54 protein-coding genes and 1 other RNA gene (2 of these 55 only partly in view) are annotated in these 56878 nt (G+C 59.9%); 15 read left to right on the top strand and 40 right to left on the bottom strand.

Annotated features, from left to right (window positions below; all coding sequences use genetic code 11):
- From ACCD02_RS19805 to ACCD02_RS19795, 3 genes are all read left to right on the top strand, one after another.
- On the top strand, positions 1 to 52 hold the end of the coding sequence (locus ACCD02_RS19805; RefSeq protein WP_413305438.1) for a DUF1513 domain-containing protein. Its footprint begins 1046 nt before the window's first position; the window shows 52 of its 1098 coding nt (coding positions 1047-1098); its start codon lies off the left edge, out of view; the stop codon is at positions 50 to 52.
- Positions 53 to 162: 110 nt separating this feature from the next.
- The gene (locus ACCD02_RS19800; RefSeq protein WP_413305367.1) at positions 163 to 1290 is read left to right on the top strand and encodes an efflux RND transporter periplasmic adaptor subunit; all 1128 of its coding nucleotides are present in this window, start codon (positions 163 to 165) and stop codon (positions 1288 to 1290) included.
- A 14-nt stretch (positions 1291 to 1304) separates the two neighbouring features.
- Positions 1305 to 4334 (top strand): multidrug efflux RND transporter permease subunit, encoded by a 3030-nt coding sequence (locus ACCD02_RS19795; RefSeq protein WP_413305365.1) that lies wholly within the window; start codon positions 1305 to 1307, stop codon positions 4332 to 4334.
- A 180-nt stretch (positions 4335 to 4514) separates the two neighbouring features.
- Here the strand turns inward: ACCD02_RS19795 and ACCD02_RS19790 are convergent, their stop codons facing one another.
- From ACCD02_RS19790 to colR, 4 genes are all read right to left on the bottom strand, one after another.
- A complete protein-coding gene (locus ACCD02_RS19790; protein ID WP_413305363.1) occupies positions 4515 to 4742 on the bottom strand; it encodes a hypothetical protein in 228 nt (75 codons plus the stop codon).
- Positions 4739 to 5458, bottom strand: a complete 720-nt coding sequence (locus tag ACCD02_RS19785) for a lipopolysaccharide kinase InaA family protein (protein ID WP_413305361.1) — start codon at positions 5456 to 5458, stop codon at positions 4739 to 4741. The genes ACCD02_RS19790 and ACCD02_RS19785 overlap by 4 nt, the downstream gene beginning before the upstream one ends.
- Before the next feature lie 285 nt (positions 5459 to 5743).
- A complete protein-coding gene (locus tag ACCD02_RS19780) occupies positions 5744 to 7021 on the bottom strand; it encodes a sensor histidine kinase (protein WP_413305359.1) in 1278 nt (425 codons plus the stop codon).
- On the bottom strand, positions 7011 to 7694 hold the full coding sequence (gene colR, locus ACCD02_RS19775) for a two-component system response regulator ColR (RefSeq protein ID WP_413305357.1): 684 nt from the start codon (positions 7692 to 7694) through the stop codon (positions 7011 to 7013). Before colR ends, ACCD02_RS19780 begins: the two co-directional genes overlap by 11 nt.
- A 183-nt stretch (positions 7695 to 7877) precedes the next feature.
- Here colR and ACCD02_RS19770 point away from each other — a divergent pair, with 183 nt between their 5' ends.
- The gene (locus ACCD02_RS19770) at positions 7878 to 8609 is read left to right on the top strand and encodes a phosphatase PAP2 family protein (RefSeq protein ID WP_413305354.1); all 732 of its coding nucleotides are present in this window, start codon (positions 7878 to 7880) and stop codon (positions 8607 to 8609) included.
- A gap of 95 nt (positions 8610 to 8704) precedes the next feature.
- On the opposite strand, the gene groL is transcribed toward ACCD02_RS19770, so the two are convergent.
- The 5 genes from groL to ACCD02_RS19745 all read right to left on the bottom strand — a co-directional run bounded on the left by groL (position 8705) and on the right by ACCD02_RS19745 (position 13408).
- Positions 8705 to 10348 (bottom strand): chaperonin GroEL, encoded by a 1644-nt coding sequence (gene groL / locus ACCD02_RS19765; protein ID WP_413305352.1) that lies wholly within the window; start codon positions 10346 to 10348, stop codon positions 8705 to 8707.
- A 49-nt stretch (positions 10349 to 10397) separates the two neighbouring features.
- Positions 10398 to 10691: a co-chaperone GroES gene (locus tag ACCD02_RS19760; RefSeq protein WP_020292988.1), complete on the bottom strand. Its 294-nt coding sequence runs from the start codon at positions 10689 to 10691 to the stop codon at positions 10398 to 10400.
- Positions 10692 to 10933: 242 nt separating this feature from the next.
- Entirely contained in the window at positions 10934 to 11437 is a 504-nt protein-coding gene (locus tag ACCD02_RS19755; protein WP_259098413.1) for an FxsA family protein, read from the bottom strand.
- Between the two features lie 66 nt (positions 11438 to 11503).
- On the bottom strand, positions 11504 to 12235 hold the full coding sequence (locus ACCD02_RS19750) for a HugZ family protein (RefSeq protein ID WP_413305349.1): 732 nt from the start codon (positions 12233 to 12235) through the stop codon (positions 11504 to 11506).
- A 165-nt stretch (positions 12236 to 12400) separates the two neighbouring features.
- Positions 12401 to 13408: a DUF481 domain-containing protein gene (locus ACCD02_RS19745; protein WP_413305347.1), complete on the bottom strand. Its 1008-nt coding sequence runs from the start codon at positions 13406 to 13408 to the stop codon at positions 12401 to 12403.
- Positions 13409 to 13572: 164 nt separating this feature from the next.
- Here ACCD02_RS19745 and ACCD02_RS19740 point away from each other — a divergent pair, with 164 nt between their 5' ends.
- Together ACCD02_RS19740 and ACCD02_RS19735 are read left to right on the top strand one after the other, a co-directional pair.
- On the top strand, positions 13573 to 13941 hold the full coding sequence (locus ACCD02_RS19740; RefSeq protein WP_413305345.1) for an MGMT family protein: 369 nt from the start codon (positions 13573 to 13575) through the stop codon (positions 13939 to 13941).
- A gap of 42 nt (positions 13942 to 13983) precedes the next feature.
- Positions 13984 to 15528: an AmpG family muropeptide MFS transporter gene (locus ACCD02_RS19735; RefSeq protein ID WP_413305343.1), complete on the top strand. Its 1545-nt coding sequence runs from the start codon at positions 13984 to 13986 to the stop codon at positions 15526 to 15528.
- A 108-nt stretch (positions 15529 to 15636) separates the two neighbouring features.
- Here ACCD02_RS19735 and ACCD02_RS19730 read toward each other — a convergent pair whose 3' ends face one another.
- Positions 15637 to 16467 carry a mechanosensitive ion channel family protein gene (locus tag ACCD02_RS19730; protein WP_413305340.1) on the bottom strand — a complete coding sequence of 277 codons (831 nt, stop codon included), beginning with the start codon at positions 16465 to 16467 and terminating at the stop codon, positions 15637 to 15639.
- Positions 16468 to 16581: 114 nt separating this feature from the next.
- Positions 16582 to 17061, bottom strand: a complete 480-nt coding sequence (locus tag ACCD02_RS19725) for a YajQ family cyclic di-GMP-binding protein (RefSeq protein WP_413305337.1) — start codon at positions 17059 to 17061, stop codon at positions 16582 to 16584.
- A gap of 163 nt (positions 17062 to 17224) precedes the next feature.
- Here ACCD02_RS19725 and ACCD02_RS19720 point away from each other — a divergent pair, with 163 nt between their 5' ends.
- From ACCD02_RS19720 to ACCD02_RS19710, 3 genes are read left to right on the top strand one after another with little or no spacing between them, the layout of a single operon-like run.
- Positions 17225 to 18145 (top strand): putative 2-dehydropantoate 2-reductase, encoded by a 921-nt coding sequence (locus ACCD02_RS19720; RefSeq protein ID WP_413305334.1) that lies wholly within the window; start codon positions 17225 to 17227, stop codon positions 18143 to 18145.
- A 47-nt stretch (positions 18146 to 18192) separates the two neighbouring features.
- Positions 18193 to 20229 (top strand): ATP-binding protein, encoded by a 2037-nt coding sequence (locus tag ACCD02_RS19715; protein WP_413305331.1) that lies wholly within the window; start codon positions 18193 to 18195, stop codon positions 20227 to 20229.
- A gap of 15 nt (positions 20230 to 20244) precedes the next feature.
- Positions 20245 to 20820, top strand: coding sequence for a cob(I)yrinic acid a,c-diamide adenosyltransferase (locus ACCD02_RS19710; protein WP_413305329.1), 576 nt, complete (start codon positions 20245 to 20247; stop codon positions 20818 to 20820).
- Positions 20821 to 20993: 173 nt separating this feature from the next.
- Here the strand turns inward: ACCD02_RS19710 and ACCD02_RS19705 are convergent, their stop codons facing one another.
- The 4 genes from ACCD02_RS19705 to secA all read right to left on the bottom strand — a co-directional run bounded on the left by ACCD02_RS19705 (position 20994) and on the right by secA (position 26835).
- Positions 20994 to 21938 (bottom strand): Nudix family hydrolase, encoded by a 945-nt coding sequence (locus ACCD02_RS19705; RefSeq protein ID WP_413305326.1) that lies wholly within the window; start codon positions 21936 to 21938, stop codon positions 20994 to 20996.
- 2 nt (positions 21939 to 21940) lie between these two features.
- Positions 21941 to 22567, bottom strand: a complete 627-nt coding sequence (locus ACCD02_RS19700) for a glutathione S-transferase family protein (RefSeq protein WP_413305323.1) — start codon at positions 22565 to 22567, stop codon at positions 21941 to 21943.
- Between the two features lie 195 nt (positions 22568 to 22762).
- Complete coding sequence (argJ, locus tag ACCD02_RS19695) at positions 22763 to 23980, bottom strand: bifunctional glutamate N-acetyltransferase/amino-acid acetyltransferase ArgJ (protein WP_413305321.1); 1218 nt, start codon at positions 23978 to 23980, stop codon at positions 22763 to 22765.
- Positions 23981 to 24093: 113 nt separating this feature from the next.
- Positions 24094 to 26835, bottom strand: a complete 2742-nt coding sequence (secA, locus tag ACCD02_RS19690) for a preprotein translocase subunit SecA (protein WP_413305318.1) — start codon at positions 26833 to 26835, stop codon at positions 24094 to 24096.
- 306 nt (positions 26836 to 27141) lie between these two features.
- On the opposite strand from secA, the gene ACCD02_RS19685 reads away from it, so the two are divergent.
- On the top strand, positions 27142 to 27597 hold the full coding sequence (locus ACCD02_RS19685) for a DUF721 domain-containing protein (protein ID WP_413305315.1): 456 nt from the start codon (positions 27142 to 27144) through the stop codon (positions 27595 to 27597).
- 191 nt (positions 27598 to 27788) lie between these two features.
- On the opposite strand, the gene lpxC is transcribed toward ACCD02_RS19685, so the two are convergent.
- The 18 genes from lpxC to rsmI form a co-directional block, all read right to left on the bottom strand.
- A complete protein-coding gene (gene lpxC / locus ACCD02_RS19680; RefSeq protein ID WP_259098385.1) occupies positions 27789 to 28700 on the bottom strand; it encodes a UDP-3-O-acyl-N-acetylglucosamine deacetylase in 912 nt (303 codons plus the stop codon).
- A gap of 112 nt (positions 28701 to 28812) precedes the next feature.
- Complete coding sequence (gene ftsZ, locus ACCD02_RS19675; protein WP_413305313.1) at positions 28813 to 30000, bottom strand: cell division protein FtsZ; 1188 nt, start codon at positions 29998 to 30000, stop codon at positions 28813 to 28815.
- 75 nt (positions 30001 to 30075) lie between these two features.
- Positions 30076 to 31338 carry a cell division protein FtsA gene (gene ftsA / locus ACCD02_RS19670; RefSeq protein WP_413305311.1) on the bottom strand — a complete coding sequence of 421 codons (1263 nt, stop codon included), beginning with the start codon at positions 31336 to 31338 and terminating at the stop codon, positions 30076 to 30078.
- 14 nt (positions 31339 to 31352) lie between these two features.
- On the bottom strand, positions 31353 to 32219 hold the full coding sequence (locus ACCD02_RS19665; protein ID WP_413305308.1) for a cell division protein FtsQ/DivIB: 867 nt from the start codon (positions 32217 to 32219) through the stop codon (positions 31353 to 31355).
- Positions 32220 to 32221: 2 nt separating this feature from the next.
- Complete coding sequence (locus ACCD02_RS19660) at positions 32222 to 33181, bottom strand: D-alanine--D-alanine ligase (RefSeq protein ID WP_413305306.1); 960 nt, start codon at positions 33179 to 33181, stop codon at positions 32222 to 32224.
- Positions 33178 to 34638: a UDP-N-acetylmuramate--L-alanine ligase gene (gene murC / locus ACCD02_RS19655; protein ID WP_413305303.1), complete on the bottom strand. Its 1461-nt coding sequence runs from the start codon at positions 34636 to 34638 to the stop codon at positions 33178 to 33180. The genes ACCD02_RS19660 and murC overlap by 4 nt, the downstream gene beginning before the upstream one ends.
- Positions 34631 to 35701: an undecaprenyldiphospho-muramoylpentapeptide beta-N-acetylglucosaminyltransferase gene (gene murG / locus ACCD02_RS19650; protein ID WP_413305300.1), complete on the bottom strand. Its 1071-nt coding sequence runs from the start codon at positions 35699 to 35701 to the stop codon at positions 34631 to 34633. Before murG ends, murC begins: the two co-directional genes overlap by 8 nt.
- A complete protein-coding gene (gene ftsW, locus ACCD02_RS19645; protein WP_413305435.1) occupies positions 35691 to 36902 on the bottom strand; it encodes a putative lipid II flippase FtsW in 1212 nt (403 codons plus the stop codon). The genes murG and ftsW overlap by 11 nt, the downstream gene beginning before the upstream one ends.
- Positions 36902 to 38248 carry a UDP-N-acetylmuramoyl-L-alanine--D-glutamate ligase gene (gene murD / locus ACCD02_RS19640; protein ID WP_413305297.1) on the bottom strand — a complete coding sequence of 449 codons (1347 nt, stop codon included), beginning with the start codon at positions 38246 to 38248 and terminating at the stop codon, positions 36902 to 36904. Before murD ends, ftsW begins: the two co-directional genes overlap by 1 nt.
- A 5-nt stretch (positions 38249 to 38253) precedes the next feature.
- Positions 38254 to 39336, bottom strand: coding sequence for a phospho-N-acetylmuramoyl-pentapeptide-transferase (gene mraY / locus ACCD02_RS19635; RefSeq protein WP_413305295.1), 1083 nt, complete (start codon positions 39334 to 39336; stop codon positions 38254 to 38256).
- Positions 39336 to 40706 (bottom strand): UDP-N-acetylmuramoyl-tripeptide--D-alanyl-D-alanine ligase, encoded by a 1371-nt coding sequence (locus ACCD02_RS19630; protein WP_413305292.1) that lies wholly within the window; start codon positions 40704 to 40706, stop codon positions 39336 to 39338. Before ACCD02_RS19630 ends, mraY begins: the two co-directional genes overlap by 1 nt.
- Complete coding sequence (locus tag ACCD02_RS19625; RefSeq protein WP_413305290.1) at positions 40699 to 42162, bottom strand: UDP-N-acetylmuramoyl-L-alanyl-D-glutamate--2,6-diaminopimelate ligase; 1464 nt, start codon at positions 42160 to 42162, stop codon at positions 40699 to 40701. The genes ACCD02_RS19630 and ACCD02_RS19625 overlap by 8 nt, the downstream gene beginning before the upstream one ends.
- Positions 42162 to 43898, bottom strand: coding sequence for a peptidoglycan D,D-transpeptidase FtsI family protein (locus tag ACCD02_RS19620; protein WP_413305432.1), 1737 nt, complete (start codon positions 43896 to 43898; stop codon positions 42162 to 42164). The genes ACCD02_RS19625 and ACCD02_RS19620 overlap by 1 nt, the downstream gene beginning before the upstream one ends.
- A complete protein-coding gene (gene ftsL / locus ACCD02_RS19615; protein ID WP_413305288.1) occupies positions 43898 to 44191 on the bottom strand; it encodes a cell division protein FtsL in 294 nt (97 codons plus the stop codon). The genes ACCD02_RS19620 and ftsL overlap by 1 nt, the downstream gene beginning before the upstream one ends.
- Positions 44188 to 45135: a 16S rRNA (cytosine(1402)-N(4))-methyltransferase RsmH gene (gene rsmH / locus ACCD02_RS19610; RefSeq protein WP_413305285.1), complete on the bottom strand. Its 948-nt coding sequence runs from the start codon at positions 45133 to 45135 to the stop codon at positions 44188 to 44190. The genes ftsL and rsmH overlap by 4 nt, the downstream gene beginning before the upstream one ends.
- The gene (gene mraZ, locus ACCD02_RS19605) at positions 45132 to 45587 is read right to left on the bottom strand and encodes a division/cell wall cluster transcriptional repressor MraZ (RefSeq protein ID WP_259098363.1); all 456 of its coding nucleotides are present in this window, start codon (positions 45585 to 45587) and stop codon (positions 45132 to 45134) included. Before mraZ ends, rsmH begins: the two co-directional genes overlap by 4 nt.
- Before the next feature lie 308 nt (positions 45588 to 45895).
- Positions 45896 to 46253, bottom strand: an RNA gene (gene rnpB / locus ACCD02_RS19600) — RNase P RNA component class A.
- A 75-nt stretch (positions 46254 to 46328) separates the two neighbouring features.
- Positions 46329 to 47183 (bottom strand): 16S rRNA (cytidine(1402)-2'-O)-methyltransferase, encoded by an 855-nt coding sequence (rsmI, locus tag ACCD02_RS19595; protein ID WP_413305429.1) that lies wholly within the window; start codon positions 47181 to 47183, stop codon positions 46329 to 46331.
- Between the two features lie 293 nt (positions 47184 to 47476).
- On the opposite strand from rsmI, the gene ACCD02_RS19590 reads away from it, so the two are divergent.
- The 4 genes from ACCD02_RS19590 (at position 47477) to ACCD02_RS19575 (ending at position 50977) form a co-directional block, all read left to right on the top strand.
- Positions 47477 to 49291, top strand: coding sequence for a penicillin-binding protein activator (locus ACCD02_RS19590; RefSeq protein WP_413305282.1), 1815 nt, complete (start codon positions 47477 to 47479; stop codon positions 49289 to 49291).
- Complete coding sequence (locus ACCD02_RS19585) at positions 49291 to 49662, top strand: YraN family protein (protein WP_413305279.1); 372 nt, start codon at positions 49291 to 49293, stop codon at positions 49660 to 49662. The genes ACCD02_RS19590 and ACCD02_RS19585 overlap by 1 nt, the downstream gene beginning before the upstream one ends.
- Positions 49663 to 49808: 146 nt before the next feature.
- The gene (locus ACCD02_RS19580) at positions 49809 to 50402 is read left to right on the top strand and encodes a phosphoheptose isomerase (RefSeq protein ID WP_259098358.1); all 594 of its coding nucleotides are present in this window, start codon (positions 49809 to 49811) and stop codon (positions 50400 to 50402) included.
- Positions 50399 to 50977: a BON domain-containing protein gene (locus ACCD02_RS19575; protein WP_413305276.1), complete on the top strand. Its 579-nt coding sequence runs from the start codon at positions 50399 to 50401 to the stop codon at positions 50975 to 50977. Before ACCD02_RS19580 ends, ACCD02_RS19575 begins: the two co-directional genes overlap by 4 nt.
- Positions 50978 to 51158: 181 nt before the next feature.
- Here the strand turns inward: ACCD02_RS19575 and ACCD02_RS19570 are convergent, their stop codons facing one another.
- The 7 genes from ACCD02_RS19570 to rplM all read right to left on the bottom strand — a co-directional run bounded on the left by ACCD02_RS19570 (position 51159) and on the right by rplM (position 56137).
- Entirely contained in the window at positions 51159 to 51572 is a 414-nt protein-coding gene (locus ACCD02_RS19570; RefSeq protein WP_413305274.1) for a ClpXP protease specificity-enhancing factor, read from the bottom strand.
- A gap of 17 nt (positions 51573 to 51589) precedes the next feature.
- Positions 51590 to 52207 carry a glutathione S-transferase N-terminal domain-containing protein gene (locus ACCD02_RS19565; RefSeq protein ID WP_413305271.1) on the bottom strand — a complete coding sequence of 206 codons (618 nt, stop codon included), beginning with the start codon at positions 52205 to 52207 and terminating at the stop codon, positions 51590 to 51592.
- A 229-nt stretch (positions 52208 to 52436) separates the two neighbouring features.
- Positions 52437 to 53219 (bottom strand): cytochrome c1, encoded by a 783-nt coding sequence (locus ACCD02_RS19560; RefSeq protein ID WP_259098351.1) that lies wholly within the window; start codon positions 53217 to 53219, stop codon positions 52437 to 52439.
- Positions 53219 to 54430, bottom strand: a complete 1212-nt coding sequence (locus ACCD02_RS19555) for a cytochrome b (RefSeq protein WP_413305267.1) — start codon at positions 54428 to 54430, stop codon at positions 53219 to 53221. The genes ACCD02_RS19560 and ACCD02_RS19555 overlap by 1 nt, the downstream gene beginning before the upstream one ends.
- Positions 54430 to 55023 carry a ubiquinol-cytochrome c reductase iron-sulfur subunit gene (gene petA, locus ACCD02_RS19550; RefSeq protein WP_413305264.1) on the bottom strand — a complete coding sequence of 198 codons (594 nt, stop codon included), beginning with the start codon at positions 55021 to 55023 and terminating at the stop codon, positions 54430 to 54432. Before petA ends, ACCD02_RS19555 begins: the two co-directional genes overlap by 1 nt.
- 278 nt (positions 55024 to 55301) lie before the next feature.
- Positions 55302 to 55694: a 30S ribosomal protein S9 gene (rpsI, locus tag ACCD02_RS19545; protein ID WP_259098346.1), complete on the bottom strand. Its 393-nt coding sequence runs from the start codon at positions 55692 to 55694 to the stop codon at positions 55302 to 55304.
- Between the two features lie 14 nt (positions 55695 to 55708).
- Complete coding sequence (gene rplM / locus ACCD02_RS19540) at positions 55709 to 56137, bottom strand: 50S ribosomal protein L13 (RefSeq protein WP_413305261.1); 429 nt, start codon at positions 56135 to 56137, stop codon at positions 55709 to 55711.
- A gap of 240 nt (positions 56138 to 56377) precedes the next feature.
- Between rplM and ACCD02_RS19535 the strand changes: the two genes are divergently transcribed.
- A protein-coding gene (locus tag ACCD02_RS19535) for an NADP(H)-dependent aldo-keto reductase (RefSeq protein ID WP_413305258.1) crosses the window boundary here: on the top strand, positions 56378 to 56878 show its start. 537 nt of this gene lie beyond the right edge of the window; 501 of the gene's 1038 nt are visible here — the first part of the coding sequence; the start codon lies at positions 56378 to 56380; its stop codon lies beyond the right edge, outside the window.

The following is a 56878-nucleotide window of genomic DNA, read 5'->3' as shown; positions in this document are numbered from 1 at the left end:
GCCGCTGGATTTGCCGGCAGGTCTGTGGGACAACCATCTGCATCTGGTCTGAGTCAAACCTACGGGCTATGGCGTAATATTTGGCAATACAGCCATGCTGCACCAAAACAGCGCCAGGACTAAGGTACTCGGCTGTTTCACAGTCTCTCCAAGGAAATGGATATGTTGCGTCGCCGGATGCTGATCATGCTGGGCGTGGTGCTGCTCGTTGTGCTGTTACTCGCAGGCTATAAAGCCTGGTCGATTTACCAACAGATCCAGCAGTTCTCAGCACCCAAACCCGCCGTTGCCGTACCGGTAGCCGTCGCGGCTGAACAGCCCTGGCAGAGTCGTTTGCCCGCCATCGGCAGCCTCAAGGCCCTGCAAGGCGTGGACCTGAGCCTCGAGATCGCCGGCACGGTCAAAGCCGTATTGTTCGAGTCGGGCCAACAGGTCAAGGCCGGTCAACCGCTGCTGCAACTGGACAGCGACGTCGAAAAAGCCCTGCTCGGCACCGCCGAGGCCGACCTTGGCCTGGCCCAGGTCGAACATGGGCGCGGCAGCAAACTGGTGGGTGACCAGGCCATCTCCAAAGGCGATTTCGACAAGCTTGCCGCCCAACTGAAAAAAGCCAGCGCCACCGTCGCCCAGCTCAATGCCTCACTGGCGAAAAAGCGCATCCTCGCGCCGTTCAGCGGCACCATCGGTATCCGTCAGGTGGATGTCGGCGACTATCTGGCCAGCGGCAAAGTCATCGCCACCTTGCAGGACTTGAGCAGCCTCTACGTCGACTTCAACGTGCCGGAGCAGACCCTGCCGAAACTGGCTGTCGGCCAGGTCGCGCAGATCAGCGTCGCCGCCTACCCGCAACAGACCTTCGATGCAAAGATCAGCGCCATCAATCCCAGGGTCGACGACGCCACGCGCAACGTGCTGATCCGCGCCACCCTGCCCAACCCCGACAGCAAGCTGCTGCCGGGCATGTTCGCCAGTGTCCAGGTGCTGCTGCCGGGCGCAAAGAACCAGGTTGTCGTGCCCGAAGGTGCCATTACCTACACGCTCTACGGCAATTCGGTGTACGTGGTGGTGGAAAAGAAAGACGCCAAGGGCGAGTCGCAGTCAGTAGTCGAGCGGCGCTTTGTCGAGACCGGCGAGCACCGCGACGGGTACGTGATTATCAGCAAGGGCCTCAAGGCCGGGGAGCAAGTGGTCAGCGGCGGCCAGCTCAAGCTTAACGAGGGCACCCATGTCGCAGTCAGCCCGGACAAGACCCTGAAGCCCGCACAGAACAGCCCGTCCGGCGCGAACTGATCAAGGAATTCCCCATGGCTTTTACAGATCCGTTCATTCGTCGACCGGTGCTGGCCACCGTGATCAGCCTGCTGATCGTCCTGCTGGGTTTCCAGGCCTTCAGCAAACTGACCATCCGCCAGTACCCGCAGATGGAAAACGCCCTGATCACCGTGACCACGGCCTACCCCGGCGCCAACGCGGAAACCATCCAGGGCTACATCACCCAGCCGCTGCAACAAAGCCTGGCCAGCGCCGAGGGCATTGACTACATGACGTCGGTGAGCCGGCAGAACTTCTCGATCATCTCGGTCTACGCGCGGATCGGTGCCAACAGTGATCGTCTGTTCACCGAACTGCTGGCCAAGGCCAATGAAGTCAAGAACAAGCTGCCCCAGGACGCCGAAGACCCGGTGCTGAGCAAGGAAGCCGCCGACGCCTCGGCGCTGATGTATGTCAGCTTCTACAGCTCCGAGCTGAACAACCCGCAGATCACCGACTACCTGTCTCGGGTGATCCAACCAAAACTGGCGACCTTGCCGGGTATGGCCGAAGCCAAGATCCTCGGCAACCAGGTGTTCGCCATGCGCCTGTGGCTGGACCCGGTGCGCCTGGCCGGTTTCGGCCTCACCGCCGCCGACGTCACCGATGCCGTGCGCCGCTACAACTTCCTGGCGGCGGCAGGCGAGGTCAAGGGCGAGTACGTGGTGACCAGTGTCAACGCCAGCACCGACCTCAAGTCTGCCGGGGCCTTTGCCGCGATCCCCCTCAAGACCGCCGGTGACAGCCGGGTGTTGCTCGGTGACGTGGCGCGGGTGGAAATGGGCGCGGAAAACTACGACACCATCAGCTCGTTCGACGGTACACCTTCGGTCTATATCGGCATCAAGGGCACGCCCAGCTCCAACCCGCTGGATGTGATCAAGGAGGTTCGGCGAATCATGCCGGAACTGGAAAGCCAGTTGCCGCCGAACCTGAAAGTGTCCATCGCCTACGATGCCACGCTGTTTATCCAGGCCTCTATAGACGAAGTAACGAAGACCCTGATCGAAGCAGTACTGATCGTGATCGTGGTGGTGTTCCTGTTTCTCGGCGCCCTGCGCTCGGTGCTGATCCCGGTGATCACCATTCCCCTGTCGATGATCGGCGTGTTGTTCTTCATGCAGCTGATGGGCTACTCGATCAACCTGCTGACGCTGCTGGCCATGGTGCTGGCCATCGGTCTGGTGGTGGACGATGCAATCGTCGTGGTCGAGAACATCCACCGGCATATCGAAGAAGGCAAGACGCCCTTCGACGCCGCGCTGGAAGGGGCGCGGGAGATCGCCATGCCCGTGGTGTCGATGACCATCACGCTGGCGGCGGTATATGCCCCCATCGGCTTCCTGGAGGGCCTGACCGGTGCCCTGTTCAAGGAATTCGCCCTGACCCTGGCCGGGGCCGTGGTGATTTCCGGCATTGTCGCCCTGACCCTGTCGCCGATGATGTGCGCCCTGTTGTTGCGCCATGATCCCAACCCCAGCGGGCTGGCCCATCGCCTGGACATGATCTTCGAAGGACTCAAACGCCGTTACCAGCGCCTTCTCCACGGCACCCTCAATACCCGGCCAGTGGTCATGGTGTTTGCCGTGATCGTGCTGTGCCTGATCCCGGTACTGCTCAAGTTCACCAAGTCGGAACTGGCGCCGGATGAGGACCAGGGCATCATTTTCATGATGTCGGCCTCACCGCAGACCGCTAACCTGGACTATCTCAACCGCTACACCGACCAGTTCCTCGAGATATTCAAGGCCTTCCCCGAGTACTACTCGTCGTTCCAGATCAATGGTTTCAACGGTGTACAGACCGGCGTCGGCGGCTTCCTGCTCAAGCCCTGGAACGAACGCCAGCGCACCCAGATGCAGATCCTGCCCGAGGTCCAGGCCAAGCTGGCGGACATTCCCGGCCTGCAGGTATTCGGCTTCAACCTGCCGTCGCTGCCGGGCACTGGCGAAGGCCTGCCGTTCCAGTTCGTGATCAATACGCCCAACGATTACGCCGCCCTGCTGGAGGTGGCCGAGCGGGTGAAAAAACGCGCGGAAGAATCCGGCAAATTCGCCTTCGTCGACCTCGATCTGGCCTATGACAAGCCGGAAGCGGTGATCGAAATTGACCGGGCCAAGGCCGCGCAGATGGGTGTGTCCATGGCCGATCTGGGCGGCACCCTGGCGACGCTGCTGGGTGAAGCGGAGATCAATCGTTTCACCATCGATGGGCGCAGCTACAAGGTCATCGCCCAGGTGGAACGGCCTTACCGGGACAACCCACAATGGCTGAACAACTATTACGTGAAGAACAGCGAAGGCAAGCTGCTGGCGCTGTCGACCCTGATCACCGTCAGCGACCGCGCCCGGCCGCGTCAGTTGAATCAGTTCCAGCAACTCAATTCGGCGATCATCTCGGGCTTTCCTCTGGTCAGCATGGGCGAAGCCGTGGATACGGTGCGCCAGATTGCCATTGAGGAAGCGCCACCGGGCTTTGCCTACGACTACGCCGGTGCTACGCGCCAGCTGGTGCAGGAAGGCAGCGCGTTGTGGGTCACCTTCGGCCTGGCCCTGGCGATTATTTTCCTGGTTCTGGCGGCGCAGTTCGAAAGCTTCCGCGACCCGCTGGTGATTCTGGTCACAGTGCCGCTGTCGATCTGCGGCGCGCTGATCCCGCTGTTCCTTGGTCTGTCGAGCCTGAATATCTATACCCAGGTCGGGCTGGTGACCCTGATCGGGCTGATCAGCAAGCACGGCATCCTGATCGTCGAATTCGCCAACCAGCTACGCCGGGACAAGGGTCTGTCGCCACGGCAGGCCGTGGAAGAAGCTGCGGCCATTCGCCTGCGGCCGGTACTGATGACCACCGCGGCGATGGTATTCGGCATGGTGCCGCTGATTCTGGCCAGCGGCGCAGGCGCAGTGAGCCGCTTCGATATCGGTACGGTGATTGCCACGGGGATGTCGGTGGGGACGTTGTTTACCCTGTTTGTGTTGCCGTGCGTGTATACGTTGCTCGCCTCAAAAAAGGCATATGCCTGACACGCGATTACGGTGGGACCGGCTTTAGCCGGGAAGGCGATATAACTGGCGAAAAATTTTATCGCTCATGGCTCTGCCTTCCCGGCTAAAGCCGGTCCCACAGTTCCAGTTCCAACGCCAAAGGTTCGACAGGAAAAAGAAAGGCCCCGACAAGCGGGGCCTTTCAGGTTAAAGGTGATTTCAATTTTGCGGCCCCGCTCCCTGAGCCAGGCCGAACATGAACAGCAGCAAATCCTGATCGGGTTTGACTGCTGCATGATGCTGGGCAACCCGTGGCAACAGGCAATGACCTTCGCCGTGTACCGTGCTCAATATCTTAGTACCAGGCTGTTCCCACGCTGCCAGGGCAACGGCGGTAATCGCCAGAGACCCCAGCAGAAACAAACCTCGTGCCATTTCTAGCTTCATCTATCTAAACCTTTGATAGCGCTGCCAAACGCTGCTTCGTAAAGGTAGATGAACTTCTGCCAGTCTGCAGGCTTGAACGACGAGTGGCGGCGCAGTTGTTTGATGTCGTGTTGCGCGGCGCCGTAGGCAGTCCAGCGGCGACGGCATTTCTCGAGATCGAGCAGGGCGACCTCGGCTTTGGCGGTTTCGCCCTCCCCTGTAACCCGCACGAAAACATGCTTGATATACAGGCAACTGTGCTGCCAGCGCCCCAGGTGCATGCGTGCCAGGTTCTGGGCCAGCTCGGCAAGGATCTGATCGTGCACCACTTCGCCATAACGCTCGCGACCACCGGCGGCGTACCAATTCTCGATTTCATCGAAGCCATCCAGCGCGGCGGTGACCAACAAAGCCTGCCACTGCTGGTTTTCATCACGCCGGGCGCCGCTGAAGATCATCTTCGGCACATTGACCTGTAGCTGGCGCAGGCCTTCAAGGGCATCGCGCTCGCGCAATACCGTCGGGCGGCCAAATGGATGCAGCCAGCTGCGATAGATATGCCCGGTCTGGCGCTTGATGTAGATCAGCCGACCGTTTTCAGTGAACACACGTTGCACGCCACTTTCGCCGCCACGACGAACGTTGGGCTCTTCCACCCACTCGCCGCGCTGACTCCAGAAGTAATTGAAGCGATCGCCTTTGCTACCTGTCGATCCAGCTACAACATCCACGCCCATTCTCTGACCTCTTGTGTAAGGACTCACTTACCCTGCGATATGAACGGCAGGTCGTAACGAATGCAGACGCGGTCGGTAGATAAACACACGCTATACTGCAAGGATCGTTCTGACAACCTCAGGGGCAATGAGTGCGGTACCACGGTAAGTTTTAGTTCGACGCCCGTGTCATCCGGGCTTTCGATAAGCTTTATCTTGCACAGCCAAAAATTGTACGCCCTTGACCAGGGTTATTTCCGGGTTTTACAGAGGCTTTACAAGTCAAAGACCATGGCAATGCGCTACTTAGTCCGCTTTCAACACCACACTGAAGCGGCATCCATTGGGCTGCATCGGGCTCAGCTCAACCGTCCAGCCCTGGTTTTCGCAGATCCGTTGCACCAGTGACAGACCCAGACCAAGGCCCTCGCCGCGCTGTTCATTGCCACGCACGAAGGGTTGGAACATGGCTTCGCGTTTCTCTTCGGGGATACCCACGCCGCTGTCTTCGACCAGAAAACCATTGCTACGCAGGGTCAGGGCGATAAAACCTTCGTCGGTGTAATGCAACGCATTGCGCAACAGGTTGCCCATGACCGCCAACAGGAACGTGGCGTTGTAGCTTTCCTGAGAAACGTCTTCATGGGTGTTGACCACCAGCTTCAAGCCTTTGCTCTCGATGGGCTTGCGCCAGAGCGAGAGCAAATGCTCGGCGGCCTGGCCGACCATGAGCCGTGGCGTCATGCTCGCGTCATCGCGCTGGGTCCGAGCCAACATGAGGAAAGTCTGCACCAGGTCGCGCATCTCTTCGCACGCCCTGGCGATGCGCTCGACCTGAGCGCGGGCCCGTTCATCAAGGGCCGAGTTTTCCAGCAGCAGCTCGCAGGAACTGGCGAGCACCATGAGAGGCGTGCGCAGTTCATGGCTGACATCGCTGGTGAACATGCGCTCGCGGGTCAGGGCCTGGCGCAAACGGCCGAGGGTGGCGTCGAAGGCCACCGCCAGTTCACCCACCTCATCGGAGGCGTAATCCGGCGCCAGGGGCGGGGCCAGCCCCAACAGCTGGTCGCGATGACGGACCTGCCGCGCCAGCCGCACCACGGGCGCCATGACCCGGCGAGCCAGGATCCAGCCGAGAAACACCGCCAGGGCCAACGCCAGGACAAAGCCCACCAACACGACGGCGAACAACACCTGTTCGCGCTCTTCGAAATCACTCTGGTCCTGCAACAACACATAACGGCGGCCATCCACCACTTCGACCATCGCGTGGTACGACAGCGGGCCGCGAAACACCTCGTGGAAACCGGGCTCCAGATGGCGCAGATCCTTGGGCAGATCGAAATCGCCGGGGCCGCCGCTGAAATAGAACAGTTGATCGGGCTCCGGCCTGTGACTCCAGTCGCTGACACTGTCCATCAGCAGCATGCGGTTGAGGTCGCCGCCAAGGCCCGCCGAGATCAGTTTCTCCTCGACCAGATGCACGGTCGCCACGATCCCCATGGCGAAGGACCCGGCCACCAGTGCACTCATCAAGGCAAAAGCAATGATGATGCGCTGGGCAAGGCTCTGCTTAAACTCCATCCCGGCCCTCGGCCAGGCGGTAACCTACGCCGTGCACGGTCTGCAACAGCGGCTTGGCGAACGGCTTGTCGATCACCTGGCGCAACTGGTGTACGTGGCTGCGCAGACTGTCGCTGTCAGGGCAGTCATCCCCCCACAAAGCTTCTTCAAGAATCTCGCGACGCAACACGTGCGGGCTTTTCTGCATCAACACCGCCAGCAGCTTGAGGCCGACCGGGTTGAGCTTGAGCAGACGCCCTTCACGGGTGACTTCCAGGGTGTCCAGGTCATAGATCAGATCGCCTACCTGCAAGGTCCGGCGGCCACCGCCCTGGGCACGACGCAATACCGCTTCGATACGCGCGGCCAGTTCCGACAGGGCAAATGGCTTGAGCAGGTAGTCATCGGCACCGGAACGGAAACCCTGGAGACGATCATCCAACTGGTCACGCGCCGTGAGCATGATCACCGGCGTGTCCCGGCGCGCGTCTTCACGCAGGCGCTTGCACAGGGTGTAGCCATCGATGCCGGGCAGCATGATATCGAGCACGATCAAGTCGTAGTGCTCGGTCGCCGCAAGATGTAAACCGGACAGCCCATCCTGGGCGCAGTCAACGGTGTAGCCCTTCAAACCCAGGTAATCCGCCAGGTTGGCCAGGATGTCGCGGTTATCTTCAACCAGAAGAATTCGCATGGAAATTGTCTCCAGATACAGTTTCGCTGGCGCAGCTTAAGGCCAACCGACGCCTAGGGCCAGCACAGGATGACTTGACGTTTTTTTCACTATCGGTTCACGGTCTGGTGACGGTACGGCGCCCAGACTGCGCGATCCTCGGCCCTTGTGCCGGGCATCTCTCCCCTTCGAGCTGGATCAGCCATGTCGACCGCCTCTGAACTTCCGTACTCCCGTCCGTTGAATTTATGGCTCTACCTGGGCATTCCTGCCATTACGGCGGTTATTCTGCTACTGCTGGAACTGACTTCCCTGGATATGGATATCGCCAAACTGGCCTATGACCCGGTCGGTAACGACTTTATCGGCAAGCATAGTTATTTCCTGGAAAACGTCCTGCACGACCGCGCCAAGCAAGCCGTGATCGCCATGGGCGTATTCGCCGGTCTGGGGTTTATCGCCTCCTTTATAGTCAAGCGCCTGATGCCCTGGCGCCGGGAGCTGGGTTGCCTGGTGCTGTCGATGGCCCTGTCGACCAGTTTCGTCACGCCGATGAAAGCCGTGACAGCAGTGCAATGCCCGTGGAGCCTGGAAGAGTTCGGCGGCAAAGAGGTCTACAGCGAACTGCTCAGCAAACGCCCTGACACCGATAAGCCCGGCCGTTGCTGGCCCGGCGGCCATGCCGCAACCGGCTTTACCCTGTTCGCCCTGTTCTTCATCTTCCGCGACCGCCGCCCACGCTGGGCCAGGGCCGGGTTCGTGTTTGCCTTCAGCCTCGGCACCGTGTTCTCCGTGGGCCGCATGCTGCAGGGTGCGCACTTCTTCTCCCACAACGTCTGGACCGCAGTGTTTTGCTGGCTGATCTGCATGGGAGCTTATTACGCCGTGTTGTATCGGCCGGCGCCGAAGGCAGTGGCTGAACCAGCTACTGCCTGACGATGCATTATTTGCGCTGAAACGAGATCACATCATTAGCGCAGGCCAAAAAAAACCCCGCACAAGGCGGGGTTTTTTATAGGGGTAAGGCTGGCTTACATCATGCCGCCCATGCCACCCATGCCGCCCATGTCTGGCATACCGCCGCCAGCTGGTTTGTCTTCAGCCACGTCAGCGATCATCGCTTCGGTGGTGATCATCAGACTGGCAATGGAGGACGCCGCCTGCAGAGCAGAACGAGTCACTTTGGCCGGGTCCAGGATACCCATTTCGATCATGTCGCCGTATTCGCCGCTTGCAGCGTTGTAACCGAAGTTACCGGTGCCTTGCTTGACCTTGTCGACCACTACGCTCGGCTCGTCGCCGGAGTTGGCAACGATCTGACGCAGAGGTGCTTCAACAGCGCGACGCAGCAGAGCAATACCGACGTTCTGGTCAGCGTTGTCGCCACGCAGCTCGGAGATAGCCTGCAGGGAGCGAACCAGTGCTACGCCACCGCCAGGTACCACGCCTTCTTCGACGGCTGCGCGGGTTGCGTGCAGGGCGTCTTCAACGCGGGCTTTCTTCTCTTTCATTTCAACTTCGGAACCGGCACCGACCTTGATCACTGCAACGCCGCCGGACAGCTTGGCCAGACGCTCTTGCAGTTTTTCTTTGTCGTAGTCGGACGAAGTGTCACCGATCTGCTGACGGATCTGAGCGATACGCGAGTCGATGTCGCCACGAACGCCAGCACCGTCGATGATGGTGGTGTTTTCTTTGTTCAGCACGACGCGCTTGGCGTTACCCAGGTGCTCCAGGGTAGTGCTTTCCAGGCTCAGGCCGATCTCTTCGGAGATAACGGTACCGCCGGTCAGGACAGCGATGTCCTGCAGCATTGCCTTGCGACGGTCGCCGAAGCCTGGAGCCTTGACGGCTGCAACCTTGACGATGCCACGCATGTTGTTCACGACCAGAGTCGCCAGGGCTTCGCCTTCGACGTCTTCAGCGATGATCAGCAGTGGACGGCCGGCTTTGGCAACGGCTTCCAGTACTGGCAGCATTTCGCGGATGTTGGAGATCTTTTTATCGACCAGCAGCAACAGCGGGCTGTCCAGCTCGGCAACCATGGTGTCCGGCTTGTTGATGAAGTACGGGGACAGGTAGCCACGGTCGAACTGCATGCCTTCTACGACAGACAGTTCGTTTTCCAGGCCGGTGCCTTCTTCAACGGTGATGACGCCGTCTTTGGTCACTTTTTCCATGGCTTCGGCAATGATGTCGCCGATGGAATTGTCAGAGTTGGCCGAGATGGTGCCAACCTGGGCAATAGCCTTGGTGTCGGTGCATGGCTTGGACAGCTTCTTCAGCTCGGCAACGATGGCGATGGTCGCCTTGTCGATACCGCGCTTCAGGTCCATCGGGTTCATGCCGGCAGCGACGGCTTTCAGGCCTTCGTTGACGATGGCCTGGGCCAGAACGGTAGCAGTGGTAGTACCGTCACCGGCGTCGTCGTTGGCACGGGAGGCAACGTCTTTGACCAGCTGCGCGCCCATGTTTTCGAAGCGATCTTTGAGTTCGATTTCTTTGGCAACCGATACACCGTCTTTGGTGATCAGCGGAGCGCCGAAGCTTTTTTCGATGATCACGTTACGGCCTTTCGGGCCCAGTGTTGCTTTTACTGCGTCGGCCAGGACGTTAACACCAGCCAGCATTTTTTTACGGCCAGCATCGCCGAATTTAACTTCTTTAGCAGCCATGATCGTTATTCCTTGAATACTTGGTTCGTATGGAAATTCGCGGGATTACTTAAGCTTCGACGACAGCGAGGATTTCGTTCTCGCTCATCACCAGCAAGTCTTCACCGTCCACTTTCACAGTGTTGCTGCCGGAGTACGGACCAAACACCACTTTGTCGCCAACTTTCACGGCCAGTGCGCGCACTTCACCGTTGTCCAGAACGCGGCCGGTTCCCACTGCGAGGATTTCGCCACGGTTTGGCTTTTCAGCAGCCGAACCCGGCAGAACGATACCGCCAGCAGTTTTCGATTCTTCTTCGCTGCGACGGATTACGACGCGGTCATGCAGAGGACGAAGCTTCATTGTCGATCTCCTAATTATGGTTTTGAGCGGCTGGCGAACGGCACCAGCGAGTTAAAAAATCCGGTCTTGCCGGTTACGGTTCGCCATGCGAACCGCAGAATACGGTCCGGCGAATTCGCCAGAAACCTTGCGGTGACCCATACATAAGGGCGGGCGATGCCATTACAAGGCTTGGCCGAAGATTTTTTTGCAGTAAAAACAGACGCGGCACCCCGAAGGGTGCCGCGTAGACGTTGCCGGGACTACTTGTTGTCGCGGTGCTCGAACTCACCTTCGATGATGTCCGGCTCGCGGGTCGGGGCATGGATATTCCCCGAAGGACCGGCCTGGCCACCGTAGGCGGGTCCGCCACGGCTTTGCATATCCTCGGCGAAGGCGCGCTGGCGCTGGGCCTGGGCTTCGGCGCGACGACGCAGGGTACCGACCAGCAGACGGCGGGTGATCGGCAGCAGGCAGATCATGCCCAGTACGTCGCTGATAAAGCCCGGCAGCAGCAACAGGCCACCACCGACCGCAATCATCAGCCCTTCGAGCATCTGCTGGGCAGGCAGCTCACCACGGGACAGGCTTTCACGGGCGCTCAATGCGGTGGCAAAGCCCGCCACGCGGATGACGAACAAGCCAAGCATGGAGGTGGCGACCACCAGCAGGAAGGTCGGAAAGAAGCCTATGGCCATGCCGACCCTGACCAAAATAAACAGCTCCAACACCGGAAACAGCAGAAAGAGCAGCAAAAAAACGCGCATCGAATTAGTTCCTCAACGGAAGAGTGTCTTCCAGTAGACCCTACGTGCCGTCGCAGGATCGTGAATTCAAGCCTCTTGGGCTTCGAGATCGGGCCATTTTTCAGCGCGAGCCAGCTGAACCAAGGCTTCGCGCACTTGTGTCGGCGTATTACAAACCTGGCCGAAGGCCAACCAGTGGATGCCCTGACCGATACGCAAGTGCATGCCTTCGCTGTCGATGCCGACCAACTGCGCCGGTTCGTCGTTGGGCAAGCCGGTCAGCTCGACGTAATGAGCAATGGCCTTGGCGTGATCCTGATTCATATGTTCGACCATGCCGGTTTCGACCGCACCGGCAAAGGGATTGGCCAGGGCAACATCATCGAGCCAGTGAATCGCGCCGAAACCACCGATATAGCGATAGCGCACGGGGGTCAGCACCCAGAAATCAAAATCATGGGCGCGGTGATACTCGGCAGATTCGGGGAAATAACGGTCATAACGCCGGGCTGCCGCTTCTATTGCCGCCGGATCGGTCAACTGCGCAGCCTCGGCCAACACGGTGATACGGCCTACGGACTGAACATCCTCGGCGCCCCGCTCACCAATCAGCAGCGAGCATTTGGGGTCGAGTTTCAGGTTATGGGTGTGCTGGGCGATACGGCTGATCAGGATCAGCGGACGACCCTGATCATCGAGGCAGTAAGGCACTACCGAGCCAAACGGGAAACCGGGCATGGATTTGGAATGGGTGGATAAGGCACCCCGATATTCCTTGAGCAACAGCTCCCGGGCATTCCTCGCGGCTTTGGCGCTCATGCAGTGACTCCTGATCAAAGAAGTACACGTTAATCATTCTTGAAGGAGCGCGCCAGAGCGTTGGAGCGAGGCTTGCCCGCGATACGGCATTACCAACGATAAAAATGTATCGAATGTACCAACCTGTTCGCGGGCAAGCCTCGCTCCAACGAATATGACGCGTTCTTACCAGGTCACACCAAAGCCAGCCGTGTAGCGGGTCTTGTCCAGGTCGCCCTGGTCTGAGCCATTAATGGTGTTCTTCTCGGCCTTGAGGTTGAGCGAAGCCCAGTCGGTCACCTTGTAGCGCAAGCCCACTTCGGCATCCAGGCTATAGCTGGCCACGCCGCTCAGAGGTCTGCCGGCCTCGCCGTTGGTGAAGAACTCGAACTTCTTGCCAATCAGGTAGCGGTTATAGTCCCAGCGCAGGGTGGTGGAATAGAAGTTGTCCTTCTTGCCATCACGGTATTCGAAGTCGGTGCGGTTGAGCAGCGTGGTCATGGAGAACGCACCCAGCTCGTCGTCCCAGAACTGATAGCCAGGACCCGTACCAACGGTGCGCTGGCGGTCCAGGTCTTCGATCTTGTCGCGCTTGTAGGTAATACGGCCATCCCAGAAAAACTTCTCGGTCAGGAAGCGGTCGATCGAATATTCGGCGCTCCAGTTGTCCGTGGCGACCACATCATCCTGAGTCTCGCGGTTGTACTCGCCCTTGGCGTTGTGTCGCCAGTCGCCATGACGGGCCGTGGTCTTGAAGGCGATGTTGTAATCATCGGTATCGTTTTCCGCGTGCTGGAAATCCAGTGCGGCGTCGATATTGCCCTTCCATACCAGGTCAGTGATAACCGGTTTGGGCTTGATGATCTGCGAGATGCTGGCCAGCTCGACAGTTCGCGGCGCGTCACCGTTGGCAACAATCACTTTGCCGTCGTCGGAAGGTTTCAGTCCCTTGACGACTTCCTCGTCGGCTTTGCCTTGCTTGACCAACAGCTTCTGGTCGCTTTCAAGGGTCTTGATCTGTTTCCAGTCCAGGGGAATCGAGCCGCCATAAGAGGTTTCGATCATCATCTTGCCGCCGTCCAGCACTTTGATAGTACCGGTCAACCGGTCGCCGTTCTTCAACCAGACGGTATCAGCGAGCAGAGGAGTGGAAACGCAGGTAACAGCGAGGCACAGCAGGGTTCTGGACAACATAGGGCGTCAAGGCTCATGTCAGCGGAAAAGTAAGGCATCATCCCGGAAGACGACAACGAGGCAATCTGAGACCACCTACGGCACAGTAAGCACAGACCGTAGGACTTTTCTCTAGTTCCTTATGGGTTTTATTCGCATTTATCTCGATAAACACAGGAATACTCGTGAGCGAGACGATTTCGCCCCTTCAGGACCCCGCCGGTCTCTCCCCCGCCGACGCACGGCGTAACGCGCTGTATTTGACCCTGCATCAGGTCCCCGAGGGCAAAGTAGTCAGTTATGGCCAGTTGGCTGAACTGGCCGGCCTGGGCCGGGCGGCGCGCTATGTCGGTCGCACCCTGAGCCAGTTGCCCGACGGCACGACCCTGCCCTGGCACCGGGTTCTGGGCGCTGGCGGGCGGATCAGCCTGCCTCTGGGAAGCGTCTCCGGCGACGAGCAACGCGCGCGTTTGCGGGCCGAAGGCATTACCGTCCGGAACAATCGGGTAGATATGCAGCGTCATGGCTGGCGCCCGATAGAGCACAGCGGTTAGAGTGCGCCCTTTGTTTTCGTAACCTGAGGCAGATTTCAGCCCATGCCCCGTAAAACCTGGCGCGCCGCGCTCGCCGCATATGCCAGCCCATCGACGTTCGTTCTGCTGCTGCTCGGCTTCGCTGCGGGCATGCCTTACATGTTGGTCTTCTCTACCCTGTCAGTCTGGTTGCGCGAAGCCGGCGTGGCACGCGAAACCATCGGCTATGCCAGCCTGATTGGCCTGGCCTACGCCTTCAAGTGGGTCTGGTCCCCGCTGCTGGATCAGTGGCGCCTGCCTTTATTAGGCAAGCTGGGTCGCCGCCGCTCGTGGCTGGTGCTGTCCCAGAGCCTGATCATTCTCGGTTTGATCGGCATGGGTTTCTGTGACCCGCAGCAACACTTGTCGTGGTTGATCGCCATTGCCGTGGTCGTGGCCTTTTCCTCGGCGACCCAGGATATCGCCATCGATGCCTATCGCCTGGAAATCGCCGGGGACAGCCAGCAGGCCGCCCTGGCGGCCAGCTATATGTCCGGCTATCGGGTCGCGGCCCTGCTGGCGACGGCCGGTGCGCTGTATTTCGCTGAAGGCTTCGGTTCCACCGGCTTTGCCTACAAGCATTCGGCCTGGACCGGCACCTATGTACTGTTCGGTCTGTTGATGGTGCCGGCGCTGATCACCACCCTGGTCATGCGCGAATCGCCAGTGCCGTTGCGCACCCAGCTGTCGGCGGCGCGCTACGGCTTCATGCACCAGCTGGCCTCGGTTTTCGTGCTGATCATCCTGCTGGTGTCGGTACCGGCGATGTGCACACAGCTGTACAACACCAACTTCGCCAGCGTGCTGTTCGAGGGCAACAGCTGGATGGACCTGCTGCTGGAAGACCGCGCCTTTCTGCGGGCGATCCTCTACATCATTCTGACCACCGCCTGCCTGTCGTCTTTGGGCCGCAAGGGCCTGGCGCCGGTGCTGACGCCGATCAACGACTTCATCCTCCGTTACCGCTGGCAGGCTTTCCTGCTGCTGGGTCTGATCGCGACCTATCGCATGTCGGATACGGTGATGGGGGTCATGGCCAACGTCTTCTATATCGATCAGGGCTTCACCAAGGATCAGATCGCCAGTGTCAGCAAGATCTTCGGCCTGATCATGACCCTGCTCGGCGCAGGCTTCGGCGGCCTGTTGATCGTACGCTTCGGCATTCTGCCGATCCTGTTCGTCGGCGGCCTGACCTCGGCAGCGACCAACCTGCTGTTTCTGATGCTGGCCGACATGGGCCCGAACCTGAAGATGCTGATCGTTGCCATCTCACTGGACAACTTCAGCTCGGGGCTGGCGACCTCCGCGTTCGTCGCCTACCTGTCGAGCCTGACCAACCTGAAATTCTCGGCCACCCAATACGCCCTGCTCAGCTCGATCATGCTGCTGTTGCCGCGCCTGATCGGCGGCTACTCCGGGGTAATGGTGGAGAAATTCGGCTACCACAACTTCTTTTTGATCACCGCCCTGCTCGGCGTCCCGACACTGGTGATGATCCTGTTGCAGTGGGCCAAGGAAGCGCGGGAGACGCGGCGCGAAGAAGCTCAAGCGGAAGAACAACCTGAGTAGTTTTATGGGAGCGAATTCATTCGTGAAGGGCCGGTATAGGCGATACATCTTCATCGTCTGAACATCGCTTTCGCGAATGAATTCGCTCCCACAGGTTTGCGCTAACTACTACTCCTGCACCATCCGGATCACCCGCTGCGACTGCGCAACACTGATCCCCGCCTCTTTGAGGCGATCACGGGCTTCAACGTTGAACTGCGAGCTGACCGCGCCCATGTCGCCGGTCTTGGTCCAGACGCCCAGAGACAAGGTCACCGAGTTCTCATTCAAAGCCGCCACCACGGCCGCTGGCGCAGGATCTTCCAGTACCCGCGGGTCCTTGGCCATCTCCATCAACACGTCCAGCCCCTTGCGCAGATCGCTGTCCGGATCGACGTTGATGTTGAAGTTGATCTTGCGGGTCGCCTGGCGGTTGGTGTTGGTGATGATGCCGTTGGACAGGTTGCCGTTGGGCAGGATCACCGTCTTGTTGTCGCCGGTACGCAGCACCGTATGGAAAATCTGGATGCTGTCCACGGTCCCCGCTACCCCTTGGGCTTCGATCCAGTCACCGATGCGGAATGGGCGAAACAGCAGGATCAGCACGCCACCGGCAAAGTTCGCCAGGCTGCCCTGCAACGCCAGGCCGATGGCCAGGCCCGCAGCGCCAATGGCCGCGACGAAGGAAGTTGTCTCGATGCCGATCATCGAAGCCACGCTGACGATCAGCAGTATCTTCAGGATGATATTGGCCAGGCTGCTGATAAAACCTTGCAGGGCCAGGTCAGCATTACGCAGGGCGAGCAAGGCACCCACCCGCGAGGTCAGCTTGTTGATCAGCCACCAGCCGACGATCAGCGTCGCAGCGGCCAACAGCACGCGGCTGCCGTACTGCATGACCATGGGAATCCAGGCCTGGGACACCTTCACCAGGTGATCCACTTCATTACTCAAGTCCATCGTGTTTCTCCTGCGGGTCGCAAACTGAACGTTGAAACGACCGCCGCAGCCAATCGTTTCAACGCTTTACATGGCCTCGGACGCCCTTGGGCAAAGGAGGTTCCCCGCCACCAATCAGTCGCGGAAGTTGTTGAACTGCAAGGGCATACCGAACTCGTGGGTACGCAGGGCGGCGATGGCGTCCTGCAAATCATCACGCTTCTTGCCGGTGACACGGACCTGCTCGCCCTGAATGGCAGCCTGTACCTTGAGCTTGGCATCCTTGATATGCGCAACGATCTTCTTCGCCAGTTCTTTATCGATACCTTCCTTGAGGGTAGCTTCCTGCTTCATCACTTTGCCGGAAGCAAAAGCGTCCTTGACCTCAAGGCACTTGATATCGATCTTGCGCTTGATCAGGGCCAGCTTGAGGATTTCGATCATCGCTTCCAGCTGAAAGTCGGCTTCAGCGGTGAGGTTGATGGTCAGGTCCTTGAATTCGAAAGAACCTTTGCCTTTGAGGTCATAGCGACGATCCAGCTCTTTGATAGCGTTATCGACGGCATTAGTGACTTCGTGTTTATCCAGCTCGGACACTATGTCGAACGAGGGCATGTCATTTCTCCAGTGACTGGGCATACCTGATATTCAGTTCCAGGCACGCCTTATGTGGCGATTTAAAAGAGGCGTTAGTATAACGAGACTTTTCAAAGCTTCACGGTGAGCCTGCAATGCCGATTCGCTATTTATCCTTCACTTTCAGTGCAGTAAGCCTCTAATGCCAGTCATCTGGCATATCCTTGGCATTGGCAGCCTTGGCAGTTTATGGGCCGCACGCCTGGCTCGCGGCGGCTTGCCGGTGCGGCTGATGCTGCGCAATGACGCACGCCTGGCAGCCTATCAAACCCAGGGCGGCCACCTGACGCTGATCGAGGACGGTCGCGAGCACCCCATCACTATCAGCGCGCAAACCATCGCCAGCGACGAGCCGATTCGGCGCCTGTTAGTCGCCTGCAAGGCCTATGACGCCGTGCCTGCCGTGCACAGTATCGCCAGCCGCCTGACAGCGGACGCCGAGGTGATCCTGTTGCAGAACGGCCTCGGTAGCCAGGACGCAGTTGCTGCCGCCCTTCCCCGGGCCCGCTGCATCTTTGCTTCAAGTACCGAGGGCGCGTTCCGTCCACGGGACTGGCAGGTGGTCTTCGCCGGACGCGGGCATAACTGGCTCGGCGATCCAACTGAGCAAGCCGCACCCCGTTGGCTGAACGAACTCAGCGACGCCGGCATCCCTCACGAGTGGAGCTGCAATATCCTCGCCCGCCTGTGGCGCAAACTGGCGCTGAACTGCGCGATCAACCCGTTGACGGTACTGCATGACTGCAACAATGGCGGCCTGCTGGGCTATCCCGAAGAGGTCAGCGCGTTGTGTGATGAACTCGCCGGCCTGCTGCAGGCCTGCGGCCAGCCTGAAGCTGCCCAGGACTTGCACGGCGAGGTGCAGCGGGTGATCCAGGCCACCGCCGCCAACTATTCGTCGATGTATCAGGACGTCGCCCACGGCCGCCGCACGGAAATTCGCTACCTGCTTGGCCATGCCTGTGCAGAAGGGCAACGCCTGGGTTATCCCCTGCCCCGGCTGAACCTGTTGCAGGCGCGCCTGATCGAGCGACTGGGCCAACGCGGCGTGCGCGTTGACTAGAACAGCGCTACCCTGCCTGCTTGTTCTCTTGTGGGTGACGTCGCCTCATGCCATTGCGCCAGCGTCTTGAAAACCTGCCGGTCGGCCAGAAGCTTCTGGCCGCCCTGCTGGTCTTGTTAACCACCGTTCTCTTGGTGGCCAACCTGACTTTTATCAGTGCCGCCTATTACATTTCCCAGGAAGCCATGGCGCCCCAGGCGTTGCAGACCATCGGTCGCCTGATCAGCAATCCGGGCCTCGCCAGCCAGGCGCTGGATTCGCCCGAAGACGCGCAAAGCCTGCTCAAGGAGCTGAACAATTACAGTCCCTTGCGCGCTGCGGCCCTGTACGACAATAACGGCGAGCGTCTGGCGCAGTTGCAGGAAGGCAACAAGATCAAGCTGCCCGAGCACTATCACAACGTTGAAGCCTGGCGCATGACCGAGTTTCGCAGTACCCAACTGGTCCAGGTGCCGCGTCCCGGCAAAGCGCCGGGGCATCTGCTGCTGGTCGCCAGCAGTGAATTGCCGACTGCGTTCTATACCGGCACTCTCACCGCCAGCCTCGGCATCCTGATTTTCAGCGTGCTGTTGTGGCTGGTCGTGGCCCGGCAGATTCGCCGCCTGATCACCGAGCCGATCTACCAACTCGAAGAGCTGTCGCGTCAGGTCACCCGGGAGGAAAACTACGCCCTGCGCGCCGAACGCGGCAATCACGACGAGATCGGCAGCCTGGCCGCAGCGTTCAACACCATGCTGTCGCGCATCGAAGCGCGGGAGCAACAACTCAAGCGCGCCCGTGACGAGTCGCAGGACGCCTCTGATCAGGCCCAGGCCCTGGCCGAGGAAACCCGCCACACCAACCGCAAGCTGGAGCTGGAGGTCAAGGTTCGCAGCAAGATCGAGAAGAAGCTCACCGGCTTTCAGAACTACCTCAACAGCATCATCGACTCCATGCCCTCGGCCCTGATCGCCCTGGACGAACAGCTCTACGTCACGCAGTGGAACCAGGAAGCCGGGGCGCTTTCCGGCACGCCTCTGGATGAAGCGCTGAATCAGCCAATCTTCCTGGCCTTTGAGCCGATGAAGGCCTTTCTGCCGCAAATCAAACACACGGTCGAAAGCCATAGCGTGACCAAGATCGAGCGGGTGACCTGGATTCGTAACGACGAACCGCGGCACTACGCCCTGACTTTCTACCCCCTGACCGGCGGCGCCGGGCGCGGCGTGGTGATCCGTATCGATGACATCACCCAGCGCCTGTCCCTGGAAGAAATGATGGTGCAGTCCGAGAAGATGCTCTCAGTGGGTGGGCTGGCGGCGGGCATGGCCCACGAAATCAACAACCCCTTGGGGGCGATCCTGCATAACGTGCAGAACATCCGTCGACGCCTGTCCCCGGATCTGCCGAAGAACCTGGAACAGGCCGAGCAGACCGGCATCACCCTTGAGGCAGTCAATCAGTACCTGGAAAGTCGCGAGGTACCCAAGCTTCTTGACGGGATCCAGCAGGCTGGCGGCCGGGCGGCGAAGATCGTCAGCCACATGCTCAGTTTCAGTCGCCGTAGCAATCGCGAAATGGCGCCTTGCGATCTGCCCGCACTGATCGATCAGGCCGTGGAAATCGCCAGTAACGACTTTGACCTGGCCATCGGTTTCGATTTCAAGGGTCAGGCGATCATTCGTCAGTTCGACCCCGAGCTGGGCCCGGTCCCCGGTACTGCCAACGAACTGGAACAGGTGCTGCTCAACCTGCTCAAGAACGCCGCCCAGGCGATCCATCAGCGCGACGACGACAGCGAGCCAGGGCGCATCATCATGCGGACCCGGCTCAATCCGCCGTGGGCCGAAATTCAGGTCGAGGACAACGGCGTCGGCATGCCTGAGCAGGTGCGCAAGCGCATCTTCGAGCCGTTCTTCACCACCAAGGAAGTCGGCCAGGGCACCGGGCTGGGCCTGTCGGTGTCGTATTTCATTATCACCAACAACCACAAGGGCCAGATGGAAGTGCAGTCGACCCAGGGACAGGGCACTTGCTTCACCTTGCGCCTGCCCCTGTCCGGCAGCACCGTCAACGTGCCCCAGGCCATCATTTCTCAGGTTTGAACAGGAGTCGGCTACATGGGTTTTCGCTTGTCGAAGATTTACACACGTACCGGAGACAAAGGCGAAACCGGTCTCGGCGACGGTCGCCGGGTGGCCAAGGACCATCCGCGGGTCGAGGCCATTGGCGAAGTCGATACGCTCAACAGTCAGTTGGGTCTGTTGTTAGCCGGGCTCGCGGAACAGGCTCAAGCCCTGCCGGGACTGCGTGAGCTGATCACGGTCCTGGAACCTTGCCAGCACCGCTTGTTCGATCTCGGCGGTGAGCTGGCGATGCCGACCTATCAGGCACTGAATCAAGCCGAGGTCGAGCGTCTGGAAGCGGCTATCGATCTGTGGAACGAAGAACTCGGGCCGCTGGAAAACTTCATCCTGCCCGGCGGCTCAAGCCTGATCGCCCAGGCTCACGTCTGCCGCAGCCTGGCCCGGGGCGCCGAAAGGCGGTGTCAGCAGCTCAATGCCGTCGAACCGTTGGGCGAGGTGGGGCTGGCCTATATCAATCGCCTGTCCGACCTGCTATTCGTCGCGGCGCGGCTGATTGCACGGCGTCAGGGGATTGCCGAGATATTGTGGGAGGCGGCGAAGAAGCCCTAGATAGAGACTTCTATGGTGGGAGCATTGTGGGAAATTCTATGTTCACGCGCTACTGTGGGAGCGAATTCATTCGCGAAAGCTTTATTCCGGACGCCGCCAATGTGTTGGATGTACTGGCCCCTTCGCGGATGAATTCTCCACAATTTTCAAACGACTACTCCCAAAAAATATCATTACTCTCCGGGCCAGAAGGCCCTGATACCCGCCACCCCCTGCGCCCCGTTATCCCACGCACGGCTGCGTTCATCCGGGCCGACACCGCCCAGCAGAAATACCGGCTTGCTGAACCCGGCAATCAGCTCGCTTGCCAGCTCCCAACCCAATGGCACTGCCTCGGGATGGGTCTGGGTCGGTTGGACCGGCGATAGCGTGACGAAATCCACCCCCATCTGCTCGGCCAGGCTCAGTTCTTCGGCGCTATGGCAGGACGCTGCCAACCAGCGCTCTTCAGGGAACGGACGGCCCTTACTGGCGTATTTGCGCAGCTGCTCGGCAGTGAGGTGCCAGCCGGCGGCCGGGAAGTCACCCAGCCACTCCAGCGGGCCTTTGAGCATCAGTTGTGCCTTGCCAGCACACAGGCCGACGGCATCCACTGCCAGATCGCGGTATTGCGGGTCATAGCGGTTTGGCGCGCGCAGCTGGATCAGCTTGATGCCACCGGCAACAGCTTTCTGAATACCGCGCAGCAGCTCGCCGTTGTCCAGATCGTCCGGGGTGATCAAATAGTCGGATGGCAGGCGCGCAGCGGCGACAATCGGTTGATTCGCCGCCGGGAAGTCGTAGTTGGTCAGTTCGCGGTTGCTGACCCAGGCCAGTGGCTGGCCTTCAGCACCGTGGGGCTCGCCGGTGAAGGAGGAGACCTCCCAGACATCCAGCAACACCTGCTTGTCCGGGTAGTCGTGCTGGATCTTGATCAGCGGTCGGGCACTGCTGACCGCAATACCCAACTCTTCCTTGAGTTCACGGGCCAGTGCCGCCTTGACGCCTTCACCCGCCTCGACCTTGCCGCCGGGAAACTCCCAGAGACCGCCCTGATGCTGGGTGTCGGCGCGGCGGGCGATAAGAATCCTGCCGTCGGCACCGCGAATAACCGCCGCCGCTACATGAACGCGTTTCACAATTAACCTTCCTCGAGAGCAGCCTGTTGCCAGCGCTTGAAGGCCGGCCACTGGTAGATCGTTTCAACATAGGCCGCCGCCTGCGCAGGCAACGACACATGGTAGCTGCGCAGGCGCACAGCCACTGGAGCAAAGAACGCGTCGACAATACCGGGCTTGCCGAACAGGAACGGTCCGCTGTCAGCGGACGCTTTGCGGCACTCGGCCCACAGAGCAATTATCCGCTCGATATCGTCCTGGGTATTGACCGAGATGAACTCAGGCTCGGCGTCATGACGCAGATCCATGGGCATATTCGAGCGCAGGCTGGTGAAGCCGCTGTGCATCTGCGCTGCCGCCGAACGCGCCTGGGCACGAGCCGCGATGTCCCTGGGCCAGAGTTCAGCGTCAGGGAAGCGCTCGGCCAGGTATTCGGCGATCGCCAGGGAGTCGACGATGGTGCCGTGTTCGCACTTGAGCGCCGGGACCTTGCCCGAGGGTGAATGTTCGAGAATGCGTTCGGCGGTATCGACCTGATTCAGGCGGATGATCTGCTCGGTGTAAGTAGTGCCGAGCATTTCCAGCACCAGCCACGGACGCAGGGACCATGAGGAGTAACGTTTGTCGCCGATGAACAGGTGCAGGCTCATATTCGCAGTTCTCCAGAGAGCATGGGAGGGAATCGTGGGAGCCAATTGTGGTTGGGGGTGCTGTGGGAGCGAATTCATTCGCGAATGAGGCCATTACATCCGATAGACAGTTGTCGCCTGGAATGCCGCTTTCGCGAATGAATTCGCTCCCACAATCGCTACCACAGTATTCGCCTCTACCCGGTCAAGCCGGTTTTACGTGCGGTATTCCGCGTTGATCTTCACATATTCGTGGGAAAGATCGGTGGTCCAGATGGTTTCGCTGCAATCACCACGGCCCAGTTCGATACGGATGGTGATTTCTTCCCGGGCCATCACCGCAGAGCCCTGCTCTTCAGTGTAGGTCGTGGCACGGCAACCCTGACGGGCGATACATACATCGCCAAGGAACACGTCGATCTTGCTCACATCCAGATCCGGCACGCCGGCACGGCCGACGGCGGCGAGGATACGGCCCCAGTTCGGGTCGGAGGCGAACAGCGCGGTCTTGATCAGTGGCGAGTGGGCCACCGTGTAGCCGACGTCCAGGCACTCCTGGTGGTTGGCGCCGCCGTTGACTTCCACGGTGACGAACTTGGTCGCGCCTTCACCGTCACGGACGATGGCCTGGGCCACTTCCATGCACACTTCGAAAACGGCCTTTTTCAGGGCTTCGAAGACCGGGCCCTTGGCTTCGGTGACTTCTGGCAGCTTGGCCTGGCCGGTGGCGATCAGCATGCAACAGTCGTTGGTCGAGGTGTCGCCGTCGATGGTGATGCGGTTGAACGACTTGTTGGCGCCGTCGCGGATCAGGTCCTGCAACACGCTCTGGCTGACTTTGGCGTCGGTGGCGATGTAGCCGAGCATGGTCGCCATGTTCGGGCGGATCATGCCCGCGCCCTTGCTGATGCCGGTCACAGTGACGGTCACGCCGTCATGCTGGAACTGGCGGCTGGCGCCCTTGGGCAGGGTATCGGTGGTCATGATGCCGGTAGCCGCAGCCGCCCAGTTATCCACAGACAGGTCGTCGAGGGCCGCTTGCAGGGCGCCTTCGATCTTTTCCACAGGCAGTGGCTCGCCGATTACACCCGTGGAGTAAGGCAGTACGGCACTGGCATCGACGCCGGTCAGCTCGGCCAGTTTGGCGCAGGTGCGGGTCGCGGCGATCAGGCCCGGCTCGCCGGTACCGGCGTTGGCATTGCCGGTGTTGGTCAGCAGATAACGCACAGGGCCTTGCACACGTCGCTTGGCCAGAATCACCGGGGCTGCGCAGAACGCATTGAGGGTGAAGACCCCGGCCACGCTTGAGCCTTCGGCACAGCGCATGACCACGACGTCCTTGCGCCCTGGGCGCTTGATGCCCGCCGAAGCGATGCCAAGTTCAAAACCGGGGACCGGGTGCAGTGTCGGCAAAGGACCAAGACCAACAGCCATGAAGTGCGCTCCTTGAGAATCAGCTGGCGCCGTCCAGTGACGGCAATCGATGAAAAAACGCCGCGACGGCAAAGCCGGTCGCGGCGCGGATACTACAGACCCAAGTCAGAACGTTAGCTGATCTGACCGTGACAGTGCTTGAACTTCTTGCCCGAACCACACCAGCACAGCTCGTTGCGACCCAGTTTCTGGTCGTTGCGAACCGGCGCTGCGGCGACGGCAACATCCTCGCCCTCTTCCGCCACCAGTGCTTCGGGCTGATCCAGGCCTGGCGCTGCGGCATGTTCAAACTGCATGCGTTGGGCCAGTTCTTCGGCTTCGCGGCGCAGACGGGCTTCTTCTTCGGCCGGGTCTTCGCGACGAACCTGAACGTGGGACAGGACACGGATGGTGTCGCGCTTGATCGAGTCCAGCAATTCCTGGAACAGGGTAAACGACTCGCGCTTGTATTCCTGTTTCGGGTTCTTCTGGGCATAACCACGCAGGTGGATACCGTGGCGCAGGTGATCCATGGTCGACAGGTGGTCTTTCCACAGGTCGTCCAGAACGCGCAGCAGGATCTGCTTCTCGAAGGTCCGCAGCGCCTCGGCACTGGCCTGCTCTTCCTTCTCGTTGTAGGCCAGCAGCAGCTCATCGAGCAGTTTGGTGCGCAGGGTGTCTTCGTGCAGGTGATCGTCTTCGTCCAGCCATTGCTGGACCGGCAGCTTCACGCCGAAGTCGCTGCTGATGGCCGCTTCCAGACCGGGGATATCCCACTGCTCGGGCAGCGATTGCTCAGGGATGTGCTGGCTGATCAGGCTGTTGAGGACTTCTTCGCGGAACTCGGCAATGGTGTCACCAATGTTCGTCGCAGCCAGCAGGCTGTTACGCATGTGGTAGATCACTTTACGCTGCTCGTTGGAAACGTCATCGAACTCGAGCAGTTGCTTACGAATATCGAAGTTGCGGCCTTCAACCTTGCGCTGCGCCTTTTCGATGGCGTTGGTCACCATGCGGTGCTCGATCGCCTCGCCGGATTGCATACCCAGCGCCTTCATGAAGTTCTTCACCCGGTCAGAGGCGAAGATGCGCATCAGGCTGTCTTCCAGGGACAGGTAGAAACGGCTGGAACCGGTGTCACCCTGACGACCGGCACGACCACGCAGCTGGTTGTCGATACGGCGGGATTCGTGACGCTCGGAGGCGATCACATGCAGGCCGCCGGCTTCGATGACCTGCTGATGACGCTTCTGCCAGTCGGCCTTGACCTGGGCGATCTGCTCCGGGGTCGGGTCTTCCATGTTGGCGACTTCGACTTCCCAGTTACCGCCCAACAGGATGTCGGTACCGCGACCGGCCATGTTGGTAGCGATGGTCAGGGCACCCGGACGACCAGCCTGGGCAATGATCTCGGCTTCCTTTTCGTGGAACTTGGCGTTGAGAACCTTATGCTCGATGCCTTCGCTGTTGAGCAGGCGCGACATGTGCTCGGAGGTCTCGATGGTCGCCGTACCGACCAGTACCGGACGGTTCTCGGCCAGACAGGCCTTGATGTCGGTGACGATGGCGGCGTACTTCTCGTCCGCCGTCAGATAGACGAGGTCGTTGAAGTCCTTGCGTGCCAGCGGCTTGTTCGGCGGGATGACCATCACGGCCAGACTGTAGATCTGGTGGAACTCGAACGCTTCGGTATCGGCCGTACCGGTCATGCCGGACAGCTTGTTGTACAGGCGGAAGTAGTTCTGGAAGGTGGTCGAGGCCAGGGTCTGGCTTTCGGCCTGGATATTCAGACCTTCCTTGGCTTCGATGGCCTGGTGCAGGCCTTCGGACAGACGACGGCCCGGCATGGTACGACCGGTGTGCTCGTCGACCAGCAGAACCTGGCCGTCCTGGACGATGTATTCAACGTTGCGGTGGAACAGCTTGTGCGCACGCAGACCGGCATAGACGTGGGTCAGCAGGCCCAGGTTGTGCGCCGAGTACAGGCTTTCACCAACAGCCAGCAAGCCGACTTCGGTCAGCATCTCTTCGATGAACTGGTGACCGGCTTCGTTCAGCTCGACCTGACGGGACTTCTCGTCGATGGAGTAATGACCGGCCTTGGTGACCTGGCCTTCCACTTCCTCGATATGCTGCTCGAGTTTCGGGATCAGGCGGTTGATCTCGGTGTACAGCTTGGAACTGTCTTCGGCCTGGCCGGAGATGATCAAAGGCGTACGGGCTTCGTCGATAAGGATCGAGTCCACTTCGTCGATCACGGCGAAATTCAGCTCGCGCTGGAATTTTTCATCCAGGGCAAAGGCCATGTTGTCGCGCAGGTAATCGAAACCGAATTCGTTGTTGGTACCGTAGGTGATATCGGAGGCATAGGCGGCACGCTTCTCCTCGGGCGGCTGGAACGGCGAGACGATGCCGACGCTCAGGCCAAGGAATTCGTACAGCGGGCGCATCCAGTTGGCGTCACGACGAGCCAGGTAGTCGTTGACTGTGACCACATGCACGCCCTTGCCGGACAGCGCATTGAGGTAGACCGCCAGTGTACCCACCAGGGTCTTGCCCTCACCGGTGCGCATTTCCGCGATCATGCCTTCGTGCAGGGTCATGCCGCCGATCAACTGGACGTCGAAGTGGCGCATGCCCATGACACGCTTGCCCGCTTCCCGCGCGACAGCGAAGGCTTCAGGAAGGAGGTTATCGAGGGTCTCGCCTTTGGCTATACGGGCCTTGAACTCTTCGGTCTTGGCGCGCAGTTGCTCGTCCGAAAGGGCCACCATTTGCTCTTCGAAGGCATTGACGATCTGTACCGTCTTGAGCATGCGTTTGACTTCACGCTCGTTCTTGCTTCCAAAAAGTTTTTTTAACAAAGGCGCAAACATATCGACAGGATCTTCCACACATAGGAATGGAGGGCGGCCCCGTGAGTCGCCCGTGCAGCCATCATGGCCGCATGCGAACGAGTATTCTACCCGGAAACGATGGTGAGGAAAGTGGCGTTATTCCACGATGCTGGCACAGCGCTGTAACGGGGCAGATCTACAATAGGGTCATTTCTTGGGACTTCAACCCATCAGAGGGTTAAAGCACGTTATTGATTTACCGATAAAATATCCCGAAACCCACGAAATCAGCAGGTCAGGGGCTTTCTGCTAACATGGGCTCCCGCTTTTTCCAGGTGCCGCACCATGGCTTTTCGACCTCATTCCGCTCGTCTGCCCGCCGTGCTGCTGCGCGAAGCCAAGCCGCTAAAAGCCATTTTTCGTCATGCCCAGCGCCTCGGTCAGTTGCAGAGTCTGGTGGAAAGTCAGCTGCAACCTGCTGCCCGCGAGCATTGCCACGTGGCGTCGTGGCGCGAAGGCACCTTGTTGCTGATTGTAACCAACGGCCACTGGGCCACCCGCCTGCGTTATCAGCAGAAGCGTCTGTTACGCCAGCTTCAGGCGTTCGACGAATTCATCAATCTGGACCGCATCCTGTTCAAGGTACAACCACCGACGGTCCCCCAGGGTGCGGCAGGTCATACTATCGATCTTTCCAGCGTCGCCGCAGAAAGCATTCAGGCCACTGCCGAGGGCATCAGCGATCCGAAATTGCGTGCGGCGCTGGAGCGATTGGCCAGTCATGCCAAGGCCCGAACCTAGCGCGGTTTTCCTGTTGTGGGGCCGGCTTTAGCCGGGAAGGCGATATCCCAATCCCATGGGTATCTATCGGGTGTACCGGCCTCTTCCCGGCTAAAGCCGGTCCCACCGAAACAACCAGAAACTATCGGCATAAAAAAAGGCCGCCCGAAGGCAGCCTTTAAAAAACAAAAGGAAAGAGGGGTCTTGCAGTCTTACACGGCCGCGACAGGACGCATGTAAGAAATCGGTGCCGTACTGGCATCTTCGAAGGTCACGACTTCCCAGGCGTCTTTCTGCTCGATCAACGTTCGCAGCAGACGATTGTTCAGTGCATGCCCCGATTTGAAGCCACGGAACTCACCAATCAGGCTGTTGCCCAGCAGGTAGAGGTCGCCGATGGCATCAAGAATCTTGTGTTTGACGAATTCGTCCTCGTAACGCAGGCCGTCTTCGTTGAGTACACCATCCTTGTCTACAACGATGGCGTTTTCCACACTGCCGCCGAGTGCGAGGTTGTGCTTGCGCAGGTACTCGATATCACTCATGAACCCGAAGGTCCGGGCGCGGCTGACTTCCTTGACGAAGGAAGTGCTGGAAAAATCCACGCTCGCACTTTGGGTGCGATCCTTGAAAACAGGGTGATCGAAATCGATCTCGAAACTCACCTTGAAACCTTCGAAAGGCACGAAAGTAGCGCGCTTGGCACCATCTTCCACTGACACTTCCCGCAGGATCCGGATGAATTTCTTCGGCGCGTCCTGTTCTTCCAGGCCTGCCGATTGAATCAGGAATACGAAGGGTCCCGCGCTGCCATCCATGATTGGAACTTCGGAGGCAGAGAGTTCGACGTAGGCGTTATCGATGCCCAGGCCAGCCATGGCCGAGAGCAAGTGTTCTACGGTGTCGACTTTGACATCACCGCTGACCAGAGTGGTCGACAGCGTGGTGTCACCGACATTTTCCGCACGCGCAGGGATTTGCACCACGGGGTCGAGGTCAGCACGACAAAACACGATGCCGGTATTCACAGGTGCAGGTTTGAGGGTCAGGTAAACCTTTTCCCCCGAGTGCAGGCCGACACCTGTGGCACGGATAATATTTTTCAGGGTGCGTTGTTTAATCATGGCATGGGCCGCTTCAGCGCAAGTTGCGAACTGGTATCAACAAAGGCTGGCGATAATAGCAGACCCGGCCTTTGCTGAACACCAATCACCCGAATACCCCTGATACATTTCATCAATCGGCCTGACGACGCAGGAAAGCTGGGATGTCCAGATAGTCCAGGTCATCGTTCGGGTTCATCTTCGCAGCCGTGGTAGCGCCTGCATGAGCCTGGTTACGCATCACGGTAGGACGCTCCAGATCGCGATAGTTGACCGAAGCGGCTTCCTGACGAGCAGCAGGCTGGGCCGACGCGGCTTGCGTGGTCTGCATGGTGTTGTCGATGACCTTCATCGGCTTCTCGATTTTCGCGCCCAGGCCGGTGGCAACCACAGTCACGTGCAACTCGTCACGCATGTCCGGATCGATAACGGTACCGACCTTGACCATGGCGTGCTCGGAAGCGAACGCTTCGATGATGCTACCCACGTCCGAGTACTCACCCAGAGACAGGTCAGGACCGGCAGTGATGTTGACCAGGATGCCGCGTGCGCCCTGCAGGTTGACGTCTTCCAGCAACGGATTGCGGATGGCGGCTTCTGTGGCTTCACGTGCACGGTTAGGACCGCTGGCGGCGCCAGTGCCCATCATGGCCATGCCCATTTCGCTCATGACAGTACGTACGTCAGCGAAGTCGACGTTGATCATGCCCGGACGCTTGATGATGTCGGAAATACCGCGAACGGCACCGGCCAATACATCGTCAGCCTTGGCGAAAGCCGACAGCAGGCTTGCGTCTTTACCGAGGATGGTCAGCAGCTTCTCGTTGGGGATGGTGATCAACGAGTCGACGCTTTCCGACAGCAGGCGAATGCCTTCGTCGGCGATCTGCATGCGCTTGCGACCTTCGAACGGGAACGGACGGGTCACCACCGCAACGGTGAGGATGCCCATTTCCTTGGCCACTTCGGCGATGATCGGCGCTGCACCGGTACCGGTACCACCGCCCATGCCCGTGGTGATGAAGACCATGTTGGTGCCTTGCAGGACTTCTGCAATGCGCTCGCGGTCTTCCATGGCAGCCTGACGGCCGACTTCCGGGTTTGCACCTGCACCCAGACCCTTGGTAACGCCGGTACCCAACTGCAGAATGGTCCGCGCGCCGATGTTTTTCAGGGCTTGAGCATCGGTGTTGGCGCAGATGAATTCCACGCCTTCGATGTTGCTCTTGACCATGTGGTTGACAGCGTTGCCGCCGCCACCACCCACGCCGATAACCTTGATTACCGGGCTTTGCGGGACGTTGTCTACGAGTTCGAACATTTTCCCTCTCCTTTCATTTTTCTGGTTGTTTCGCCTACTACCTGCCGCTACCACTTTTGAAGCTTTGAAACTGAATCAGAAGTTGCCCTGGACCCAACGCTTGAGTCGTTCCAGCACCGGCGCCTTGGGCTCATCGCTGTAGCCGCCGCTGTTGTGATGACTCATGCCGGACAGGGAAATACCGTCAGACTGCTTTTGCAGCCCGTACAGCAACAGGCCGACACCTGTGGAATAGATCGGGTTGCGCACCACATCGGCGAGCCCCTTGACGCTGTGCGGCACGCCGAGGCGTACCGGCATATGGAAAATCTCTTCGGCCAGTTCGACCGCGCCTTCCATTTTCGAAGTGCCACCGGTCAGCACGATGCCCGCCGGAATCAGGTCTTCGTAGCCGCTGCGACGCAGTTCAGCCTGGATCAGGGTGAACAGCTCGTCATAACGCGGCTCGACCACCTCGGCCAGGGCCTGACGCGACAGCTCGCGCGGCGGACGGTCGCCGACACTCGGCACCTTGATGGTTTCACCGGCACCGGCCAGCTTGGCCAGGGCGCAGGCGTAACGGATCTTGATTTCTTCGGCGTACTGGGTCGGCGTACGCAGGGCCATGGCGATGTCATTGGTGACCTGGTCACCGGCAATCGGGATCACCGCCGTGTGGCGAATGGCGCCTTCGGTGAAGATCGCGATGTCGGTGGTGCCGCCACCGATGTCCACCAGGCACACGCCCAGCTCTTTCTCGTCATCGGTCAGCACCGAGTAGGCTGAAGCCAGTTGTTCGAGAATGATGTCGTCGATTTCCAGGCCGCAGCGGCGCACGCATTTTTCGATGTTCTGCGCAGCGTTCACCGCGCAGGTCACCACGTGGACCTTGGCTTCCAGACGCACGCCCGACATGCCCAGTGGCTCGCGGACGCCTTCCTGGTTGTCGATCACGTAGTCCTGGGGCAGCGTGTGCAGCACGCGCTGATCGGCTGGAATCGCCACGGCCTGGGCCGCGTCGAGTACCCGCTCCAGGTCCGCAGCGCTGACTTCACGGTCGCGGATGGCGACGATGCCGTGGGAATTCAGGCTACGGATATGGTTGCCCGCCACACCGACGAACGCCGAGTGGATCCGGCAACCGGCCATCAGCTGCGCTTCTTCGACGGCGCGCTGGATCGATTGCACGGTGGATTCGATGTTCACCACCACGCCCTTCTTCAAGCCACGGGATGGATGCGTACCGATACCGACGATTTCCACCGTGCCATCGGCCGCGACCTCGCCTACCAGCGCCACCACCTTGGAGGTACCGATATCAAGTCCGACGATCATTTTGCCGCTTTGCACGTTTGCCATGGTCCTGCCTCTTGTCAATTCTTCGCGACGGCGGGTTTGTCCGTCGTAGCCGCTGCCTGCTCACGCCATCCGACAGCAAGGCCGTTGGAATAACGCAGGTCGATGCGGGCAATATTCGTAATCTGTTCCTTGAGCGTCTTTTCGTATATCGCGATAAAACGGCGCATTTTCTCGACGAGATGATCTCGTCCCAGCAACAACTCGATACCCGGGCCTGAACTGCCAGCACCGGTGGTCAGAAACCAGCTGCCGCGCTCGCGCAATTCCAGGCGCGCGATCGAGAAGCCCAGCGGACGCAGCATCTGGCTCAGTACCTGGTACTGCTGCATCACCTGCTGTTGCGCACGCTGCGGGCCGAACAACTGCGGCAGATGCTCGTAGTTGGCCAACTCCCGCGGCGCAAACGCCTGGCCCTGGTTGTTGAGCAGGGCGCCATCGCCCCAGCGGGCCACCGGCAGTTGTTCTTCAAGCCGGATCACCACCTGGTCGGGCCACACGCGACGCACTTCGGCATGGGCGATCCAGGGCATGGTTTCCAGCTCGGTACGCATGCTGGTCAGGTCGATGGTAAAAAAACTCGCCGCCACATAGGGCGCAATACGTTGCTGCACAGCCTGCTGGCTGATGTAACTCAAATCGCCCTGCACGTTGATCCTGGTGATCGGCCGGTCGGCATAGGGCAACAGCCGTTGCGCCGCCTCATAGGCACCAAAGCCCAGCGCCACCAGCATAACCGGCCAGAACAGGCCCTTGAGGAACCCGAAACTCGGCTTGGGCATGCGCGCCGACAGTGGCTCCTTGGCCACCATGCGACTGGCACCACGCGGCACCGGCTTGCGGCCGGGAGCGGGTTGCTGTTGACGAGCCGACGCGCCGTGCATGCTTAACCTCGCGCCTCAACACTGTCGGCCAGAATCGCCAACACCAGTTGCTGGAAATCCAGCCCGACGGCACGTGCGGCCATGGGAACCAGACTGTGATCGGTCATGCCGGGAACGGTATTCACTTCCAGCAGCCAGAATTTACCGTCGGCGTCCTGCATCACGTCGGTGCGGCCCCAGCCGGCAATGCCGACGGCGTCGCAGGCCCGCGCGGTCAGGTCCATGAGTTCCTGTTCCTTTTCCACGGACAGCCCGCAGGGCATCCGGTACTGAGTATCGGAGGCCAGGTACTTGGCGTCGTAGTCGTAGAATGTGTGCGGAGTGCCCAGGCCGATCGGCGGCAGGATCTGGTCGCGCAGCGAGGCGACAGTGAACTCCGGACCTTGAATCCATTGTTCGACCAGAACTTGCGAATCATAGGTGCTGGCGGCTTTCCATGCGGCGATCAATTCGTCGGCGCTGGTCACTTTGGCCATACCAATACTGGAACCTTCATGGGCCGGTTTGACGATCAAAGGCAGGCCCAGTTCCGCTACCGCAGAAATACAGTCATTTACGTTGCCCAGCACGGCATGACGCGGCGTCGGCAGACCCAGGCTTTGCCAGACCTGCTTGGTGCGCAGCTTGTCCATCGCCAGGGCAGAAGCCAGTACACCGCTGCCGGTATAAGGAATCTCCAGGCACTCCAGCAGGCCCTGCATGGTGCCGTCTTCGCCGCCACGACCGTGCAGCACGATAAAGGCGCGATCGATTTTCTCGCTGGCCAGACGCTGCAACAGGTCATCGCCGACATCAATGCCGAACGCCTCGACGCCCGCGCTCAGCAGGGCTTCAAGCACCGCCTTGCCGGACTTCAACGACACCGGCCGCTCAGAGCTCTTGCCGCCGAAGAGCACGGCGACGCGGCCGAAGCTTTTCGGTTCAAGGGTCGAGATCAAGGCGGCTTGCACGGCGTTGCTCATTTCAACTTACCTTCAGTCGGCGCAACCACGGCACCCGCGAACAGCGGGCTGCGCAGCAGGCTCGGCGCCAGACCACCAATGTCGCCCGCGCCCTGGCACAGCAGGATGTCGCCGGCCCGCAGCAATGGCTTGACCAGTGGCGCCAGCTCGACGCCACGCTCGATGTAGATCGGGTCCAGTTGCCCGCGCTGACGGATGCTGTGGGCCAGCTGGCGGCTGTCGGCACCGGGAATGGGCTCTTCGCCCGCCGGATAGACTTCCATCAACAGCAGGACATTGGCGTCGTTGAGCACCTGCACGAAGTCGTCGTAAAGGTCACGGGTACGACTGAAACGGTGCGGCTGGTAGACCATCACCAGACGACGATCCGGCCAGCCACCACGTACGGCGTTGATCACCGCAGCGACTTCGCGCGGGTGGTGACCGTAGTCGTCGACCAGCATCACATGGCCGCCTTCGACCGGCAGTTCGCCGTACACCTGGAAGCGTCGGCCGACACCCTGGAAGCCCGACAGGCCCTGAACGATGGCTTCATCGCTGATGCCTTCGTCGGTGGCTATGCAAATGGTCGCCAGGGAGTTCAGGACGTTGTGGTTGCCCGGCATGTTCACCGACACGTCCAGTGGCTCGCGGTCGCGACGCAGCACGGTGAAGAACGTCTGCATGCCTTCCTGACGCACGTTGATGGCGCGCACGTCGGCATTTTCATGGAAACCGTAGGTCATGATCGGACGCTTGACCGACGGCATGATGTCGCGCACTACCGGGTCATCGATACAGACCACGGCCAGACCGTAGAACGGCAGGTTATGCAGGAATTCGACGAAGGTTTTCTTCAGTTTGTTGAAGTCGCCTTCGTAGGTCGCCATATGATCGGCGTCAATATTGGTGACAACGGCCACCAGCGGCTGCAGGTGCAGGAAACTGGCGTCGCTTTCATCGGCCTCGGCGATCAGATAGCGGCTGGTACCCAGCTGCGCGTTGGTACCGGCGGCGTTGAGACGGCCACCGATGACAAACGTCGGATCCAGGCCTCCAGCAGCGAACACCGAAGCGATCAGGCTGGTGGTGGTGGTCTTGCCATGGGTACCGGCGACGGCGATGCCGTGGCGATAGCGCATCAGCTCGGCGAGCATTTCGGCGCGCGGCACTACGGGAATGCGGCGCTCAAGGGCGCTGGCGACTTCCGGGTTGGACGTATTCACGGCGCTGGAAACCACCAGCACGTCGGCACCCGCGGTGTTTTCCGCCTGGTGACCGATAAAGATATGGGCACCGAAGGACTGCAGACGCTCGGTCACCGGCGAAGCCTTGAGGTCAGAGCCGGACACCTCATAACCCAGGTTCAGCAATACTTCAGCGATCCCGCACATGCCCACGCCGCCGATACCGACGAAGTGGATGCGACGGATACGGCGCATTTCCGGCTGTGGCATTGCGCGTTGATTCTCAACCATGGACCACCTCCAGGCAGGTATCGACGACAGTGTTGGTGGCGTTCGGCTTGGCCAGACGACGGGCCGTACGGGCCATGGTGTTCAGTTGTTCGGGTTGCATCAGAACCTCTTTCAGGCGCGCCGCCATTTCGGCCGCGCCGGTTGTCGCTTGTGGCATGACGAAGGCTGCACCTTCGCGGGCCAGGTATTGGGCATTGCGCGACTGGTGGTCGTCGATCGCATGGGGCAGCGGGATCAGCAACGAAGGCAGACCGGCTGCGGCCAGTTCGCTGATGGTCAGGGCACCGGCCCGGCAGACCACCAGATCGGCCCAGCCATACGCTTCGGCCATGTCCTGGATGAATGGCGCGACCTGCGCCTCGACACCGGCGGCGCGATAACGCTCGGCGGTGACGCCATCGTGTTGCTTGCCGGCCTGATGGAACACTTCGGGGCGCAGGTCCGCAGGGACCAGGGCCAAGGCTTCAGGCAGCAGTTTGTTCAACGGCTCGGCCCCCAGGCTGCCACCCAGTACCAGCAGGCGCGCGCGGCGACCTTGCAGGGCTTGCTTGGGTGTTTCGAAAAACAGCTCGGTACGCACCGGGTTGCCAGTGGTACGGCGCTTCGCCGAGACCGGGAAGGTATTGGGAAAAGCCTCGCAAATGCGGCTGGCAAACGAAGCCAGACTACGGTTGGCGGTACCGGCCACGGCATTCTGCTCGTGGATGACCAATGGCACCTTCGCCAGCTTCGCCGCCAGGCCGCCGGGGCCGGTGACATAGCCGCCGAAACCGATGACACATTGCGGCTTGAGTTCACGCATGACCTTGCGCGCCTGTTGCAGCGCCTTGAACAGCATGAACGGCGCCTTCAACAGCGACAGCTTGCCCTTGCCGCGCAAACCGGTGGCGTCGATAAGGTGCAGGGGGATTCCGGCGCCGGGCACCAGTTCGTTTTCGATGCCGCGCGGCGTCCCCAGCCAGTGCACCTTGTAACCACGGGCCTGAAATTCACGGGCACAGGCCAGCGCCGGGAACACATGTCCGCCAGTGCCGCCCGCCATGATCAATACGTTAGCGTCCATGGGGTGGCTCCTCGGCGAAGTCACTTTCGCTGAACTCGGTTTCTTCACTGCCCATGTTGTTGCGCGACTCCCACTCGATCCGCAGCAACAACCCCAGGCTGGCGCAACAGATCACCAGGGAACTGCCGCCGTAGCTGAGGAACGGCAAAGTCAGGCCCTTGGTCGGCAGCAGGCCGACGTTCACGCCAATATTGATCAGGAACTGACCGATCCACAGGAAGGACAGGCCATAGGCGACATAGGCCGCGAAATACTGTTTGGCGCGCTCGGCCCACATGCCGATGTACATGCCCCGGATACTGACGAAAACGAACAGGGCCACGGTGGCCAGGGAGCCGACCACACCCAGCTCCTCGGCCAGCACGGAGAATACAAAGTCAGTGTGGGCTTCAGGCAGGTAGAACTGCTTCTGCACGCTGTTACCGAGGCCCACGCCGAACCACTCGCCGCGACCGAACGCGATAAGGGCCTGGGTCAGTTGGTAGCCGGAGCCGAACTGGTCGGCCCACGGGTCGGTAAAGGTGGTCAGACGCGCCATCCGATAAGGCTGGGCCTGTACCAGGACGAATACTGCACCGACGGCCAGCACCACCATCAGGGTGAAGCGGAACAGGCCGACACCGCCAAGGAACAGCATGGCTGCCGCCGAGCCCATCATTACAACGGTGGCACCGAAGTCCGGCTCCATCAGCAACAGACCGGCCATGGGCAGCAGCACGATGAACGGCTTGAAGAAGCCCATCCAGCTCTCGCGTACTTCCTGCTGGCGGCGGACCAGATAGCCGCCAAGGAAGATCACCACGAACACCTTGGCGATTTCCGACGGCTGTACGTTAAACGCACCAAAGCCGATCCAGCGGATCGAACCATTGACCTCACGGCCGATGCCGGGCACCAGAACCATCAACAGCAGGCCAAAAGCGGCGATGAGCATCAGCCAGCCCAGACGCTGCCAGGTAGCGACGGGAATCAGCATGGTCACGCCGCAGGCACCGAGGCCGATCACCAGATAGATCAGGTGACGGATCATCATGTACAGCGGGTTGCCCGATTGCACGGCGGCCACTTCCGACGATGCGGAGGTGATCATCACCAGACCCAGGCCCAGCAGCGCCAGGCAACCGGCGAGCATCGGGAAGTCGACATCGATGCCACGGCCACTGATCAGCGGCGACGGATACGGCTTGATGACTCCGAGGATCATGCCAAGCCCTCCACTGCCTGCGCGAACAACCGACCGCGCTCTTCGTAATTCTTGAACATGTCCAGGCTGGCGCAGGCAGGCGACAGCAACACGGCGTCCCCGCTCTGGGCGACTTCGGCGCTGCGTTGCACGGCTTCTTCCAGACTATTCACGCGTATCAGGGGCACTGCATCACCCAGGGTCTGGGCGAGCCGTTCAGCGTCACGACCCAACAGGACCACGGCGCGGCAATGGGCGGCAACCGGCGCGCGCAGGCCGCTGAAGTCAGCTCCCTTGCCATCGCCACCGGCGATCAACACCAGCTTGCCGGAAATATCGGCCCCCAGACCTTCGATGGCAGCCAGGGCCGCACCGACGTTGGTGGCTTTGGAATCGTTGTAGTAGCTGACGCCTTCACGCTCACGCAGCCATTGGCAGCGATGTTCGAGCCCGGTAAAGGCGCGCAGGCTGCCGAGCATGGCATCCATCGGCAGTCCCACGGCATGACCCAGGGCCAGGGCCGCCAGGGCGTTGGCCTGATTGTGGGCGCCGCGCATCTTCAGCTCGCTGACGGGCATCAGGGTGTCGAACTGGAAGGCCAGGTATTTCTCGCCGTTCTCTTCGCGCAGGCCGAAGCCGTGGAAGTCCGGCTTGTTCAGGCCGAAGGTCCAGCATGGCTGGCCTTCGGTCATCAATGGCCGCGACAGGGCATCCTGACGGTTGACCACCACTTGCCGCGCGCCCTGGAAAATCCGGTGCTTGGCCAGGTGATAAGCCGGCAGGCCGCTGTAGCGGTCCATGTGGTCTTCGCTGATATTGAGCACGGTGGCCACTTCAGCACCGAGCTGAGTGGTGGTTTCCAGCTGGAAGCTGGACAGCTCCATGACATACAGCTCTGCGGCGTCGTCGAGCAGATCCAGAGCTGGCGTGCCCAGGTTGCCGCCTACAGCCACGCGCTTGCCGGCAGCAGCCGCCATCTCGCCGACGAGGGTGGTTACGGTGCTTTTCGCGTTAGAGCCGGTAATGGCAATGATCGGCGCCTTGGCGTTACGCGCGAACAGGTCGATATCGCCGGACATTTTCACGCCCCGCGCTGCCGCTTGCTGCAAGGCCGGCGTCGCCAGAGCCAGGCCGGGACTGACATACAACTCGTCGGCGCGGCAGAGGAATTCCACGTCCAGCTCGCCACAACGCACGTCCACCTGCGGATAGTCACGACGCAAGGTCGCCAGCTCCGGCGGATTCTCCCGCGTATCGGCCACGGCAAACGACACGCCCCGGTTCGCCAGGAAGCGAACCAGGGACATGCCGCTCTTGCCGAGACCGACAATGATGCGGAAGTGGTCAGACGCGATCAAAGACACTCGTTCTACCTCAACTTCAGCGTGGCAAGGCCGACCAGGACGAGAATCACGGTGATGATCCAGAAACGGACGATCACGCGTGGCTCGGGCCAGCCCTTGAGTTCAAAGTGGTGATGGATGGGCGCCATGCGAAAAACACGGCGACCGGTCAGCTTAAAGGAGGCAACCTGAATCACGACTGACAGGGTCTCCATCACGAACACGCCGCCCATGATGAACAGGACGATTTCCTGACGGACGATCACGGCGATGGTGCCTAGTGCAGCGCCCAGGGCCAGGGCACCAACGTCACCCATGAAGACCTGGGCCGGATAGGTGTTGAACCAGAGGAAGCCCAGGCCCGCGCCGATCAGTGCGCCGCAGAACACGATCAGCTCACCGGCGCCCGGTACATAAGGAATCAGCAGGTACTCGGCGAATTTCACGTTACCGGACAGGTAGGCGAAGATCCCCAGTGCGCCGCCGACCATGACCGTTGGCATGATGGCCAGGCCGTCGAGGCCGTCAGTCAGGTTGACCGCGTTGCTGGAGCCGACGATGACGAAATAGGTCAGGACGATGAAACCCGCGCCCAGGGGAATACCGACATCCTTGAGCATCGGGATCAGCAGCGTGGTTTCCACCGGCGATTGCGCGGTCATATAGAGGAACACGGCGGCGGCCAGGCCGAACACCGACTGCCAGAAGTATTTCCAGCGGCTCGGCAGCCCCTTGGAGTTCTTCTCGATCACCTTGCGGTAGTCGTCGACCCAACCAATGGCGCCGAACAGCAGGGTCACGGCCAGCACGACCCAGACATAACGGTTGCTCAGATCAGCCCACAGCAGGGTACTGATGCCGATGGCCGACAGGATCAGCGCGCCACCCATGGTCGGCGTGCCGGACTTGGACAAGTGAGACTGCGGCCCGTCGTTACGCACGGATTGACCGATCTGCTTATTCTGCAAGGCGCGGATCATCCATGGCCCCAGGCAAAGCGACAGCGACAATGCCGTAAGCACGCCGAGAATCCCGCGCAGGGTCAGGTATTGAAAGACCGCGAAGCCTTTATAGAACTGTTGTAAAAACTCGGCCAACAGCAGCAGCATTAATGTTTCTCCAGGCTGGTAGCGCACAAGGCGGCAACGACGTTTTCCATCGCAGCGCTGCGCGAACCCTTGATCAGAATGGTTGTTTGTGGATCCCGTTCGGCGTCCAGGGCAGCGATCAGGTCGGCTTGATTGGCAAAATGGCGCGCATGCTCGCCGAAGGCGCGCACGGCGTGAACCATCAACGGACCAACGGCGTACAGCGCCGAGACCTTGCCGGCTGCGTAGGCACCCACATCGTGATGCCCCTGCTCTGCCCAATCGCCCAGCTCACCGATATCACCCAGCACCAGCACGGTACGCCCGGCAAAACCGGTGAGAATATCGACGGCGGCGTTCACTGACGTCGGATTGGCGTTATAGGTGTCATCGATGACCCGCAACCCTTTGCTGGATAGCTGAGCCACGGTACGGCCCTTGACTGGCTGCACATTGTTCAGGCCTTCGACGATCCCGCTCAGGCTGACGCCCAATGCGGTGGCAGCAGCAGCGGCAGCCATGGCATTGGTCACGTTGTGGGTGCCGAGCAGATTCAGCTGTACCGCTGCCGAGCCTTCAGGGCTGTGCAGGGTAAAGGCCGGGCAGCCACGCGGATCCAGATGCAGATCGCTGGCGTGCAGGTCGGCCGCCGGGTTGTCCAGAGAGAAACTCAGCAATGGCCGGTTGCCTGCACGGGCTTTCCAGATCGGGAAGGCCTTGTCGTCCAGGTTGAGCACGGCGGTGCCGGTGGCAGTGAGCCCTTCGATGATCTCGCCCTTGGCCTCGACAATCTTGTCCGGGCCGCCAAACTCGCCGACATGGGCGGTCCCGGCATTGGTGATGATCGCAACGTGAGGCTGGGTCAGGCTGACAGTGAAAGCGATTTCACCGACTCGCGAGGCGCCCAGTTCGATCACGGCGGCGGCATAGTCAGTGTTCAGGTCGAGCAGCGTCAGCGGCACGCCCAACTCATTATTGAGGTTGCCTCGGGTGGCCAGGACCGGACCGCGGGTGCGCAGGATGCTGGCGAGCATCTCCTTGACCGTGGTCTTGCCACTGGAACCGGTGACCGCCGCCACTGGCCGGTCAATAAAGGCATTGCGACTCAGGGCACCCATCTGGGCCAGAGCCTTGCGTGTGTCCAGCACCACCAGTTGTGGCAGCGGCGCGTCAGGTATCTCACGCTCGACCAGGGCCGCAACAGCGCCACTGTCGCTTACCTGCTCCAGATAATCATGACCATCGAAACGCGGACCGGTCAGAGCCACGAACAGCTGGCCCGGTTTGATCGAGCGGCTGTCGATGCTGACGCTGTCGAAACTGCAATCGTCGCCGATCAGGCGTGCATCCAGAGGGGTGATCAGTTCGTGCAGGAACAATGGCTTAAGCATGAGCCACCTCCCATGTAGCCAGGGCCTTGGCCGCTTCTTCAAGATCGGAGAAGGCATGGCGCTCGCCGTTGATCTCCTGATAGTCCTCGTGACCCTTGCCTGCCAATACCAGCACATCGCCCGCACTGGCAGCGGCGATCAGCTCGGCGATGGCCTGGCCACGGCCTTGGACAAAACGGACTTTTTCGGCATTGAGGAAGCCAGGACGGATATCGTCGAAAATCGCCGCAGGCACTTCACTGCGTGGGTTGTCGTCGGTGACCAACACGCCATCGGCCAGACGCTCGGCGACTTCGGCCATCAACGGACGCTTGCCGCGATCACGGTCGCCACCACAGCCGAACAGGCACAACAGCTGGCCCTTGGCATGGGGACGCAATGCTTCGAGAACTTTTTCCAGGGCATCAGGGGTGTGGGCGTAATCGACCACGACCAGTGGCTGCGCACCGCCGCCCAGACGCTGAATACGGCCCGCAGGGCCCTCCAGCTTCGGCAATACCGCAAGAATTTCATCGAGGGCGTAATCCATCCCCAACAAGGCGCCGACCGCAGCCAGCACGTTGCTCAGGTTGAAACGACCAAGCAGCGTGCTGCGCAAGAAATGCTCGCCATGACGGGTCACCAGCGTGGCGCGCACGCCGTCATCGTCGAACTGCGCATCGCGGCAATAAAGAGAAGCCGCAGGGTCCAGCAGGCTGTAAGTGATAAGCCGCGATTCATGCTCTTCGTCAGCCAGGCGGCGACCGAACTCATCATCAAGGTTGATCACCCGGCAGGCCAGATTCGGCCAGGCGAACAGCTTTGCCTTGGCGTCGCCATAGGCCTGCATGGTGCCGTGGTAATCCAGATGATCCCGGGACAGGTTGGTCAGCACCGCCACATCGAAGGCCAGGGCCGCGACACGGCCCTGATCCAGACCATGGGACGACACTTCCATTGCCACGGCGCGGGCACCGGCTTTCTTCAATTCAGAAAGCGTGGCCTGTACCGAAATGGCGTCCGGAGTGGTCAACATGCCGCTTTGCAGGGCGCCATGGAAACCGCTGCCCAAAGTGCCGAGCAAACCGCAACGCTGGCCAAGCAGCTCCAGAGCCTGGGCAACCAGCTGGGTGACGCTGGTCTTGCCATTGGTGCCGGTCACGCCGACCAGATTGAGGCTGCGGCTCGGGTCGCCATAGAAACGCCCGGCCACGGCGGACAGTTGGGCCGCCAGATTTCTCACCGGAATCAATGGCACATCCGTGATCGGCAGCACAGTCGCCCCCGCCGCCTCATAGGCCACAGCGGCAGCGCCGCGGCTCAGGGCATCGGAGATATGATCGCGACCATCGACCTTGCCGCCAGGGATCGCCAGGAACAGATCACCGGCGCGCACCTTGCGGCTGTCGAGTGCCAGCTCGCGAATCAACAGATCGCGCTCGGCATGGGGAAACAGCGTATTCAAATTAAGAGACATCAGCCACGTCCTCCTTTGACAGGAACCGGCACTGCATTGGCCGTTTCCTGCGGCTGTGCTGTCAGGTTGTCCGGGGTAACGTTCATCAGGCGCAGGGTGCCCGACATCACTTTGCTAAACACCGGGGCAGAAACCAGACCACCGAAGTAACCGCCTTTGCTCGGCTCATCGATCACCACCACGACGGCGTAGCGCGGGTTGCTCATAGGCCCGAAACCGGCGAACAGCGAGCGGTAGGCGTTCTCTTCATACCCCTTGGTGCCCACCGACGTCTTACGCGCGGTACCACTCTTGCCGGCAACGTGATACGACGGCACACGGGCGCGATACACGCCGCGCGGATCTTCGATCACCTGCTGCAACATGCCCTGCAAGGTCTTGGCGGTTGCTTCCGGAATCGCCTGCACAGCCGTTGGCGGGGCGTCGGACTTGAGAATGGTCAACGGCACGATACGGCCATTGTTGGCCAGCGCCGCATAGGCGTGCACCAGTTGCAGAGCCGTTACCGACAAACCGTAGCCGTAGGACAGGGTCGCGGTTTCCGCCTTGCGCCATTCGCGGTAGTTCGGCAGGTTGCCCACGCGCTCGCCGGGGAAACCCAGACCGGTGTACTGCCCCAGGCCAACGCGCTGCATGGCACGGAAAATCGCCTCACCACCCACATCAAAGGCCACCTTGCTCATCCCCACGTTACTGGAGTTGATCAGGATGCCGGTCAGATCGAGAACAGGACCTTCGGTCTTGGTCACGTCACGGATGGTGTATTTGCCGATCTGCAGGGTACCTGGGTAGACCTCGACCTTGTCGCTTGGCTTCCAGCGGCCGCTGTCCAGCGCGGCGGTCATGGAGATCGGCTTCATGGTCGAACCGGGCTCGAACACATCGATGATCGCGCGGTTACGCATGGCCGCCGGGACCATGGTGCGCCGATTGTTCGGGTTGTAGGTTGGCTGGTTGACCATCGCCAGGACTTCACCGGTCTTCACATCCATGATCACCAGACTTCCCGCCTTGGCATCATTCTCGAGGATGGCGTTGCGTAATTCGCGAGTAGCCAGATATTGCAGGCGTAGATCAATAGACAAAGCCAAGGTCTTCCCGGCCTTGGCGTTTTTGGTGACCTGGACATCCTTGATAAGGCGTCCCTTTCGGTCCTTGATAACCTGTCGTCGACCGGGGACGCCGGCCAGCCAGTCATCGTAGGCAAGCTCGACGCCTTCGCGGCCGTGGTCATCCAGGTCGGTGAAACCGACCATATGGGCGGTCACATCACCGGCCGGATAGAAGCGACGGAACTCTTCGATGGCGTAGACGCCGGGGACTTTCAGATCAACGACCGACTGGCCCTGCTCCGGGGTCAGGCCACGGACCAGATAGATGAATTCCTTGTTGGCCTGACTGTCCAGGCGCTCGGTCAGGCTTTTCAGGTCCTGGCCCAGAGCGGCAGCGAGGGCCGGCCACTTGGACTTGTCCACCTGCATTTCTTTGGGGTTGGCCCACAGCGTAGTCACCGGCGTACTGACGGCCAGAGGCTCGCCGTTGCGGTCGGTGATCAGGCCACGGTGTGCCGGAATGGGAATGTGCCGCACGCTGCGCGCGTCACCCTGTTCCTTGAGGAAGGTGTGGTCGACGACCTGCAGATCGATGATCCGCCAGGAAATCGCGGCAACCATGATGGTGAGCAGACCCACCACGACGCGAAAGCGCCACGGGTAGAGTGCCCCTTCCAGCTTCATCATGGTGCGACCATCCTGATATCGGCCGCATTGGGGATACGCATCTTCAACTGATCAGTGGCGAGTTGCTCGATACGGCTGTGGGCGGTCCAGGTGCTCTGCTCGAGAATCAGCCGGCCCCACTCGGCCTGCGCCTTGTCGCGCACGCTGAGTTCGGAATAGAGGGAGTTAAGCAGTTGCCGGTTCCAGTGAGCGCTGTAGGAAACAGCGATTGCCGACACCAGAACGGCAATGAACAACAGCAGCATAATGAAACTGCCGGTGGGCAAAGGCTTCAGAAACAGCCGACTCATCGGAGCTTCTCCGCCACACGCATGACCGCGCTGCGCGAACGCGGATTGGCACGGGTCTCTTCATCGGAGGCGAACTGCGCCTTGCCGATCAGACGAATTTTCGGTTCGAACGCCTTGTGCTGGATCGGCAGGTTGCGCGGCATATTGTCTGCCTCACCCTTGACCAGCTTGCGCATGAACAGTTTGACGATGCGGTCTTCCAGCGAGTGGAAGCTGATAACCACCAGACGACCACCAATTTCCAGGGCTTCAAGGGCCGCTTCAAGACCGGCTTCCAGATCGCCCAGTTCGTTGTTGACGTGAATACGCAGGCCCTGGAACGCACGGGTCGCCGGGTTCTTGCCCTTTTCCCAGGCAGGGTTGGCGACCTTGAGCACTTCCGCCAGATCGCCAGTGCGCTCGAAAGGCTGCACTTCACGGCGCGCCACGACGGCACCGGCCATGCGCCGGGCATAACGCTCTTCACCGTATTCCTTGAAGACCCGGGCTATTTCTTCCACGGGTGCGGTGGCGATGAACTCGGCGGCACTCATGCCCCGACTCGGGTCCATGCGCATATCCAGGGGGCCGTCGTTCATGAAGCTGAAGCCGCGCTCGGGGTCGTCCAGTTGCGGCGACGACACGCCCAAGTCCAGCAGGATGCCACTGACCTTGCCCTCAAGACCGCGGCTTTGCAGCTCGGAACCCAGCTCGGCAAAGGTGCGCTGCACAATGACAAAGCGGCCGTCTTCGGCCGCTAGCGCTTGCCCGGTGGCAATCGCTTGAGGATCCTTGTCGAACCCTAGCAACCTGCCATCAGGGCCCAGATGCTGGAGTATCAACCGGCTGTGCCCGCCACGCCCGAATGTGCCATCCAGATAGCAGCCACCAGAACGCACCGCGAGAGCCTCTACAGCCTCGTCGAGCAATACGGTGATGTGGGTAAAGCCGCTATTTATAGTCACAGAATCAGATCACGCAGTTCATCAGGCATCGCGCCAGGTTTTTGAATGGCCGCAAGATCCGCATCAGCAAGAGCGTTCCAGGCGTCCTCGTCCCACAATTGAAACTTGTTCAGTTGCCCAACCAGCATCACGCGCTTGTCCAGCTTGGCGTAGTCGCGCAAACGCGGAGGAACAACAAAACGACCGCTGCCATCCAGCTCCAGGTCGACGGCATTGCCGATCAACAGTCGCTGCAAGCGGCGGTTCTCTTCGCGAAAAGTTGCCAATTCGCGCAATTTGGCTTCGATCAGTTCCCACTCGGAAAGCGGGTAAAGGCATAAACAGGGGTCTACAGCGTCAATAGTTACTATCAACTGGCCACCACTACGCGAATCCAACTCGTCGCGGTACCGGCTCGGCATGGCGAGACGTCCCTTGGCGTCGAGATTGATTGCGTTGGCACCACGAAACACGGCGCATTCTCCGAATTCTAACTATTTGCGCTGAAAAAACCCACTTCATGCCACTTTCTGCCACTTGCGCACACTATAGGAATGCGTCCACCACACCGTCAAGGCGCCGTCCTAAGGAAAACCCTTACAGAACGGAGATTTAGGAGCGGTTTCGGATGACGGAAGAGAATTTGGGCGAGGTTTTTCCAGATAAACTTGCGACAGCTCAAAAAGCTACGTGTCGAAGTTAAAGTGATTTGTCACATATAAGATTTTTTCGGAATTACCGACGAGCGCTTCTGCTTTGGAAAAACAGAAAGAAGGGAAAGGTGGAGAGTCGATCTGTAAGCCGGGTTCTGTCGAGGACAGTCATTCCTCTACGACGGCCATCACTGGACGTCTTTAGCAACCTACCCGGTTCCAGCGCGGGCCACGCCTAGGAACCCTATTTGGTCTTGCTCCGAGTGGGGTTTGCCTAGCCACGAACTGTTGCCAGTCGCGCGGTGCGCTCTTACCGCACCTTTTCACCCTTACCGGCGCCGAAGCGCTTAGGCGGTTATTTTCTGTGGCACTTTCCGTAGGCTCGCGCCTCCCAGGCGTTACCTGGCACTCTGCCCTATGGAGCCCGGACTTTCCTCCCCCCCTAAATGGCGAACCAAAAGGGGCAGCGACTGTCCAATCGACTCTCCGCCGCCAAGGGTATCGACACCAAGGCTTCAGGACAAGCTTTTACTCCGTTCATTACCGTTTCGTTACAGCTGCTTACTCAGGCTTTTGCTTGTCCAGCGCGACCTGGTAAAGCAGATTCTTGCGTACGCCGGTAATCTGCGCCGCCAGGGCCGCCGCACGCTTGAGGGGCATCTCCTCAAGCAGCAGATCAAGAATGCGCCGCGCTTCGGTGCCGATAACATCTTCGCCCTCAGGCTCCGACCAACCCGCCACCAACACCACGCATTCGCCGCGCTGCTGATTGCTGTCGGCTTCGACAAAGGCGCGCAACTGGGCCAACGGCAATCCCTTGAGCGTCTCGAACGTCTTGGTCAGCTCGCGACCCAGCACTGCCGGACGCTCACCGCCGAAGACCTCTTCCAGATCCTGCAGACATTCAAGGATGCGATGGGGCGCCTCATAGAAGATCAGGGTGCGCGGTTCTTCCTTGAGCAATTCCAGGCGCGCGCGACGCCCCACCGCCTTGGCGGGCAGGAAACCTTCGAAAATGAAGCGGTCCGAGGGCAAACCGGCCGCCGACAGCGCGGCGATCAACGCACAGGCGCCTGGCACCGGCACCACTGGAATCCCCGCCGCCCGCGCCTGGCGCACCAGGTGATAGCCCGGATCGGAAATCAGCGGCGTACCGGCATCGGAAATCAACGCGACGTCATCGCCCGCCAGCAGACGCGCAATAAAGCGGCTGCCCTCGTCCCGCTCATTGTGCTCATGACAGGCGGCCAATGGCGTGGCGATACCAAAGTGTTGCATCAAACGTAACGAGTGCCGGGTATCTTCAGCGGCGATCAAGGCCACCTCGCGCAGTACCTTCAGGGCCCGAACGCTCATGTCATCCAGATTGCCAATGGGTGTGGCCACCACATAAAGCGAACCGGTCGTGGAATTCAAAGCACCTGTAGCAGTCAAAACGCCACCTCAATGGCTGTAGCCATGTGTTTAAAGAAGAATCGGCATTGTACAGGCTAAGCTGCTGCTACAAGGACACGCCAGGCCGTAACAAGGAGCAAGATCATGATTGAAGCGCGTTATCTCTACTTGAAACAAAAGAAAACCTCCGCAATTGCTCGGGCAAATCCCGGTCTGCGACTTATATCACCGCTTTAAACGCCACTAACGTCGCGCCCCGGCCAGTGCTTGGGTACAATTCCCCGCTAATTTGCTCGAGTATCAGGAACATATACATGATCGCTAGCTTGCGGCTGTTCTCTGCCCTCTGCCTTGCTGCCCTGTTGGTAGCTTGCGCCGGTTCACCTTCGTCCAGCCTTGGTGAACTGCCTCGCACCCCCGATGCCAGCATCGAGCAACTGCTCGATCAGGCTTCGACAGCCAAGACTGCGGACCAGGCCGCACTGCTCAGATTGAGCGCCGCCGACCTGGCCAACCAGCAAAACAACCCCGGCCGCGCTGCACAGATCCTGGCCCAGGTGCAACTGGATCAGCTCAAGCCCGCACAACAGATCTTCGCCAGCACCCTGGCTGCGGAACTGGCGCTGGGTCGCAACCAGCCCCAGGCGGCACTCGCCGCCTTGAGCCATCCGAGCCTGCAACGTCTGGCCGAACTGCCGGTTGAACAGCAGATTCGCACCCATATGACCATGGCTCGCACCTTTGAAGCCAATGGCCAGACCATGGCAGCCATCCGCGAACGCGTCATGACCGGCCCACTGCTGCAAGGCCAGCCATTGGCAAGCAACAACGACGCGATCTGGGCGTCGGTTGCGGCCCTGCCCCTGGACCAACTGCAAAGTACTGCCGATGACGACCTCGGCGGCTGGCTGAGCCTGGCTCGCGGCATCAAGCAGGCCGGCACCCTGGAGCAGCAACAGGCGGCCATCGATACCTGGAAAGCCCAGCACCCGAAGCACCCGGCCGCCCAACAACTGCCGACCACCCTGGCGCAACTGCGCGCCCTGACCAGCGAACCCCTGACCAAGATCGCCCTGCTGCTGCCGCAGGAAGGCTCCCTGGCTTCGGTAGCAAAAGCGCTGCGTGACGGCTTCATGGCCGCGCACTTCCAGGCCGAACAGGCCGGACAGAAGCCGCCATCGATTCAGGTCTTCGACAGCTCGCGCATCAATAACGTCGACGAGTTCTATCGCCAGGCCAAGGCCGCCGGTGTGCAACTGGTCGTCGGCCCGCTGGAAAAACCGCTGGTCAAGCAACTGGCCAGCCGCCCAAGCCTGCCGATCACTACCCTGGCGCTCAACTACAGCGATTCCAACACTGACGGCCCGCCGCAGCTGTTCCAGTTCGGCCTCGCTGCCGAAGACGAAGCCCGGGAAGTCGCCCGTCGTGCCTGGGCCGACGGCAAGCGCAGCGCCGTGGCCATGGTGCCGAAAGGCGAATGGGGTGATCGCGTTCTCGATGCATTCCGTCAGAGCTGGCAAGCCAAGGGTGGCAAGCTGATCGCCGCCGAACACGTCGACCAGCCGGTAGCACTGGCTCAGCAGATCGCCGAACTGTTCCAGCTGCGCAATAGCGAAGGCCGTGCCCAGCGCCTGCAGAGCACCACCGGTGCCGCCGTCGCCGCCCAGCCGTCGCGCCGCCAGGACATCGATTTCATGTTCCTTGCCGCCACACCGCAGCAGGCACAACAGATCAAACCGACCATGGTCTTCCAGTACGCAGGCGATGTTCCGGTCTATGCCACGTCGCACCTGTTCACCAACAGCAACGACCAGGCCCAGTACGCCGACCTCAATGGCGTGATGTTCTGTGAGACGCCTTGGCTGCTCAATGCCGAGGATCCGCTGCGCGCCCAGGTCATCTCACAATGGCCGCAAGCCGCAGGCCCGCTTGGCCGCCTGTATGCCATGGGTGTCGATGCCTGGCGTCTGGCACCGCGCCTGGATCAGCTCAAGGCGTTGCCTGACAGCCGCATTGAAGGCCTGTCCGGCAGCCTCAGCCTGAACCCGAGCCGCCGCGTCGAACGTCAGCTGCCGTGGGCCAAATTCGTCGATGGCAAGATCCAGCGCCTGCCGAACACCACTCCTTGATGACAGGCAATACCCGCAAGACCGCAGGGCGAGAGGCTGAAACTTTCGCCCTGCTGTATTTACAGCAACAGGGTTTGCAGACGATCACGCAAAACTGGTCGTGCAAACGAGGTGAGCTCGATCTGGTCATGCTCGACGGCGATACAGTAGTATTCGTCGAAGTTCGCTACCGGCGCCATGCAGGCTGGGGCGGCGCGCGAGAAAGCGTGGATCGGCGCAAACAGGAAAAGCTGATTCTTGCCGCGCAATTTTTTTTACAGAAGGAACCGCGCTGGAACCAGCACCCCTGTCGTTTCGACGTGGTGGCAATCGAGGGTGATCCTGGCCCCGACGCTCCGCTGCACTGGCTGAAAAACGCCTTCGACAGTTGATACACCGCTGCACAGCGCGATACCAGGCACTACCCAGATACCGATTTTGCTCTTTGTTATGCGGGCTGCACAGTTCTGTGCCGGGAAGCCGCTGAACCCTCAGAACGCTCCCCTACCGGCCGCAGCCTCTACTTAAGGTCACCCAGATGGACATGCAATCCCGAATTCGCCAGCTTTTCCAGGCCAGCATCGACACCAAGCAGCAGGCCATGGAAGTCCTCGCCCCCTACATCGAGCAGGCCAGCCAGGTCATGGTCAATGCCCTGCTCAACGAGGGCAAGATGCTTTCATGCGGCAATGGTGGATCGGCCGGTGACGCGCAACACTTCTCTTCGGAGCTGCTCAACCGCTTCGAGCGTGAGCGTCCGAGCCTGCCGGCCATTGCCCTGACCACCGACAGCTCGACCATTACCTCGATTGCCAACGACTACAGCTACAACGAAGTGTTCTCCAAGCAGATCCGCGCCCTGGGCCAGCCCGGCGACGTCCTGCTGGCTATCTCTACCAGCGGTAACTCGGCCAACATTATTCAAGCGATCCAGGCCGCACATGATCGTGAAATGATTGTCGTAGCATTGACCGGTCGCGATGGTGGCGACATGGCGTCCCTGCTGTTGCCCGAGGACGTGGAAATCCGCGTACCGGCCAAGGTCACCGCACGAATTCAAGAAGTCCACCTGCTGGCGATCCATTGCCTCTGCGATCTGATCGACAGCCAACTGTTCGGGAGTGAAGAATGACCCCTAATCGCCTTAGCCTGCTGGCCTTGACGCTGTGCCTGAGCATCAGTGGATGCAGCTCGGTTATTACCGCGACCCGCGAGTCTCCCATTGAGGACGATCGCGGCACCCGTACCCTGGGCAGCAAGATCGATGACTCATTGATCGAAACCAAAGTTGCGGTCAACGTGGCCAAGGCCAGCCCTGACCTGGACCAGAACTCGCACATCGTCGTGAGCAGCTACAACGGCATCGTCCTGCTCGCCGGCCAGACTCCGCGCGCCGACCTCAAGGCCATGGCCGAACAGGCCGCCGGTCAGGTGCAACGAGTGAAGAAGGTCAACAACGAACTGCAGGTGCTGGAACCCTCCTCTCTGCTGGCGCGCAACAACGACGCCTGGCTGACCACCAAGATCAAGAGCCAGATGCTCACCGACGCCAGCATTCCCGGCTCGCGCATCAAGGTGGTGACCGAGAACGGTATCGTCTACCTGCTGGGTCTGGTGACCCAGGCAGAAGCCAACCAGGCTACGGCACTGGTACAGGGTGTGTCCGGCGTGCAGAAGATCGTCAAGCTGTTCGAATATATCGATTGATTCGTGGGAGCCGGCTTGCTGCCGATTGAGTTGCAGGAGCTGCCGAAGGCTGCGAAAGCAGTGTATCTGACAGACCCATTCGCAGCCTTCGGCAGCTCCTACAGCCCCTGTTTACTCATGACCGCGCGACATCCGCAGATCCAATACAACAAAAAAGAAGGCGACCCGAAGGTCGCCTCTTTTATTTCACTACCTTCAGGCTCGGCCTGCCGGACGGGCGTGGCGGCTCATCATCGGGCGGGGTCGAGTCATCGATATCGACTTCGTCATCCTCATCGCCCATGGGCGGCTCCAGATCGAAGACCATGCCCTGGCCATTCTCCCGGGCATAAATCCCCAGGATTGAACCTGTAGGCACATACAGGGTGTGCGGCACACCACCGAAGCGCCCCTCAAAGCTCACAGCCTCGTTGTCCATGTGCAGATGACGCACCGCGCTGGGCGAAACGTTCAGGACAATCTGGCCATCATTGGCAAAGCCCTGTGGGACCTGAACCGATGGGTATTCCGCATTGACCAGCATATGCGGGGTGCAATCGTTATCGACGATCCACTCATAAAGAGCACGAATCAGATAAGGGCGACTGGAGTTCATCAACGGCTCCTTAAGCCTTAGCGCATGTCACGTTCGACACCAGACAGACTTGTCCGGAATGCCTCTCGTGCAAATTGGCGCTCCATATAGTCAAGCAACGGCTTTGCCGGCCGTGGCAACTCGATACCCAGAATGGGCAAACGCCAGAGTATGGGTAATAGACAGCAATCGACCAGACTTTGCTCGTCACTGAGGAAAAAAGGCTTTTCCTGGAACAGCGGCGAGACACCGGTCAGGCTTTCGCGCAGCTCCTTGCGGGCCTGCACACGTTCGGACTCTTTACTGCGCGGATTCAGAATCAGATCCACAAGCCCACACCAGTCGCGCTGGATCCGATGGATCAGCAAACGACTGTTGGCACGCGCCACCGGATAAACCGGCAACAGCGGTGGGTGCGGATAACGCTCATCCAGGTATTCCATCACGACCGTCGACTCGTACAACGCCAGATCACGATCGACCAGGGTTGGCACGCTGCCATACGGGTTCACCTCGATCAATTTAGGCGGATGACGGCCCGCCTCCACATCAATGATCTCGGCGCTGACACCTTTCTCGGCGAGCACGATGCGCACGCGATGGGAATAGTGGTCGGCGGGGTCGGAGTAGCAGGCCAACCGGTTGGTCACGCCCATGGCGATCCTCCTCGCTTGTTAAATTTATCGGATTTACGGAAACGAAAACGCCCCAGGGACGCCTCCCGATAACGACTGCGCCAAGGCGTGTAGTCATCGCGGCCGACAAGATAGCTCATTTACCGCAAGTAAATTCGCAATCTTGTAACCGCCACTATACTCGCCCCGCAATCGCTACCTGAAAGAGGCGCCCGGGGGCGCGTTCGCAGACAGCGGATTCAGCGTTCTGTCAGTGCACATCCTTCCAGTATTCGCGCTTGAGCAGGTAGGCGAAAACAAAGAAGAAAGCCAGATACAGCAGCACGTAGGTGCCGATACGCTGGTGTTCAAGCTTGACCGGATTGGCCGAGTAAGCGAGGAAGGTCACCAGATTCTTGACCTTCTCGTCGAACTGCTCCTCGGTCAGGCTGCCACTTTTCGGCACGATGGTCAGCTGATCACAGGATTCGTGAGTCAGCGGCGCACCGGTCAATGGGTCATATTGTTTCTTGCCGTCGTCTACTACCTGAACCTGTTTGCAACCGACCACCTGGCGACCCTGAAGGCCGGCCAGGACGTTGGGCATGCCGACGTTCGGGAAGACCTTGTTGTTCACACCCCATGGGCGGGACGGGTCTTCATAGAACGAACGCAGATAGCCATACAGCCAGTCAGTGCCACGCACACGCGCCACCAGGGTCAGGTCAGGCGGCGCAGCGCCGAACCAGGCCTTGGCGTCGGCTGGCTGCATGCCGATGCTCATGTGGTCGCCAATCTTGGCGCCGGTGAATACCAGCTTGTCGAGCATGACGTCATGGGGAATCCCCAGATCGTCGGCAACCCGCTCATAACGCTGGAACTTGGCGCTGTGACAGCCCATGCAGTAGTTGGCGAAGGTCCGCGCACCGTCCTGCATGGCGGCCTTGTCAGAGACATCGATATCGACCTTTTCCAGCTCCGGACCGCCATGCTCGGCGGCGAAAGACAACATTGGCAGAGCAGCGAGAATCAACACAGCAAAGAGCTTTTTCATCAGCCAGTCACCCTTTCTGGAACCGGTTTGGTCTTCTCGAGCCGGGTGTAGAACGGCATCAGAATGAAGTAGGCGAAATAAAGGAAGGTGCAGATCTGCGAGACCAGCGTACGTTCCGGTGTCGGCGGCAGAACCCCGAGAATCCCGAGAATCACGAAGGCGACACAGAACACCAACAGCCAGATCTTGCTCAGCCAGCCCTTGTAACGCATGGATTTGACCGGGCTGCGATCAAGCCATGGCAGGACGAACAGCACAGCAATCGAAGCCCCCATGGCCATCACGCCCATGAGCTTGTCAGGGATGGCGCGCAGGATTGCGTAGAACGGTGTGAAGTACCAGACAGGCGCAATGTGCTCAGGCGTCTTGAATGCGTTAGCCACCTCGAAGTTAGGTTTTTCGAGGAAATAGCCGCCCATTTCCGGGAAGAAGAACACAATTGAGCAGAAGATAAACAGGAACACGACTACACCGACGATGTCCTTCACGGTGTAGTACGGATGGAACGGAATACCGTCCAGCGGGATGCCGTTTTCGTCCTTGTGCTTCTTGATATCGACGCCGTCAGGGTTGTTCGAACCGACTTCGTGCAGCGCCAGAATGTGCAGGACGACGAGACCCAGAACAACGATTGGCAAGGCAATCACATGCAACGCAAAGAAGCGGTTCAGGGTAATGCCGGAAATCAGGTAGTCGCCGCGGATCCACTGAGTCAGATCGCCGCCGATCACCGGGATGGCACCGAACAGCGAAATGATCACCTGAGCTCCCCAGTAGGACATCTGCCCCCAAGGCAGCAGGTAGCCCATGAAGGCTTCAGCCATCAGCGCCAGGTAGATCAGCATGCCGAATATCCACACCAGCTCTCGCGGCTTCTGGTACGAGCCGTAGAGCAGGCCACGGAACATATGCAGGTAGACCACGATAAAGAACGCCGACGCCCCCGTGGAGTGCAGCAAGCGCAGGATCGAGCCGTACTCGACGTCACGCATGATGTATTCGACGGACGCAAAGGCTTCTTCGGCCGAAGGCGTGTAGCTCATGGTCAGCCAGACACCGGTAACGATCTGATTGACCAGCACCAGCAGGGCCAGGGAGCCGAAGAAATAGAAGAAGTTGAAATTTTTCGGCGCGTAATACTTGCTGAGATGGTCTTCCCACATTTTGGTGGCAGGGAAGCGGGCGTCCACCCAATCCATGAACTTGCTCATTACGCGTTCTCCTTATCGACGCCAATGACAATAATATTGTCCGACTCATAGGAATGCGGCGGCACTGGCAGGTTCAGGGGGGCAGGCTGGGCCTTGTAGACTCGGCCGGCCAGGTCGTAGTGGGAACCGTGGCAAGGGCAGAAATACCCCCCGACCCAATCCTTGCCCAAATCGGCGGGAGCAACTTCCGGACGAAAGGTAGGCGAGCAGCCCAAATGGGTGCAAATGCCGATCAGCAGAAGAATCTCTGGCTTGATGGAGCGTACTACCGGGTCAACGTAGGCAGGCTGAACAGAATTCTTGGATTGCGGGTCGGACAGCTGGCCCGTGATCTTGCCAAGATTGCTCAGAATTTCCGGTGTGCGGCGAACAATGAAAACCGGCTGGCCCCGCCATTCAGCAATCATCTGCTGCCCTGGTTCAACCTTGCTGATATTCACCTTTACCGGTGCGCCCGCGGCTTTCGCCTTGGCGCTGGGAAACCATGACCCTACGAACGGGACCGCAGCCCCCACCGCTCCCGCCGCGCCAACCACCGAGGTGGCTGCCACGAGGAAGCGGCGTCGGCCTGCATTCACGCCGTCTTTGCTCATTCCGTCCTCTCCCATCAGCTTTGTGGCCTGTTAAATCAGGCGTCTACTTAACTAAAGATTTAGCTTAAAAAAAATTCTGCCGAATGGTAGTGAGATAACCCTGCACAAACAAGGGACTTAGATCAATGCAAAAGCTAAAAGCCTTGTATTTCGGGGTTTGCACCGATGAGTCACGTTGTCACACGCGGCCCCAGCAATAATAGACGCACAAAAGGCAGGCATAAAAAAACGCCCAGCTCCGAAGAGGCTGGGCGTTCTTTTTTGAACGAAGAAGCGAATTAACGCTTCGAGTACTGCGGACGCTTACGCGCTTTACGCAGACCGACTTTCTTACGTTCAACTTCACGAGCATCACGAGTGACGTAGCCTGCTTTACGCAGTGCGCCGCGCAAGGTCTCGTCGTATTGCATCAGAGCGCGAGTGATACCGTGGCGGATTGCGCCAGCTTGACCACTGACACCGCCGCCGATGACGGTAACGTAGATGTCGAATTTCTCAACAGTCTCGGTCAATTCCAGTGGCTGACGAACTACCATGCGGGCAGTTTCGCGGCCGAAGAAATTATCCAGCGAGCGGTTGTTGATGGAGATGTTGCCAGTGCCCGGACGCAGGAAAACGCGTGCGGTTGCAGTCTTGCGACGGCCAGTGCCGTAATTTTGAGTCGCCGACATAATGAACTATTCCGTTAAAACTTCAGTTCTTGGGGCTGCTGAGCAGTATGAGGGTGTGCAGCGCCCGCATAGACTTTCAGCTTACGATACATGTCGCGACCCAGCGGGTTCTTAGGCAGCATGCCTTTTACCGCGGTCTCGATCACGCGCTCAGGAGCTTTGTCGATCAGCTTTTCAAAGTTGATCGACTTGATCCCGCCCGGAAAACCGGAGTGAGAGTAGTAGATCTTGTCGGTGGTCTTGGCACCGGTAACACGGATCTGCTCAGCATTGATAACGACGATGTAGTCGCCGGTGTCAACGTGCGGAGTGTATTCCGGTTTGTGCTTGCCACGCAGACGGCTCGCGATTTCGGTGGCCAGACGACCCAGGGTCTGACCAGCAGCGTCGACGACGAACCAGTCGCGCTTTACTGTTTCCGGTTTAGCGGTAAAAGTTTTCATTCTTTATAGCCTCAAGGGCCGCCCTGAAAAATAGACGGCGGAGCATACTCATTAGTACGGTCTTTGACAAGTCAAAGGCCGCCGGGCACGAACGCTATAGGGGGCTCGGGTCAGCGCGTTCGATCGCAGCGGTATCTTGAGTCGCGGGGCATCACTCCCACGACAAAGAGACGCGGAATTATGCAGATTGCGAAAAAAATTTCAACCTGCTTTTATGGTTCTTTTTCAGAGGAGATCCAAATGGACTACCGCCAACTGGGCAGAACCGACCTCAATGTCAGTGCAATCTGCCTCGGCACCATGACCTGGGGCGAGCAAAACAGCGAGTCCGAGGCTTTCGCTCAGATCGAGCGCGCAAAGTCAGCCGGTATCAATTTCCTCGACACGGCGGAGATGTATCCGGTCCCACCCAAGGCTGAAACCTACGCCAGCACCGAGCGCATCATCGGCAACTGGTTCAAGCACAACAAGGATCGCGCCGACTGGATCCTGGCCAGCAAGATCGCCGGCCCCGGCAATGGCATCGACTACATTCGCGGCGGCAGCCTCAAGCACAACCGCGAGCATATCGTCGCCGCCCTCGACGCCAGCCTCAAGCGTCTGCAGACCGACTATCTGGACCTCTACCAACTGCACTGGCCGGAGCGCAGCACCAACTTCTTCGGCAAGCTGGGTTACACCCACAAGGACGAGGACTTCACCCCCATCGAGGAAATCCTCGAGGCGCTGGACGAGCAGGTC

Origin of the sequence: Pseudomonas sp. Pseusp88 (assembly GCF_047303955.1) — a bacterium.
Taxonomy (GTDB): domain Bacteria; phylum Pseudomonadota; class Gammaproteobacteria; order Pseudomonadales; family Pseudomonadaceae; genus Aquipseudomonas.
Note: the sequence above shows the minus strand (reverse complement) of the source record. Positions and strands in the feature narration are given on the sequence as shown.

Coding starts and splice junctions, on each gene's coding strand:
- ACCD02_RS19800 (WP_413305367.1), top strand. CDS start 163: ATGTTGCGTCGCCGGATGCTGATCATGCTGGGCGTGGTGCTGCTCGTT.
- ACCD02_RS19795 (WP_413305365.1), top strand. CDS start 1,305: ATGGCTTTTACAGATCCGTTCATTCGTCGACCGGTGCTGGCCACCGTG.
- ACCD02_RS19790 (WP_413305363.1), bottom strand. CDS start 4,742: ATGAAGCTAGAAATGGCACGAGGTTTGTTTCTGCTGGGGTCTCTGGCG.
- ACCD02_RS19785 (WP_413305361.1), bottom strand. CDS start 5,458: ATGGGCGTGGATGTTGTAGCTGGATCGACAGGTAGCAAAGGCGATCGC.
- ACCD02_RS19780 (WP_413305359.1), bottom strand. CDS start 7,021: ATGGAGTTTAAGCAGAGCCTTGCCCAGCGCATCATCATTGCTTTTGCC.
- colR (WP_413305357.1), bottom strand. CDS start 7,694: ATGCGAATTCTTCTGGTTGAAGATAACCGCGACATCCTGGCCAACCTG.
- ACCD02_RS19770 (WP_413305354.1), top strand. CDS start 7,878: ATGTCGACCGCCTCTGAACTTCCGTACTCCCGTCCGTTGAATTTATGG.
- groL (WP_413305352.1), bottom strand. CDS start 10,348: ATGGCTGCTAAAGAAGTTAAATTCGGCGATGCTGGCCGTAAAAAAATG.
- ACCD02_RS19760 (WP_020292988.1), bottom strand. CDS start 10,691: ATGAAGCTTCGTCCTCTGCATGACCGCGTCGTAATCCGTCGCAGCGAA.
- ACCD02_RS19755 (WP_259098413.1), bottom strand. CDS start 11,437: ATGCGCGTTTTTTTGCTGCTCTTTCTGCTGTTTCCGGTGTTGGAGCTG.
- ACCD02_RS19750 (WP_413305349.1), bottom strand. CDS start 12,235: ATGAGCGCCAAAGCCGCGAGGAATGCCCGGGAGCTGTTGCTCAAGGAA.
- ACCD02_RS19745 (WP_413305347.1), bottom strand. CDS start 13,408: ATGTTGTCCAGAACCCTGCTGTGCCTCGCTGTTACCTGCGTTTCCACT.
- ACCD02_RS19735 (WP_413305343.1), top strand. CDS start 13,984: ATGCCCCGTAAAACCTGGCGCGCCGCGCTCGCCGCATATGCCAGCCCA.
- ACCD02_RS19730 (WP_413305340.1), bottom strand. CDS start 16,467: ATGGACTTGAGTAATGAAGTGGATCACCTGGTGAAGGTGTCCCAGGCC.
- ACCD02_RS19725 (WP_413305337.1), bottom strand. CDS start 17,061: ATGCCCTCGTTCGACATAGTGTCCGAGCTGGATAAACACGAAGTCACT.
- ACCD02_RS19720 (WP_413305334.1), top strand. CDS start 17,225: ATGCCAGTCATCTGGCATATCCTTGGCATTGGCAGCCTTGGCAGTTTA.
- ACCD02_RS19715 (WP_413305331.1), top strand. CDS start 18,193: ATGCCATTGCGCCAGCGTCTTGAAAACCTGCCGGTCGGCCAGAAGCTT.
- ACCD02_RS19710 (WP_413305329.1), top strand. CDS start 20,245: ATGGGTTTTCGCTTGTCGAAGATTTACACACGTACCGGAGACAAAGGC.
- ACCD02_RS19700 (WP_413305323.1), bottom strand. CDS start 22,567: ATGAGCCTGCACCTGTTCATCGGCGACAAACGTTACTCCTCATGGTCC.
- argJ (WP_413305321.1), bottom strand. CDS start 23,980: ATGGCTGTTGGTCTTGGTCCTTTGCCGACACTGCACCCGGTCCCCGGT.
- secA (WP_413305318.1), bottom strand. CDS start 26,835: ATGTTTGCGCCTTTGTTAAAAAAACTTTTTGGAAGCAAGAACGAGCGT.
- ACCD02_RS19685 (WP_413305315.1), top strand. CDS start 27,142: ATGGCTTTTCGACCTCATTCCGCTCGTCTGCCCGCCGTGCTGCTGCGC.
- lpxC (WP_259098385.1), bottom strand. CDS start 28,700: ATGATTAAACAACGCACCCTGAAAAATATTATCCGTGCCACAGGTGTC.
- ftsZ (WP_413305313.1), bottom strand. CDS start 30,000: ATGTTCGAACTCGTAGACAACGTCCCGCAAAGCCCGGTAATCAAGGTT.
- ftsA (WP_413305311.1), bottom strand. CDS start 31,338: ATGGCAAACGTGCAAAGCGGCAAAATGATCGTCGGACTTGATATCGGT.
- ACCD02_RS19665 (WP_413305308.1), bottom strand. CDS start 32,219: ATGCACGGCGCGTCGGCTCGTCAACAGCAACCCGCTCCCGGCCGCAAG.
- ACCD02_RS19660 (WP_413305306.1), bottom strand. CDS start 33,181: ATGAGCAACGCCGTGCAAGCCGCCTTGATCTCGACCCTTGAACCGAAA.
- murC (WP_413305303.1), bottom strand. CDS start 34,638: ATGGTTGAGAATCAACGCGCAATGCCACAGCCGGAAATGCGCCGTATC.
- murG (WP_413305300.1), bottom strand. CDS start 35,701: ATGGACGCTAACGTATTGATCATGGCGGGCGGCACTGGCGGACATGTG.
- mraY (WP_413305295.1), bottom strand. CDS start 39,336: ATGCTGCTGCTGTTGGCCGAGTTTTTACAACAGTTCTATAAAGGCTTC.
- ACCD02_RS19630 (WP_413305292.1), bottom strand. CDS start 40,706: ATGCTTAAGCCATTGTTCCTGCACGAACTGATCACCCCTCTGGATGCA.
- ACCD02_RS19625 (WP_413305290.1), bottom strand. CDS start 42,162: ATGTCTCTTAATTTGAATACGCTGTTTCCCCATGCCGAGCGCGATCTG.
- ACCD02_RS19620 (WP_413305432.1), bottom strand. CDS start 43,898: ATGAAGCTGGAAGGGGCACTCTACCCGTGGCGCTTTCGCGTCGTGGTG.
- ftsL (WP_413305288.1), bottom strand. CDS start 44,191: ATGAGTCGGCTGTTTCTGAAGCCTTTGCCCACCGGCAGTTTCATTATG.
- ACCD02_RS19590 (WP_413305282.1), top strand. CDS start 47,477: ATGATCGCTAGCTTGCGGCTGTTCTCTGCCCTCTGCCTTGCTGCCCTG.
- ACCD02_RS19585 (WP_413305279.1), top strand. CDS start 49,291: ATGACAGGCAATACCCGCAAGACCGCAGGGCGAGAGGCTGAAACTTTC.
- ACCD02_RS19580 (WP_259098358.1), top strand. CDS start 49,809: ATGGACATGCAATCCCGAATTCGCCAGCTTTTCCAGGCCAGCATCGAC.
- ACCD02_RS19575 (WP_413305276.1), top strand. CDS start 50,399: ATGACCCCTAATCGCCTTAGCCTGCTGGCCTTGACGCTGTGCCTGAGC.
- ACCD02_RS19570 (WP_413305274.1), bottom strand. CDS start 51,572: ATGAACTCCAGTCGCCCTTATCTGATTCGTGCTCTTTATGAGTGGATC.
- ACCD02_RS19565 (WP_413305271.1), bottom strand. CDS start 52,207: ATGGGCGTGACCAACCGGTTGGCCTGCTACTCCGACCCCGCCGACCAC.
- ACCD02_RS19560 (WP_259098351.1), bottom strand. CDS start 53,219: ATGAAAAAGCTCTTTGCTGTGTTGATTCTCGCTGCTCTGCCAATGTTG.
- ACCD02_RS19555 (WP_413305267.1), bottom strand. CDS start 54,430: ATGAGCAAGTTCATGGATTGGGTGGACGCCCGCTTCCCTGCCACCAAA.
- petA (WP_413305264.1), bottom strand. CDS start 55,023: ATGAGCAAAGACGGCGTGAATGCAGGCCGACGCCGCTTCCTCGTGGCA.
- rpsI (WP_259098346.1), bottom strand. CDS start 55,694: ATGTCGGCGACTCAAAATTACGGCACTGGCCGTCGCAAGACTGCAACC.
- rplM (WP_413305261.1), bottom strand. CDS start 56,137: ATGAAAACTTTTACCGCTAAACCGGAAACAGTAAAGCGCGACTGGTTC.